Origin of the sequence: Paenacidovorax caeni, from assembly GCF_001298675.1 — a bacterium.
In the GTDB taxonomy this organism is placed as follows: Bacteria; Pseudomonadota; Gammaproteobacteria; order Burkholderiales; family Burkholderiaceae_C; genus Paenacidovorax; species Paenacidovorax caeni.
Map to the genome: position 1 here is coordinate 57,539 of NZ_CYIG01000005.1, position 55,125 is coordinate 112,663.

The following is a 55,125-nucleotide window of genomic DNA, read 5'->3' on the forward strand; positions in this document are numbered from 1 at the left end:
AGCGCAATGATGTAAGGCGGGTCGCTGGCGTCGGGCACCAGGGCCTTCTGCAGCACGTCCTTGGCTTTGAGCTGGGTGTCGGGCGTGTCGAAGCGTGCGCGCACCGAGTTGCCGTCGAAGCTCACGCTGTCGGGCGTCACGCCCGCCGCCTTGAGCGCCTCTTCCACGCGGGCCTGGACGGCGGTATCGACCTTGATGGTGGCCTTGGCCGACGAGACCTGCACGGCAGGTGCCTCGCCGAAGAAATTGGGCAGGGTGTACAGCGCACCCACCAGCAGCGCGATGACCAGGATCGCGTACTTCCAGACCGGATAACGGTTCATGATGGCGCTCTTAGCTCACTGGAAACAGTGTGGTGGAGGCAGCCGCCTGCGCGCCCTGCCCCCGGGTCAACAAAACGGCGATTACTTGATCGTGCCCTTGGGCAGCACCTGCGCCACGGCGCTGCGCTGGATCTGCACTTCCACGCCCTGGGCGATCTGGATGTACAGCACACCCTCGGACAGGCGCGTCACCGTGCCCAGGATGCCACCGGCCGTAGCCACTTCGTCGCCCTTGGAGAGGGCATCGATCATGGCGCGGTGTTCCTTCTGGCGCTTCATCTGCGGACGGATCATGACGAAGTACAGCACCACGAACATCAGCACCAGTGGCAGCATGCCCGTGAGCTGGGACATCATGTCGCCGCCACCGGCAGCGGCTGCGGGCGCGGTCTGTGCAAAGGCAGAAGAAATAAACACGGGGATAACTCCACAACGGATGTGTAAGACAAAAAGGGCTTGCCCCAGACCAAGGGCGGGGCAGGGTAACAGAGCATTGTATGCGGCACCAGTTCCCCGGCCCCTGCGCTCCGGGGTAACTCCGGGGGGATTTATTTTTAAGCAAAAAGAGCTTCCAGCGCATGACAGGCAAGCGCTGGAAGCTCTTTTTTTAATAGCAATCGGTCAGGCCGAGGCGCGGCTGTCCTGGCGCCATTGCTGCATCAGGCGCTCCCACTGCGCGCGCGCGGCCTTCAGGTGGCGCTCCTTCACGTGGCCAAAACCGCGGATGTCTTCGGGAATGCGGGCGATCTGCACTGCCAGCGCCAGATTGCTGGCGTTCAGACCCGCCAGCAGCTCTTCGATGCAGGCGCGGTACTCGGTGATCAGCGCACGCTCGGTGCGTCGCTCCTCGGTCTTGCCGAAAATGTCCAGCGCGCCGCCACGCAGGCCCTTCAGGCGTGCGAGCCAGGTGAAGGTCGTGCGCATCCACGGGCCGTAGGGCTTCTTGACCAGTTCGCCCTTGTCGTTGCGCTGGGCGGTCAGGGGTGGGGCCATGTGGTGCACCACGCGGTAGTCGCCCTCGAACATGTCGGCCAGCTTTTGCGTGAAGGCCGGGTCGGTGTGCAGGCGGGCCACCTCGTACTCGTCCTTGTAGGCCATGAGCTTGAACAGGTAGCGCGCCACGGCCTCGCTCAGGCGCGTGCCACTGCCCAGGCGGGCTTCAGCGGCCTGCACCTGGTCGACGAAGGCCTTGTACTGCGCGGCGTAGGCACTGTCCTGGTAGCCCGTGAGAAACTCCACGCGCTTGGCGACCAGCTCGGCCAGCGCGGGCTTCTTGACGAACTGGATGACCTGCGCGGCCTGGAACAGCGCCTGCACGGCCGCCAGGTCGTGCGCGCAGCGGCGGCCCCATTCAAACGCGGCCTTGTTGTTTTCCACCTGCACGCCGTTGAGTTCCATGGCGCGCATCAGCGAAGCCAGGGTCAGCGGCACGCGGCCCTTTTGCCACGCGTAGCCCAGCAGCAGCGGGTTGGTGTAGATGCTGTCGCCCAGCAGTTGCGTGGCCACCTGTTCGGCGTCAAAACTGCCCACGCTGCCATCGCCCAGCGCGCTGGTGATGGCCGTGTCGCAATGCGCGTCGGGGAACTGCCAGTTGGGGTTGTTCACGAACGACGCGGTGGGCGTGCGGTGCGTGTTCAGCGCCACAAAGGTGCGGCCCGGTTGCAGCACGGCCAGCGTGGCCTTGTTGGCGGCCACGATGGCGTCGCAGCCAATCACCAGGTCGGCCTTGGCGGTATCGACCTTGGTGGTGTAGATGGCATCGGGCCGGTTGGCAATCTGGATGTGGCTCCAGGTGGCTCCGCCCTTCTGGGCCAGGCCTGCGGCGTCTTGCGTGATGACGCCCTTGCCTTCCAGGTGGGCGGCCATGCCCAGCAGCGAGCCAATGGTGATAACCCCCGTGCCGCCCACGCCCGCCACCACGATGCCCCAGGCCACATCAGCCACGGGCAGCACGGGTTCGGGGATGTTGGGCAGGGCCGAGAGGTCGCCCTTCTTGTCTTTCTTGGGCTTCTTGAGCTGGCCGCCTTCCACCGTGACGAAGCTGGGGCAGAAGCCCTTCACGCACGAGTAGTCCTTGTTGCAGGTGCTCTGGTTGATGCGGCGCTTGCGGCCAAATTCGGTCTCCACCGGCTCCACCGACAGGCAGTTGGACTGCACCGAGCAGTCGCCGCAGCCCTCGCACACCAGCTCGTTGATGACCACGGTCTTGTCGGGCGTGGCAAGCTTGCCGCGCTTGCGGCGGCGGCGCTTTTCGGTGGCGCAGGTCTGGTCGTAGATGATGGCGGTGCAGCCCTTGACCTCGCGGAACTCGCGCTGGATGCGGTCCAGCTCGTCGCGGTGGTGCACCGTGACGCCCTGGGCCAAGGCCACGCCGTCGTACTTCTGCGGCTCGTCCGTCACGATGACCAGCCGGGCCACGCCCTCGGCCTTCAGGCTGTTCATGATCTGCAGCACCGAGTGGCCCTCGGGCCGTTCGCCCACGGTCTGCCCGCCGGTCATGGCCACGGCGTCGTTGTAGAGCACCTTGTAGGTGATGTTCACGCCCGCCGCGATGCTCTGGCGGATGGCCAGCAGCCCGCTGTGGAAGTACGTGCCGTCGCCCAGGTTGGAGAAGATGTGCTCTTCGGTGGTAAAGGGCTGCTGGCCCACCCAGGTCACGCCCTCGCCACCCATCTGCGTGAAGGTGCTGGTGCGGCGGTCGGGCATCCAGTTGACCATGTAGTGGCAGCCGATGCCGGCCACGGCACGCGAGCCTTCGGGCACGCGGGTGCTGGTGTTGTGCGGGCAGCCGCTGCAGAACCAGGGCGTGCGGTCGCCGGAAGGGTCCACCTGGGTCTCGGCCAGCGCGCGTTCACGCGCTTCGATGATGGCCAGGCGGGCGTCCATGCGCTGCACTACGTGCTCGGGCACGCCCAGCTTCTTCAGGCGCTTGGCAATGGCCTTGGCAATGATGGCGGGCGTCAGGTCGGCCTTGGGGCGCAGCAACCAGTTCTGGCTGGGGTTGGGCATGCTCCACTCGCCACCCGAGTTGTCGCCCGGCACTTCGTCGAACTTGCCCAGCACGTTGGGGCGCACATCGGCGCGCCAGTTGTACAGCTCTTCCTTGAGCTGGTATTCGATGACCTGGCGCTTTTCCTCCACCACCAGAATCTCTTGCAGGCCCTCGGCAAAGTCGCGGGTGATGGTGGCTTCAAGCGGCCACACCACGTTGACCTTGTGCACGCGAATGCCCAGGCTGCGGCAGGTGTCGTCATCAAGCCCCAGGTCCACCAGGGCCTGGCGCATGTCGTTGTAGGCCTTGCCGCTGGCAATGATGCCGAAGCGGTCTTGTTTGCCTTCGATGACGTTGTAGTTGAGCTTGTTGGCGCGGATGTACGCCAGGGCGGCATACCACTTGTAGTCCATCAGGCGCGCTTCCTGCTCCAGCGGCGCGTCGGGCCAGCGGATGTGCAGGCCGCCGGGCGGCATGGCGAAGTCCTCGGGCAGGACGATCTTCACGCGGTCCGGGTCCACGCTGATGCTGCTGGACGACTCCACCACTTCCTGGATGGTCTTCATGCCCGACCACACACCCGAGAAGCGGCTCATGGCAAAGGCGTGCAGGCCCATGTCCAGAATGTCCTGCACGCTGCTGGGGAAGAACACTGGCGTGCCGCAGGCCTTGAAAATGTGGTCGCTCTGGTGCGCGGCCGTGCTGCTCTTGCTGATGTGGTCGTCGCCCGCAATGGCGATCACGCCGCCGTGCTTTGACGTACCCGCCATGTTGGCGTGCTTGAACACGTCCGCGCAGCGGTCCACGCCCGGGCCCTTGCCGTACCAGATGCCGAACACGCCGTCGTATTTTTTCTTCTCGGGGTACAGGTCGAGCTGCTGCGTGCCCCACACGGCGGTGGCGCCCAGCTCCTCGTTCACGCCGGGCTGGAAGACGACGTGGTTCTCGGCCAGGTGCGTCTTGGCCGCCCACAGCGCCTGGTCGTAGGTGCCCAGCGGGCTGCCGCGGTAGCCGCTGATGAAGCCGGCCGTGTTCAGGCCCGCGGCCGCATCGCGCTGGCGCTGCAGCATGGGCAGGCGCACCAGGGCCTGCACGCCGCTCATGAAGGCACGGCCTTCGGCCAGGGTGTATTTGTCCTCCAGGGTGACAGTCTCTAGGGCTTTGCGGATCGATTCGGGCAAGGGGGCGTTCATGGCTGTCTCCGTGGGGGATGGCGACCCTGCCACCGCCTTGTGGGCAGCAGCGGGCGTTGCAATAGATGGTCTGCGAGCAGTTTAGGCAGGCGTGCCAGATATGTGCTTTCGTTTTTATGCCGTGTTTACCCTTGATTTAGAAAGCATCTTTCTTAGAATTAAAGAAAAATGAACAAATTAGACAAATACGACCTCGCCATCTTGCAAGAATTGCAGGCCGACGCCCGTCTGACGAATGCCGAGCTGGCCCAGCGCGTGGGCCTGTCGGCCGCGCCATGCTGGCGCCGGGTGCGCGCGCTGGAAGAGGCCGGCTTCATCAAGGGCTACCGCGCCGAAATCGACCGCCACAAGATCGGCCTGGGCGTACTGGCCTTTGTGCGGCTGGACGCCGACCGCAGCACCGGCAACCTCACCCGCGCCATGGAGGAAGCCATCCGCCAGATCCCCGAAGTGGTGGCCTGCCACTACATCAGCGGCACGGGCACCTTCGAGCTGCAGGTCGTGGCGCGCGATCTGGACAGCTTTTCGCAGTTTGCGCGCGATGTGCTGCTGAACCTGCCCAACGTGAAAGACATGCACACCAGCTTCTCGCTGGGCGAGGTCAAGGCCGGCGGCGCGTTGCCGCTCAAGCACCTGGTGTCGAATGCTTCCTGAATGCTATTAATTCAGTAGCTGCTAGCGCTTTCTGTATAAGCGCTAGAGGCCTATTTCATTCAAATTCCGTGGTGCTGGCAAAGCTGCGCCGCAGGATCCCCAGCAGCATGGCGCGCAGCAGCGCTGGCAGGTCGGCATCGGCGGCGGACGCTTGCAGGGCCGCAGCCAGACCGCTCTCGTGCGCGGCCACCGTGCCAGTGACCTCTGCCTGCCAGCGCTGGGCCAGCCCGGCCGTTTCATGCGCGGGCACGCGGGCCTGGTGGGCGATGGCAAGGTAGTGCGCGCAAGCCGCTTCGGCCGCGTGGCGCAGCAGCGCCTGCCGCCCCTCGCCCTTGTTCTGGAACGCGCGCACGGCCCATGCCGTGGTGCCGCCCAGCAGCGCACCCAGGGCGGTGCCCGCCCCCAGCGTCAGGCCGCCCGTGCCCAGGTCGATCAGCGCGCCGGCCTTGGCCCCTGCCGCCGCACCGGCCGCAGCGCCCGCCGAAGTGCCCAGGGCCAGGGCCGTGCCGTCGGCGCGGCGCGGGGCGGGCAGCGGCGCGTGCGCGGCGCTTGGCGCTTGCGCCGGCAGGCCATGCAGGGTGCGCAGCGCCGCGTCGAGCGCCTGCACCTGCTGCGCATACGGGGCCGCCGCGTCGCCGGGGGGCAGGCTGGCGCAGGCGCGCAGGTGCCGCGCGAGGGCTTGCACGGACTGGTCGAAGCGCTGCGCATTGCGCTCCACCCAGGCCGCGCGCAGGCGGGCCAGGGCGGGGCGCTGCGCCGGCAGAGCTGCCCCCAGGGGGGCAAACAGGGCGGGCTCCAGCAGCCAGCTGGCGCCAAAGTCCTCCCAACGCAGCGCACGCCGGGGTGCAGCCTGCCATGCGGGCGGGGCGGCGTCGTCGCACCAGGCCAGCACCGCGTCCACCGGCTCGTCGGCGCTGGCGAAGCGCAAGCGGTCGCCGTGTGCGCTTTGCACGTCTTGCAGAACCTGCGCCTGCGGGCCGAGCAGGCCGACCGCCAGATCCCCAGGCAGGCTGGCGCGCAGGGCGTCGAAGGTCGGGCTCTCCAGGTCGATGTGTGCCTGCCACCGGGCTGCACGCCAGTGCGCCCAGGCCGCCAGGGCCAGGCGCGGCAGCACCACGGCGAGCAGCAGCAGGCCCACGTACATCCACACCCAGCGGCCGCCCGCCGAGCCTTCGCCCGCGAAATTCTGCGCGGCCGCGATCTCCGGCAGCGTGAACGGCGCCAGGCCGAACAGTGCGGTAAGCGGCCAGAACAGCACGGCGACGATGGCGTGCACCTGCGTGGCGTCGAGAAACGTGCTTTCCCACCCGAACTGGTAGCGCACCACCAGCCCGCGCAGCAGCAGCGACAGCGCGATGCCCGCGCCCCAGGCGGCCGCGCACAGGTGCAGCACGCAGGCGGCACGCTGCTGCAGCGCGCCGGCCATGTGGGCGAGCCAGCGGGCGTGGAAGTCTGCCGCGATGCGCCCTGCCAGGCCGCGTGCGCCGCCGCGCCGGCCCAGGTGGCGCAGCCCTTGCAGCCACGCACTGGGCCGGGACGGACGCCATGCCTGCCACGCGATCAGCAGGTACACCGCCAGGTTCCAGGCCAGCACGAGGAGCAGCGGCGGCGAGAGCAGGTCCACCCGGTGGGCGTTGGCGATGCGGTCGATGGCCAGCCCCAGCAGCAGTGCCGCCAGCGGCAGGCCGCGCGCCAGCCAGCGCCAGCGTGCGCCGGGCTGGCGCAGCGCGGCCACGGCGGCATCGCGGGTGCTGGCGTGGTCGGCGATGGCGGCGGCGCGCTGCAGCACCACGTCGCCCACGCCCACGCGCTGCACGCCGCGCGCACGGGCAGCAGCCACGGCGCTGCGTGTGGCCTCCTCCAGTGCGGGCGGGCTGACCAGGGTGTGCCCGCTGTCCGCGTGCTCGATGGCCTGGGCCAGCAGCACGGTGCGCAGCTGGGGCGCGGTGACGCGCATCGATGCTCCTGATTCAGTAGCTGCTAGCGCTTTCTGCATAAGCGCTGGGGGCACTTTTCTTCATTATTTTGGCCACAGCGCCCACAGGCGCAGCCCCTGTTTCAGCCGCCCGGCCACGTCGCCCGCCTCGGGGCCCCAGCCAGTGAAAAAGTCCGCCCGCACCGCGCCCACGATGGCGCTACCCGTGTCCTGCGCCATCACCAGGCGCGCCAGCTGCACCTGGGGGCCGCTGGAGGCCAGCCACACCGGGGTGCCGTAGGGAATGCTCTGCCGGTCCACGGCGATGGAGCGCCCGGGGGTCAGCGCCACGCCCTGCGCTCCCTTGGGGCCGAAGGCGGCGTCCAGGCCGTCAAGCGGCTCCTCGCGGAAGAACACGTAGCGCGGGTTGCTCCACAGCAGCTCGTTCACGCGCTGCGGGTTGGCGGCGATCCAGGCCTTGATGCCGGGCCAGGTGGCATCGCGCGTGGCGCCCTGGTCCAGCAGCCAGCGGCCCACGCTTTGGTAGGGGTGGTCGTTGGTGCCGGCAAAAGCCAGGCGCACCAGGCGCTGGCTGCCGTCGGGCTCGGTCACGCGCAGCCGCCCCGAGCCCTGGATGTGCAGCACCAGCGCGTCCACCGGGTCGCGCAGCCAGGCAATGGCGCGCCCGGCGAGCGCGGCCTGGGCCTCGGGCAGGGTCTCGATCTGCTGGCGCGTGTACCAGGGCTTGCGCTCGAAGCTGGCCGGCAGCCGGTACAGCGGCACGTTGAAGCCGTTGCCGGGCAGGCGCGCGGCGTCCATCAGCGGCTCGTAGTAGCCGGTGAGCAGCCCGTCGGCGCGGCCGTCGAAGGCCTCGATGCGGTAGGGCTGCAGCCGCGCCACCATCCAGGCGCGCTGCTCCTCGGCGCTGGCAATGGACAGGCGCCGCACTTCGGCGCACAGCGGTGCGAACGCGGGCGCGGGGCGCTCGCAGCCCTTGATCCAGGCATTCCAGGCCTCATGCAGCGCGTCGCTGTCGAACCCAGGCAGTTCCGACCAGTGCACCGGCACCCAGCGGCTCTTGCCCTGGGCCAGCGGCGGCGGCAGCGGTCCGGTGTCGCCGGGCACGGGCGCCGTGGGCGCGGGTGTGCCTGCCGAGGGGCGCTGGGGTGCGGGCGGCGGCGGGGTGGAGCAGGCGGCCAGCATTCCTACAATCAGCGTCGTCAGAACAACGCGCAGGGGTCGGGAAATCATGGGCTGGATTGTGCTTGAAGCCTTGCTGGCGTTGGCGCTGCTGCTGGGCATCGTGTGGTGGACCATGTTTGCGGGGCGCCGCCGGGGCGAGCCGCCGCGCACGCCGGAAGACGGTTCGGACGCGCCGTGACGCGGGGGCCACGTCCCTGGGCCCTGGCAAAAAATGCGCGGCCTGCATGCAGAGTACACGGGTGCTGCCGATAATGGGATCGTCCTTATCACTTCTGCAAAGGAAGCCTCATGCGTACTTCTCATCGTTCTCTTCTGGGGGTTGCCGCTGCCGTCGTGCTGCTCAGCGGCTGTGCCAACATGTCTGATACCCAGCGCCGCACGGCCACTGGCGCGGGCGTGGGTGCCGTGGCGGGCGCCGTGGTGGGTGCGGCTACCGGGGGTAGCGTGGGTACGGGCGCGGTCATCGGCGCGGGTGTGGGTGCCCTGGGCACCTATATCTGGTCGCAGCACATGGAGCAGCAGCGGCGCGACATGGAGCAGGCCACCCGGGGCACCGGCGTGGGCGTGGTGCAGACGGCGGACAACCAGCTCAAGCTCGATATTCCGAGCGACATCTCGTTCGACACCGGCCGCTCCGACATCAAGGCCAACTTTGCCCCCATCCTTGAGCGCTTCGCCGAGGGCCTGCGCAACAACCCCAACGCCGAGGTGCGCATCGTCGGCCACACCGACAGCACGGGCAGCGACGCCATTAACAACCCGCTGTCGCTGGCTCGCGCCGAGAGCGCGCGCAACTTCCTCACCATGCGCGGTGTGAGCGGCGCGCGCATCCAGGTTGAAGGCCGCGGATCGCACCAGCCGGTGGCGAGCAACGACACCCTGGACGGCCGCGCGCGCAACCGCCGCGTCGAGATCTACGTGGGCGAGCGTCCGCGCGGCTGATCGCCGCCCTCCTGGTGCAGGACGTTGGCCAGCTCCACGGCCGACTTGACCTGCATCTTGTCGAAAACGCGTGCACGGTGCACCTCCACCGTGCGCACGCTGATGCCCAGTTGGTCGGCGATGAGTTTGTTCGGCAACCCCTGCGCCACCAGCTGCATCACGTCGCGCTCGCGCTCGGTCAGCTCGGTCAGGCGCGCGGCGAGCGCGGCCTGCGCGCGCTGGGCTGCCAGTTGGGTGCCAGAGGCCTGCAGGGCCTGTTCGACGCGGTCCACCAAGGCGTTGTCGGAAAACGGTTTTTCGTAAAAATCAAAGGCGCCGCGCTGCACCGCTTCCACCGCCGTGCGCACGTCGGCATGGCCGGTGAGGAAGATGACCGGCAGCGTGGCCAGCAAGCCTTGGGCCCGCAGCTGCTCAAACAGCGCCAGGCCGCTCAGGGTGCCCATGCGGATGTCCAGCAGCAGGCAAGCGCTGTGGCGCAGCGGTGCGCGGGCCTGCAGCGCCGCCGCGAAGGCTTCGGCGCTGTCGAAAGACTCGCTGTGCAGGCGGCGCGAGCGCAGCAGCCACGCCAGTGCCTCGCGGACGGCGGCGTCATCGTCGACGATGAAAACGCATGCAGTGTTCAGGGGCTCCATGGCGGGCTCATTCGGGTGGGTTGGGGGATTGCCCGGCGGGCAGCGTGAAGAGAAAGACCATGCCGCGCGGCACATTCGCCGCGAACCGTATCACGCCGCCATGCTGCTCAACCACGGTGCGGCACAGGTTCAGGCCCAGGCCGGTGCCTTGCGCACGCGTGGTGAAGAACGGCGTGAAGAGCTCCCCCGCTACCTCGGGGGCGATGCCCTTGCCGCAGTCAACGACCACGAACTCCAGCCACGCGCCCTGCGCACCGGGCAGCGCGGCGCGCACCTGCAGCTCCAGCACCCGCGTGTCGGGCGGCGTGTCTTCCATGGCCTGGATGGCGTTGCGCGCGAGGTTGAGCAGCACCTGCTCGACCATGGTGCGGTCGCACAGCACCGGAGGCAGCCCCGGCGCCACGCTGCTGACCAGGCGCACGCCGTTGGCGCGCGCCTGCAGGTGGATCAGTGGCAGCACGGCGCCCAGCAGGGCCTCGGCGGGTACGGGTTCGCGTGCCTGGCCGCGGCGGCGCACCAGGCTGTGCACGCCTTGCACCACGCGGCCCGCGCGCGCAGCCTGGTCGGCAATGTGCTGCACGGCACTGCGCAGGTCTTGCAGCAGGGTGTGCCGTGCGTCGGCATCGCTGGCATCGTCATGGGCCAGCAGATTGAGGGCGCCGGTGGCGTAGCTGGATATCGCGGCCAGGGGCTGATTGATTTCATGGCTCAGGAGCGAGGCCATCTCTCCCACCGTGGCGAGGTGGGCCGTTGCCTCCAGCCGTTCCTGCGCGGCGCGCGACTGCGCCTCGACGCGTCGTTGCGCACTCACGTCCAGCACCGCGCTCATCCAGCCCTGGTGCCGGCCTTGCGCATCAAGCAGCGGGGTTTCGAAAATGAGCACATCCAGGCGCGTGCCGTCCTTGCGCAGGTACTGCGCCTCCAGGCCCTCGTGCGCCGTTTGCGGCGAGCGCCTGTGTAGGCTCTGCTGGTACATCGCGGCCAGCTCGGGGGGCCAGTAAGGCGCAGGCATGTCGCGCCCCAGCAGTTCTTCGGCAGAAAAGCCGACCATGGCGCAAAAGGCCTGGTTCACGTAGGTCACCCGGCCACGCAGATCGCGTGCGCGCAGGCCCGCGACCAGCGAGTCCTCCATGGCCTGGCGAAACGCCAGCGCTTCGCCCAGCTCGCGTTCCGCATCCAGGCGCCGCCGGTTGTCACGCACCAGCATGGCCACCACACCAGCCAGGGCCAGGGCCATGGCGGCTACCAGGGCCGTGACCAGGGAGGGAAACAGGTGGGGTTCGCTATGCCAGCCGTCGAGGCGCAGCACCAGTGCGGTGCCGTTGAGGTTCAACAGTTGCTGCGTGGTGAACAGGCGTGGGCCGCGCTGCGTTGCGCCGATCAGCGCCAGGCGGGTGCCATCGGGGTCGGTGAAGGAAACCTCCTGGTTGCCTGCGAGGTTGTGGCTGGTGGTGGTCGAGAGGAGGTCCTGCAGGGCGTAGGTGGCGACGATGAAGCCCTCCATGTGGCCGTTTGCCGCCAGGGGCAGGCACAGCTCCAGCAGCTCTGCGCCCAGGCCGTCGCTGTAGGGCTGGAAATAGCTGCCAGCGTACGCTGGCGCGGTCAGGCGGCGGGCGTTGGCGCAGGCCATGGCGGCGCTGCCGTGCGGGTCAGCGCGGATGGCCGCGTTCCAGTCGATGGGGTGGTAGGGCGACTGGGCCTGCGCCGTTATGTGCAGATCCGCATCGCGCCACTCGATACGCACCAGCGCGCGCTGGGCTTGCAGCAGCGCGCTGGCTTGCTCCTGCCATGCGGCGTTTGGTGTCGCGCCGGAGCCGAGTACCGCCAGGCTTTGCTGGTCGCGCGCCAGGGCGAAGCGGATGTCTGTAATGGCCGTGGCGGCATCTCTTCCCAGGCGTTCCTGGATTTGCCCGGCCTCGTGGCGCCCGGCCAGCCATACCAGCGTGGCCAGCATGCAGGCCAGCAACACCACCAGTGCGGCCCAGAGCGACCAGCGGTGCCACGACGGCAGGGCTGTGCGCCGCGCGTTCACAGGATGCGGTGTTCTCGCGCGGGCAGCTGCTCGCGCCAGGCCTGCATGCGTGGACGCTCCAGCGTGCCCAGTACGACGCCCGAGCCCTGCGCTTGCTGTGCCTGCACCTGGCCCCAGGGGTCGATGCACATGCTATGGCCCCAGGTGCGGCGGCCATTCTCATGCTGGCCGCCTTGCGCCGGGGCGAGCACGTATGCGAGGTTTTCGATGGCGCGCGCGCGCAGCAGCAGCTCCCAATGCGCCTGCCCCGTGGTGTAGGTGAAGGCACTGGGCACGAGCAGCAGATCGGCCCCGGCCTGTGACAGCGCGCGGTACAGCTCGGGAAAGCGCAGGTCGTAGCACACGGAAAGGCCTACGCGCCAGAGGCTGCCGTCGCGTGCGCCGATGTCCAGCGTCACGGGCTGGCGCCCCGCAGCGACGACGCGTGCCTCTTCGTAGCGTTCGCGTCCGTTGTCGAACTGGAACAGGTGGATCTTGTCGTAGCGCGCCACCCGCTCGCCCGTGGGGGCGAACGCCAGGCTGCTGTTGGTGACCCGTGTGCCGTCGCCGGTGCGCAGCGGCAGCGTGCCGCCCACGATCCACAGCCCCAGGGTGCGCGCTGCATCGGCCAGGAAGTCCTGTACCGGGCCGTTGCCTGGCGCTTCGGCGTGGGCCAGCTTGTCCTGGTCGCGGTGGCCCATGGCGGCAAAGTACTCGGGCAGCACCGCCAGCTCTGCGCCGCGATCGCAGGCCTGCGATAGCAGGCTGCGCGCCTGCGCCAGGTTGGCCTCAAGGCTGGCCCCGGAGACCATTTGCACTGCGGCGACTTTCATTCGTTCTCTCCTTTACCAGTGCTGCTTGGCGCATCCTTGCGCCGCTGCAGGCGCACCACACGCGGGTCATCCCAATGGCCTTCGATGCGAAATTCTTGTGTGGCGGCAGAAATCAGGGGGCCACGCAGGAACACCTGCGCCAGGAAGCTGCCCAGGCCGATCACCGGATTGATGGCCGTAGCCACGAGCGACGCCGTCATGGCGTTGACCTCGGGTACCACGACGACATGCAGACTCTGCGTCTCGTGCTGGATGTCGGCCTGGCCCTCCATGAGGACGGCGGCGTTCACGCCCTTCATTTGCAGATTGTTGGTGAAGGCGACGCCGCGCTCAACGCGCACGTCGCCACGCACGAAGTCGAAAGAGAAACCCTCGCTGAACACATCGCGGAAGTCCAGCGTGAGGCGCCGAGGCAGCGACTGCAGGCTGAGCACGCCCAGCAGTTTGGCCAGGCCTGGGTCGGCCTTGAGAAACTGGCCGCTTTCCATGTCGATATGCAGCTGCCCGGTCATGGAGTGGTAGTCTGGATTGAGGGGTGATCCGAGCCAGGCCACCTGTCCCTCCAGCCGGCCTTTGCCCTTGCGCACCACGCCTGGCATGCCCAGGCGTCCCAGCAGTTCGCCCGCGTCGTTGATGTCCAGGCGCATGTTCATCACCGTGCGGCGCTCCGGGGCGTGGCGCGCACCCTCGCCCGTCAGCAGCGCCCAGTTGCCGCTGCCGGTGAATTGGGCCTCGGGCGTGCGCAGGTTGAACTTGGCCAGGCGCCATTCGCGCGGCGCGTGGTCGCCGCCGCCGCGGTTCTGCGCCTCAATCTCCAGCTGGCCCAGGTGCCGCCCGCCGAGCTCGAAGTCCTGAACCACGATGTCCAGTGCCGGCAGCGTGCGGGGTTGCTCGTCAAGCAGCTTATCCACGGCCGTGGCGGAGCTCTGTGGCAGCGCCAGACGCGTCAGGCGTGCATGGAGTCGGCCCGCCGGGTCGCGCACCGAGCCCGGGTGGTATTGCACGTGGCCAGAGAGCTCGCGCGCGTCCAGGCTGGCCTGCCAGGAGCCACCGCTCTGCGTTGCGCCCACAACCAGGTTGTGCAGTGTGCGTCCGTCGAGGGTTACCTGGTCGGCGCGCAGGGCCAGGCGGGTTGGCAGGTACTCCTGCATGGCGTGTCTTGGCGTGTCCTGCGTGCTGCCCGCCAGCGCCTCGGCCAGCTTTTCCCAGGCGTCTACGTCGATGTGATCCAGCCTGGCGTTGGCTGCTACCCCGGCATCCGGCAGGTCCGGCGCTTCGCCCGCGCCCACGCTGATGCTGCCGCGCAGTACCTGCGGCTGTGCGCCGCCCAGGTCGCGCAGGTACTGTGCTTTGCCCAAGGCGCCCAGATCCAGCGTCAACAGATCCTGCACTGGCGCCTTGCTGCCAGGCGCTGCGGCTTCGCGCGTGAGTTGCTTGTCGAAGCGCAGGGGCTGGGTGGCATCGGCCTTTTTGTTCAATGGCGCGGGCAGTTCCAGCGCCATGCCTTGCAGGGCTGTCGTGACCTGCAACTCGGGTACGCCGCGGCGCACTGTCAGGGCGAACTGGTAGGGCGTGCTGCCACTGGCGTGCTGCGCCAAGCGCGCCAGCAGGCCCAGTTCGTGCGCCTGGCGCAGCCCTTCCGCAGTGGCAAGGCCCTGGGCCCGCACCTGCACCGGGGCGTCGGTGCCGCGCATGCCCCCTTCCAGGCGCACCTCGCCGCCCAGCGCCTGCGCGCGCACCCCGGCGAGGGTGAAGCCGGTGTCGCTGAACTGCACGGCACCACGCACGCGCGACAGCACCGGTGCGTCGGGCGTGATCTGCACCTCGTTGCTGCCCGAGAAGGCCACGCTGCCCTGCACGCGTGACGCATGGATTTGGCTGACCGGAAGTGCCAGCTTCAACTGCAGCTCGGCCTGGCCACTGCCCTTGGCGTGGTCGAGGGCATGGGTGGCCAGAGCGGCGATGGGGGAGTGCGCCACCACGGACAGCATGTCCGCCAGCGGACCGCGCCCCTGCGCCTGTACGGCGACCTCGGTATGCATCAGATTAGGAATCTGCGCCTCGATCTGTCCCATGCGCAGTTGCGGCGTGCCTTTGAAACTGGCGCTGGCCTTGCGCACCGCCATGCTGTAACGATCAAACACCAGCTCCCCCGAGAGCTGCGTCAATGCGGGCCAGGGCAATTCCCCCGCCCCCTGCAGGCGCGGTGGCACGTAGGCGTAGGTGGCGTTTTGGATCTTCGCTGCGATGTGGAACTCCCCCTGCTCCGGCCGTTCGAAAGGCAGGTCGTGCAAGTCGCCGCGCACCTTGAAGCGCACCTGGTTTGACGTGCCCGCCTGCACCGCGTCGCGTACGTAGTGGCGCACCTCGGCATCGATGGACAGGGGCAGGTAGCGGTGCACGCGCGTGCCGTCGGCGCGCTGCAGCTGGCCTTGCAGGTCCAGGATTCCGGGAAAGCGCGATTTGCCAGGCGAGCGGGCCGGGTCGCTGGTGCGCCAGCTGAGCTGGGCCTGGCCTTGTGCGTCGGCATTCGCGAAACGAATGTCGGAGGCCTGCAGCGCGATGTGTTCGCCCTGGAGGCTCCAGCGCAGCGTGGCGGACAGGCGCTGCAGCGGCACCACCGCTTCCTCGAAGACGCCAGGCAGCGCCAATGCCCCCTGAGCGATAGCTAATTGCGCCTTGCCGCCGCCCTGGTTCAGATCGAAGCTTACGCTGGCACCGCGCAGGCCGAAGTCCTGCGGCTGATAGCCTGGGGGCGCATCGGTTGGCGGTGCGGCCAGGGCCAGGTCCGTGGCGCGCCCTTTGATCTGGTACTGCTGCAGGTGGGCCCATGGCCCCCGCCATCGCGCGTCAATGTCTTGCACCAGCCCCTGCGGGGCATAGCGGCGCAGCGCGCCGTGGGCCACATCGCCCAGGGGCAATGCGCTGGCAATCTGGGCCAGTGCGGCCAGGTCGAGTCGGTCGGCACGTAGCTCGCCCTGCGCTGCGTGGCTGCCGTCCGCTTGCGTTTGGCGCAGCGTCAGGTTGCCCCCGGGCCAAACCAGACCGTCCTCGGTGCTGAACTGCAGGGATTGCGTGGCCAGCTCAAACCCTTCGTCCCAATGGCTGGCGCTGATGCGCCCAGCGATGCCACGCAAGGCCAGGGGCGCCAGTTGTGCGCCCAGAGTGGCGTGCACGTCTGCCAGTCGCATGTCCACGCTGCCTCCGGTGGCCTGGCCGCGTTGCACGTCGATCCAGGCCCGCACCGCGCCGTGGCCGCGCGCCAGCGTGATGTCCCCCAGGTCGGCATGCTGGCGCAGCTGCGCTACGTCCACGCGTGGAAACATGGCGTACAACTGGCCGCTCCAGCGTTCCCAGGCGCCCGCATGGACGGACAGCAAGGGCTCGCGCAACTGCCCCATCAGGGTGAAGCGCTCGCCCCAGTCTGGCGGCGGCGTCGCGTCGAGGCGCAAGCTGTGGCGCCAGCCGCGGTTACGCAACACGATGTCTACCGCGTCCAAGGCCAGCGGCGGTGCTGGATGCAGGGCGTCGCTCCAGTGCACCGTGCCGCCGCGCACCACCACTTCGCCCTGGGAGAAGAGCCAGTCGGCGGCACCACCATCGCTGGCGCCCCCTGGGGTGAACGGCAGGCCGGCAATGAACAGCTTCCCGTCAGCCGCACGCCGGATATCGAGTGCGGGCCGCTCGATATACAGCTGCTCAAACCCCATACGCAGCAGTGAGCGCGGCGACAGCGCCACCACCACGCGCGGCAACTGCAGCGCGGTGCGCCCATCGGCGTCGAGCAGTGCCACGTCTTCCAGTTCGAACGAGGGCACCAGCACTTCGGTGCGTGCGTGCAAGGCGCCAATGCGCACGGGTACCCCCAAGGCGCGCGCGGCGTAGGCTTCGAGCTGCGGGCGGAATTCGTCCACACGCGGCACAATCAGGCCGTGCAGCAACCCCCACGCCAAGGCCAGCAAAAGCCACAGGGCCAGCAACAAGCCCAGGGACCAGCGCGCGAAGCCGGCGACCCATCGCAGCAAACGGGGTGGGTGGGTGATCGGTTCGGTCATGGCGCGCGGGAATGTGGCGGGAATTATCACCCGCGGCCCCGTGCCGTTTTCGTGCGTTCCCCCTTGTTGACAGGTCGTTTCCTTTCGTTGCCCCGCCTTTAAAGAACGCATGCAGTCCGCAGATCTTTCTTCCTCCACCGCGCCGGCCCCCGCGCCCGCTCAGGCCGCGTACTCCCGCTTCTTCCAGCGCCTCCACCGACGCTACGCCGAAGAGCTTGCGCTGCTGCCACCCGGGCCGCCGACGCGCGCGTCCATGGAAGCGGCGCTGGCGGTGCTCATGGCACGCGGCCCGGGCGGGGCGGCGGGCCTGGGTGTGGCGCTGCGTATCCTGCGCCAGATCGTGATGGAGCGCCTGATCGTGCTTGACTGCGACGGCCAGGCGCCGCTGGAGCAGATCACCGGCGCCGTGACCGCGCTGGCCGAGCTGGCGTTGGACCGCGCCTGCCAGCAGGTGCGCGCCGATCTGGACGAGCGCCATGGCGCGCCGCAGGGGCCGGGCGGGCGCAGTGTGCCGCTGTGGATTGTGGGCATGGGCAAGCTGGGCGCGCGTGAACTCAACGTGTCGAGCGACATTGATCTCATCTACGTCTACGAGCACGATGGCGAGACCGCTGGCCAGCCCGACGGGCGCGGCAAGCTCTCGCACCACGAATACTTCGCCCGGGCGGTGAAGGCCATCTATGGCCTGATCGGCGACACGACGGAGCATGGCTTCGTCTTCCGCGTCGATCTGGCACTGCGCCCGCACGGCAACTCGGGCCCCCCGGCCGTCTCGCTGCAGGCGTTGGAGGAGTACCTGCAGGTGCAGGGCCGCGAGTGGGAGCGTTTCGCCTGGCTCAAGAGCCGCGTGGTGGCGCCCCTGGAGAGCGTGAAGGGCCCCGAGGTGCTGGGATTGCGCGCTGCCGTGCTGCCCTTCGTTTTCCGCCGCTACCTCGACTACAGCGTGTTCGACGCGCTGCGCGGGCTGCACCGGCAGATCCGTGGCCACGCCATGCAGCGCAGCGCCGGCCGGCCTGAGCGTGCCAACGACGTCAAGCTGTCGCGTGGCGGCATCCGTGAGATCGAGTTCACCGTGCAGCTGTTGCAGGTGGTGCGCGGCGGCCAGTTCCCCGAGCTGCGCTGTCGTCCCACGCTGGAGGCCCTGCAGCGCCTGGCGCGTGCCGGCCTGATGCCGCAGGAGACGGCGGCGCAGTTGGCTGCGGCCTATGTTTTCCTGCGCCGGGTCGAGCACCGTATTCAGTACCTTGACGACCAGCAGACCCATGTGCTGCCCACGCGCGACGACGACCTGGGATGGATTGCCCAGACCCTGGGCATGGACACCTGCGCCTTCCTGCACCAGCTTGATGCGCACCGCGAGTTCGTGGCCCAGGAGTTCGACACCCTGCTGGGGGGCGCCGGCAAGAAGCAGTGCAATGGGGGCGGCTGCGGCGGGCCGCGGGCGCAAGGCGACGCCGCGCCCGAGCTCGACAGCCTGCTAGAGCAGCTCTCGGGCAATTTCCAGGAGCGTGTGGCCCAGTGGCGCACGCACCCGCGCGTGCTGGCGCTGCGCGACGAAGCGCGCGCGCGCCTGCTGCGCCTGGTGCAGCGCACCGCCCAGTGGTTGCGTGAGGGCAGCGTGAGCGAACAGGCCGCCGTGCGCCTGGTGGACTGGCTGGAGCCGCTGTTGCGCCGCGAGAGCTACCTGGCCCTGCTGCTGGAGCGCCCCTTTGTGCACGAGCGCCTGCTGCACCTGCTGGGCGCAGCGCGCTGGCCCGCACGCTACCTGCTGCAGCATCCGGGCGTGATTGATGAGCTGGCGGGCGAGGCCTTGCTGGCCGAGCGCTTCGTGGCCCCGGATTTCGAGCATGAGCTGGAGCTGCGCCGCACCGCGCTGCGCTCCACAGGCGAGGACGACGACGAGAACCTGCTCGACCTGCTGCGCCGCGCCCACCATGCCGAGGTCTTCCGCACCCTGGCGCGTGACGTGGAGGGCCGTATGAGCGTGGAACAGGTGGCTGACGACCTGTCGCTGCTGGCCGACAGCGTGCTGCGTGTCACCGCCAAGTGGTGCTGGGAGCGCCTGAAGACGCGCCACCGCGAGGTGCCGCAGTTCGCCATCATTGGCTACGGCAAGCTCGGCGGCAAGGAGCTGGGCTACGGCAGCGACCTGGACATCGTGTTTGTGTTCGACGACGACGACGAGCGCGCCCCCGAAATCTATTCCGCCTACGTGCGCAAGCTCATCAACTGGCTCACGGTGAAAACCGGCGAGGGTGACCTGTTCGAGATCGACACCGCGCTGCGCCCCAACGGCAACTCCGGCCTGCTGGTGACCAGCTTCACCGCCTATGCCGACTACCAGCAGCAGCGCGGCAGCAACACCGCCTGGACCTGGGAGCACCAGGCCATGACGCGCGCACGCTTCGTGCTTGGTAGCGAGGACCTGCGCGCGCGCTTCGACGCCGTGCGCGAGGCCGTCATCACCGCGCCACGCGATGCTGCGCTGCTGCGTGCCGAGATCACCGCCATGCGCGAGCGCGTGCGCGCCGCCCATCCGGTGCGCGGCGAGGGCTTCGACGTGAAGCACAGCCCCGGCGGCATGGTGGACGCGGAATTCGCCGTGCAGTACCTGGTGCTGTCGCAGTCTGGCGTGCACCCCGAACTCATTGGCAACGTGGGCAACATCGCACTGCTGCAGCGTGCTGAGGCCGGCGGCCTGCTGCCTGTGGGCGTGGGCCGTGCAGCGGCCGACGCCTACCGCGAGCTGCGCCGCGTGCAGCACCGCGCGCGGCTCAACGAGGACACCGCCCCGACCCCGCTCGACCAGGTGCGCACCCAGCGCGATGCCGTGCTGGCGCTGTGGGCGGCCGTTTTCGGCTGAGCGTGCTTTGGAGCCTTTTCGGGCTCCAGCCCAATAGGGGCGCGCGCGAGCAGCTATCAAGACAGTAGCTACCAAGGGCTTCCGGGGTTTAAACAAACGTTTGATTTATTGTGGTGTAATGCGGCGCTATGACTCGCGTGCGCCACCCATCCACCGACACCGTTCCCCCCGTGCCCACGGCCTCCGAGGGCGAGGCGCCGGCGCGCACGCGCCTGCTGCTGGCCGCGCTCCGGCTCTTTTCCGAACAGGGCTACGCCAAGACCTCCATCCGCGCCATCGCCGCCGCCGCCCAGGCCAACGTGGCGGCGGTGAGCTACTACTTCGGCGACAAGGCCGCGCTCTACGCCGCCGTCTTCTCCGAGCCGCTGGGCGACATGCACTCGCTTATCCCCGATTTCACCGACCCTGACATGCCGTTGCGCGAGGCGCTGCAGTGCTACTTCCGCGGGGCGCTGGCACCATTGCAGCAGGGCGAGCTGATGCGCCAGTGCGTGCGCCTGCATATCCGCGAGATACTGGAGCCCACTGGGCAACGCGATCGCCACATGGACAAGAACGCACGCCAGCCCCATCAGGCGTTCGTCGGCCTGCTGTGCCGCCATATGGGCGTGACCCAGGCGGACGACGGCATGCACCGCCTGGCGTTCATCCTTGCGGGGCTGGCCTTCCAGCTATGGAGCCACCGCGAGGTGGTGGATGCCATGCGCCCTCAACTGCTGGCCACGCCCGAGGCGGTCGATGCCTGGATTGACCGCATGACCGCCTACGCCCTGGCCATCGTGGCCGCCGAGCAGGCGCTGCGCGGCGCCGAGCCGCCTGCCCCCGCCTCCGCTTCCGCCGCGCGCGCGCCGCGCAGAAAGAAGACCGCACCATGACCCTCTCCATACTCGGCCGCCTGGCGCTGGCGGCCGCTCCCCTGGCGCTGGCGGCCTGCGCGGTCGGCGCGCCGCCGCCCAGCGTGCCGGCCGCGGTGCCCGCGGGGTGGCAGGCACCGCTGCCCCATGGCGCCAGCGTGGCCGACCTGGCGCACTGGTGGCAGCGCATGGACGATCCGCTGCTGGTGGAACTGATCGCCGCGGCGCAGGAGGTCAGCCCGTCCATGGCCCAGGCCCGTTCGCGCCTGGCGCAGGCGCGCGCCAGCCAGGTGGCGGCCCGCGCGGCCCTGTGGCCGGCGCTGGACGCCCAGGCCACCGCCCGCAGGGGGCTGGACACGCAGCAAGGCGGGCTCAACACCGTGGCCCAGGGCACGCTGCAGGCGAGCTGGGAAGTCGATCTTTTCGGCGGCAACGCGGCCCAGGGCGAGGCCGCCGCGCAGCGCCTGGCCGGGGCGCGGGCGCAATGGCACGAGGCGCGCGTCTCGGTCGCCGCCGAGGTGGCGCTGGCCACCAGCGAATGGCGCCAGTGCAGGCAGTTGCAGGCGGTGGCGCAGGCCGATGCGCAGTCGCGCGGCGAGACCGCGCGGCTGGCGCGCCTGTCCGAGCAGGCCGGCTTCACCGCCCCCGCCACGGCGGCGCTGGCCCAGGCCAGCCAGGCCGAGGGCCAGGCGCGCGCGGTGCAGCAGCGTCTGCAGTGCGAGGTGGCCCTGAAGGGGCTGGTGGCGCTCACCGGCTGGGACGAGCCGGTGCTGCGCGAGCGCCTGTCCGCCCAGCCAGCGCAGGAAGCACCCGATGCGCTGTTCGCGGTCGGCGCGCTGCCGGCCCAGGTACTGGCGCAGCGGCCCGACCTCTACAGCGCCGAGCGCGAAGTGGCCGCCGCCAGTGCCGAGGTGGGCAGCGCCCGGGCCCAGCGCTATCCGCGCCTGGTGCTCAGCGGCACGGTGGGCGCGGGCTGGCTGAGCATGGGCGGGCAGCAGCAGGGGGCCAACGCCTGGGCGCTGGGCCCCGCCACGCTGAGCCTGCCGCTGTTCGACGGCGGCCGCCGGGCCGCTCAGGTGGACGCGGCGCAGGCGCGCTACGACGAAGCCGTGGCGCTGTACCGGGCCCGCGTGCGCCAGGCCGTGAGCGAGGTCGAGCAGGCCCTGGTGCGCCTGCAGGGCGCGGCCGAGCGCAGCGCCGACGCCGCGCGCGCCGCCCAGGGCTACCACACCGCCTACCTCGCGGCCGAGGCGCGCTGGCGCGGCGGGCTGGCGAGCCTGATGGAACTCGAAGAGGTGCGCCGCAGCGCGCTGGCCGCGCAAACCGCCGTGGTGAACCTGCGCCAGGAGCGCATGGCCGCCTGGGTGGCCCTGTACCGCGCCGCGGGCGGCGGCTGGGACGCGGATGCGCCCGGGCCCGACGCGGCCCCGCTCCCCGTGGCCGCGCGGGCCACGCCCTGACCACGCCTTGATTGACAGCGGTTTTTCCGCACCCGAACCCATGAATGGACCTTCCATGCAGCGACTGTCTCCTTCTTCCCTGGCCTGGGCCCTGGCGGCGGCGGGCGTGCTCGCCCTGGGCGCCTGGCTGCTGCCCGCCGGCGCGTCGCGCGCCGCCGACGAGGCGCAGGCCGGCCAGCCCCGGCCCGCGCTGGCCGTGAACACCGTGGCGCCCGAGCGCGCCCCCCTGGCGCTGCAGCTCGCGGCCAACGGCAGCGTGGCCGCGTGGCAGGAGGCCAGCATCGGCGCCGAAAGCAACGGCCTGCGCCTGACCGATGTGCGCGTGAACGTGGGCGACGTGGTGCGCAAGGGCCAGCTGCTCGCCACCTTCGCCGACGACACCGTGCAGGCCGACGTGGCCCAGGCCCGCGCCAGCCTCATGGAAGCGCGCAGCAGCGCCGCCGAGGCCGCCGCCAACGACGAGCGCGCACGCACGCTGCAGGCCACGGGCGCCCTGAGCGCGCAGCAGATCCAGCAGTACGCCACGGCGGGCCAGACGGCGCAGGCGCGCGTCGAGGCGGCGCAGGCGCAGCTGCGCGTGCAGCAACTGCGCCTGGCGCACACGCGCGTGCTGGCGCCCGACGACGGCGTGATCTCGGCGCGCACGGCCACCGTGGGCGCCGTGCTGGGGGCGGGCACGGAGCTGTTCCGCATGGTGCGCAAGGGGCGCCTGGAGTGGCGCGCCGAAGTCACGTCGAGCGAGCTGCCGCGCATCCGCGCCGGGGCCAGGGCGCGCGTCACCGCCGCCAGCGGGGCCGAGGTGGAAGGCCGGGTGCGCATGGTGGCGCCCACGGTGGACCCGGCCACGCGCAACGCGCTGGTGTACGTGGATTTGCCCGCGCATGCCGACATCCGCGCGGGCATGTTCGCGCGCGGCGAATTCCTGCTGGGCGAGCGCAGCGCGCTCACCGTGCCGCAGTCGGCCCTGGTGGTTCGCGACGGCTTCAGCCACGTGTTCGAGGTGGTCGAGGGCAGCCGCGTGGCCATGCGTCGCGTGCAGACCGGCGAGCGTGCGGGCGCGCGCGTCGAGGTGCTGTCGGGCCTGGCCGAGGGCGCCGCCGTGGTGGCGCGCGGCGGCGCCTTCCTGAACGATGGCGACCTGGTGCGCGTGGAACCCGATTCCAAGCAAAAACAGGCTCCAGCGCCTGCTGGTCAAGCGCCAGCAGCTAGCAAATAAGGAGCGGATGCGATGAATCTGTCCGCTTGGTCGATCCGCAACCCGGTGCCGGCCGCCATGCTGTTCGTGCTGCTCACGTTCGCCGGGCTGCTGTCGTTCCGTGCCATGAAGGTGCAGAACTTTCCCGACATGGACCTGCCGGTGGTCATGGTGACGGCGGTGCTGCCCGGCGCCGCGCCGGGGCAGCTCGAAAGCGACGTGGTGCGCAAGATCGAGAACGCCATCGCCACCACGCAGGGGCTCAAGCACATCACCTCCACGCTGGTCGATGGCTCGGCCACCATCGCCGCCGAGTACCGGCTGGAAAAGCCGGTGCAGGAGGCGGTGGACGACGTGCGCTCCGCCGTCTCGCGCGTGCGCGCCGACCTGCCGGCCGACCTGCGCGACCCCATCGTCGCCAAGCTGGAGCTGTCGGCGCAGCCGGTGCAGGCGTATGCCATCGCCTCGGACCGCTGGGACGACGAAGCGCTGTCCTGGTTCGTCGATGACACGCTCACGCGCCGCCTGCTGGCCGTGCCGGGCGTGGGCGGCGTGGCGCGCGTGGGCGGCGTCACGCGCCAGGTGCAGGTGGCGCTGGACCCGCTGCGCCTGCAGGCGCTGAACGCGACGGCGGCGGATGTCTCGCGCCAGCTGCGCCAGGTGCAACTGGAGAGCGCGGGCGGCCGCGCCGACCTGGGCGGCGCCGAGCAGCCGGTACGCACCATCGCCACGGTGCAGACGGCGCAGGAACTCGCGGCCATGGACATTGCCCTGCCCGATGGCCGCCGCGTGCGGCTCGACCAGGTGGCGACCGTGACCGACACCATCGCCGAGCCGCGCTCGGCGGCGCTGCTCGATGGCCGCAGCGTGATCGGCTTCGAGGTCTCGCGCAGCCGCGGCGCCAGCGAGGTCGAGGTGGGCGCGGGCGTGCAGCGCGCGCTCGACCAGCTGCAGGCCGACTTTCCGCACCTCCAGCTCACGCGCACGGTGGACTTCGTGGACATCGCGCAGGATGAGTACGACAGCTCCATGAAGCTGCTGTACGAGGGCGGTTTCCTCGCCGTGGTGGTGGTGTGGCTGTTCCTGCGCGACTGGCGGGCAACAATAGTTTCCGCCGTGGCGTTGCCGCTGTCGGTCATTCCGGCCTTCATCGGCATGCACTGGCTGGGCTTTTCCATCAACATCATCACGCTGCTGGCGCTGTCGCTGGTGGTGGGCATTCTGGTGGACGACGCCATCGTCGAGGTGGAAAACATCGTGCGCCACCTGCGCATGGGCAAGACGCCGTACCAGGCGGCCATGGAGGCGGCGGACGAGATCGGCCTGGCCGTCATCGCCACCACCTTCACGCTGATTGCGGTGTTCCTGCCCACGGCCTTCATGGCGGGCATTCCGGGGCGCTTCTTCAAGCAGTTCGGCTGGACGGCGGCGCTGGCGGTGTTCGCCTCGCTGGTGGTGGCGCGCCTGCTCACGCCCATGATGGCGGCCTACATCATGAAGCCCCTGGTGGCGGTGGAAAAGGAGCCGCGCTGGCTGGCGCTGTACATGCGCGCCTCGGCCTGGTGCCTGCGCCACCGGCTGCGCACGCTGCTCGGCGCCCTGCTGTTCTTCGCCGGCTCGCTGGCGCTGATTCCGCTGCTGCCCTCGGGCTTCATCCCGGCGGACGACAACCAGCAGACCCAGGTCACGCTGGAGCTGCCGCCCGGCAGCCTGCTGGCCGACACGCGCGCCGCCGTGGCCCAGGCCAGCGAGCGCGTGGCGCGCGTGGGCTATGTGCAGAGCATCTACACGGCCATTGGCGGCGGCTCGGCGGGCGCCGACCCGTTCGCGGGCAGCGGCGCGGCCGACCCGCGCAAGGCCACGCTCACGCTGCGCATGGCGCCGCGCGGCCAGCGCCCGCTGAAGCAGGAGATCGAGCGGCGCCTGCGCGCCGAACTCGCCGACCTGCCGGGCGTGCGCGTGAAGATCGGCCTGGGCGGATCGAACGACAAGTACGTGCTCGCCCTGGCGAGCGAGGACCCGCAGGCCCTGGCCGACGCCGCGCGCGCCGTGGAGCGCGACCTGCGCACCATCCCCGGCATCGGCAACGTCGGCTCCAGCGCCAGCCTGGTGCGGCCCGAGATCGCCGTGCGCCCCGACTTCGCGCGCGCCGCCGACCTGGGCGTGACCACCAGCGCCATCGCCGAGACGCTGCGCGTGGCCACCGTGGGCGACTACGAGCAGTACCTGCCCAAGCTGAACCTGGCGCAGCGCCAGGTGCCCATCGTCGTGCGCCTGCCCGACGCCGCGCGCGAGGACCTGTCGGTGCTGGCGCGCCTGGCGGTGCCGGGCAGCAAGGGCCCGGTGCGCCTGGGCGAGGTCGCCTCGCTGGAGCTGGCGGGCGGGCCGGCCGTGATTGGCCGCTACGACCGCGCGCGCAACGTCAACTTCGAGATCGAGCTGGGCGAGCGCGGCCTGGGCGAAGTCACCGAGGCCGTGCGCCAGCTGCCCGCCATGGCCGGCCTGCCGCACAGCGTGCGCCCGATCGACGTGGGCGACGCCGAGATGATGGGCGAGCTGTTCGCCAGCTTCGGCCTGGCGATGCTCACCGGCGTGCTGTGCATCTACCTGGTGCTGGTGCTGCTGTTCAAGGACTTCCTGCAGCCCGTGACCATCCTGGCGGCGCTGCCGCTGTCGCTGGGCGGCGCCTTCGTGGGGCTGCTGCTGGCGGGCAAGAGCTTCTCCATGCCCTCGCTCATCGGGCTCATCATGCTCATGGGCATCGCCACCAAGAACTCCATCCTGCTGGTGGAATACGCCATCGTGGCGCGGCGCGACCATGGCCTGGGCCGCCTGGACGCGCTGCTCGACGCCTGCCACAAGCGCGCGCGGCCCATCATCATGACCACGCTGGCCATGGGCGCGGGCATGCTGCCCATCGCGCTGGCCTGGGGCGGGGCGGACATGAGCTTCCGCTCGCCCATGGCGGTGGCGGTGATCGGCGGGCTCATCACCTCCACGGTGCTGAGCCTGCTCGTGGTGCCGGCGGTGTTCACCTACATCGACGACCTGGCGCAGTGGTTCCACCGCAAGGTGCTGCGCCGCGGCCCCCAGGGCCCCCGTGTGGGGGAAACCGCAGGGTGAGCCAGGGGGCCGGAGGGCCCTGGCCCTCTGGCGGGGCGGGATAATGGCGCGCAACCATGAACCTCGTCGCGCTGAACATCGACACCATTCCCCTGGGCCAGCCGCTGCCCTTCGCCCTGCGCGGCGCGCAGGGCGTGCTGCTGGCGCACAAAGGCTATGTCATCCGCAACCGCGCGGAGCTGGAGGTGCTGCTGGCGCGCGGCGTCAGCCTGTGCGTGGACACCGACGAGTCGGGCGACAGCCACCGCAGCTACCTGGCGCAACTGCACCAGATGCTGCAGTCCGACACCCAGCTCGGGCAGATTGCTGTGATGAAGATCAGTGCCAGCCCGGGTGCGGCGCCGCCGCGTGAACGCGAGCGCGAGACCGTAGGCCCGCCCGCCTGGCTGGAACTGCAGGTGCGCGCCACACAGCTCCTGCGCACGCCGCAGGGGCAGGAGTTTGGCCCACGCTTTCATGCCCTCCACGAAGAACTGGCGCGCCACTGCGCCCAGGCGCCTGACGCCGCGCTGCTGGCGCTGGTGCTGCTGTCGGCGCAGGAAACGCAGATGTACAGCGCCACCCACGCCATGCTGGTGTCGGTGGCGTGCATGGTCACCGCGCGCGAGACGCTGCGCTGGCCGGAGGCACGTGTGCTTCAGGTTGGCCGGGCCGCGCTTTCCATGAACATTTCCATGACGGCGCTGCAGGACCACCTGGCACAGCAGACCGATCCCCTGTCGTGGCCGCAAATCATGGCCATCGAGAACCACGCCATGCAGTCCGAAGCGCTGCTGCGCCAGCTGGGCGTGGCCGACCCGGTCTGGCTCGAAGCCGTGCGGCGCCACCACGAGCGCACACCCGGTCCGCTGGCACAAAAGAGCGAAGCCGAGCAACTGGCGCGGCTGATTCAGCGTGCCGATGTGTTTGGCGCACGCATCGCACCGCGCGCATCGCGCCAGCCCCTGCCGGTTACAGCGGCCATGCAGGGCAGCTACTACGACGAGACGCGCCAGGTCGATGAGGCCGGCGCCGCGCTCGTCAAGACGCTGGGCATCTACCCGCCCGGCGCCCTGGTGCGCCTGGCCAGCCAGGAGGTCGCTGTGGTGCTGCGCCGCGGTGCGACGGCCACGACGCCCCGCGTGGCCGTGGTGATTTCGCGCACGGGCATGCCCACGGGCGAAATGATTCCGCGCGACACCACCTTGCCTAACTGGAAAATCACGGGCCCCGTTGCCTACAAAGACGTGCGCGTGACCTGGCCGTTGGAGCGCATTCTGGCGTTGGTGTAGCCCCGGGGGCTGCAAGGCCTTGCCGGTCGAGTTACATTTGCTTGCAAACGGGGTCTGGAACTTTGGTTCGCCAGCCCCACTCTACAGAGCATGTGATCGCTAAGGACTCACTGCCCATTTTGATGTTGCGAAGCCTTTCGGTACTTTTCGACTGCAACCCTGGAACGCTTCTCCTCCCTCCCTCTCTTTCTTCGTTTCGGGACGCTTCGCAACTTTTTTTACACCCACAAAAAAGCCACCTTGCGGTGGCTTTTTTGTTGTCCCAGTAGCAAACCGACAACACGTTTTCAGGCCACAGGCCGGGTGTCGGCGAAGCTTGGGCGCTGCTGCAGCTTGTCCAGCAGCCGGCCCAGGTTGGGATGTTCAGAGCGCCAGTCGAGCTGCGGAAAGCGGAACTCCAGCCAGCCCAGCGCGCAGCCCACGGCGATGTCGGCCAGGCTCAGGTGGATGCCGCCGCAGCAAAAGGGTTTGTCACCCAGGCCTTGCGACATGGACTGCAGGCCTGCGTGCACCTTGCCCATCTGCCGGTCGATCCAGGCAGGGCTGCGCTGGCTTTCCAGGCGGCCCTCGAAAGTGTTCTCCAGGCGCACCAGGATGGCGGCGTCCAGCACGCCGTCGGCCAGGGCTTCCCAGGTCTTGACCTCGGCGCGCTCACGCCCCGGCGCGGGCAGCAGCCGGCCGACGGGGGAGAGCGTGTCCAGGTAGTCGACGATGACGCGCGAGTCGTACAGCGTGCCGCCGCCCTCCATGACCAGGCAGGGCACCTTGCCCAAGGGGTTGGTACGAGCGATCTGTGTGTCGGCGGCCCAGACGTTGTCGAGGACGAACTGGTAGTCGAGCTTCTTCTCTGCCATCACCACGCGCACTTTGCGCACGTAGGGGCTGGTGGTCGATCCGATCAGTTTCATGGTGCTGGCTCTGGCGCTGCGGGGCTGCCGATTCTATCGGGGGCCTGCTCTCCATGGCAGGGGCCACCTACAATGCAAGGCTATGTCCACCATCACCGCCCTGTCCCCGCTGGACGGCCGCTACGCCGCCAAACTCTCCACCCTGCGCCCCATCATGAGCGAGCACGGCTACATGCAGCGCCGTGTGCAGGTGGAGGTGGCCTGGTTCATTGCGCTGTCGGATGCGGGCTTTCCCGAGTTCAAGCCGCTGAGCGTTGGCGCACGCGCCTACCTGCTGGGCCTGGTGAAGAACTTCTCCGAGGCCGACTCGGCCGCCATCAAGGAAATCGAGAAGACCACCAACCACGACGTGAAGGCCGTGGAGTACTGGATCAAGAGCAAGTTTGAGGCACGGCCCGAGCTGGAGCGTGCCGCCGAGTTCGTGCACTTCGCTTGCACCAGCGAAGACATCAACAACACCAGCCACGCGCTGCAGCTGCGTGCCGGGCGTGACCAGGTGGTGCTGCCCAGCCTGGACCGCATCGTGCTCAAGCTGCGCGAGATGGCCAGCCTGTACGCCGACGTGCCCATGCTCAGCCGCACCCATGGCCAGACGGCCAGCCCCACCACCGTGGGCAAGGAGCTGGCCAACGTGGTGGTGCGCCTGCAGGGCGCGGTTGAGCGTATCTCGGCCGTGAAGATCATGGGCAAGATGAACGGTGCCGTGGGCAACTACAACGCCCACCTGGCGGCCTGGCCGGACTTTGACTGGGAGGCGTTCTCGCGCCGCGTGGTCGAGAAGCACGAGCCCGAGGGCCTGGGCCTGACCTTCCAGCCCTACTCGATCCAGATCGAGCCGCACGACTACATGGCCGAGCTGTTCGACGCCGTGGCGCGCGCCAACACCATCTTGGTGGACCTCTCGCGCGACATCTGGGGCTACGTCAGCCTGGGCTACTTCAAGCAAAAGTTGAAGGACGGCGAAATTGGCTCGTCCACCATGCCGCACAAGGTCAATCCCATCGACTTCGAAAACGCCGAGGGCAACCTGGGCCTGGCTAACGCGCTGCTGCGCCACCTGTCGGAGAAGCTGCCCATCAGCCGCTGGCAGCGCGACCTGACCGACTCCACCGTACTGCGCAACATCGGCGTGGCGCTGGGCTACGCCACTCTGGCCTACAGCTCGCTGCTCACCGGGCTGAACAAGCTGGAACTGAACGAAGAGGCGCTGCAGGCCGACCTCGATGCCTCGTGGGAAGTGCTGGCCGAACCCATCCAGACGGTGATGCGCCGCTTTGGCGTGCCGGGTGCTTACGAAAAGCTCAAGGAAGTCACGCGCGGCAAGACCGTGACGGCCGAGGCGCTGCATGGCCTGATCCAGTCGCTGGAGATTCCGCAGGCCGAAAAAGACCGCCTGCTGGCCATGACCCCCGGCTCCTACACCGGCAAGGCCGCCGAGCTGGCCCGCCGCGTGTAAGCGCACGGCAGGCGCACAGGCACGGTGCCTGCTGCGGCTGCTGCTTCTAAAACCATAGCTGCTGGCGCTTACTGCATAAGCGTTTGCGGCTCCTGGAGCTGCCAAAGCAAGCACTGGCTTGCGCTGGCAGCTCTTGTTTTTGATAGACCATGGCCCTCAAATCCACCATCTTCAAGGCGAACGTCGCCATTGCCGACATCGACCACGGCTACTACGCCGACCACGCGCTGACCCTGGCGCGCCACCCGAGCGAGACTGATGAGCGCATGATGGTGCGCCTCGTGGCCCTGGCGCTCAATGCCCACCAGCTCAACGACATGTGCAACGGCGATGGCACGCTGGCCTTTGGCGCGGGCCTGTCGGACCCCGATGACCCCGACGTCTCGCTGACCGACTTCACAGGGCAAAAACGCCTGTGGATCGAAGTCGGCCAGCCCGAGGAGAAACCCATCGCCAAGGCCTGCGGCAAAGCCGACGCCGTGGTGCTCTACCCCTTTCACCACGCCGCCGAGGTCTGGTGGAAAGGCATGGAGGGCAAGCTCGCGCGCCAGGACAAGCTGCAGGTGTGGCGCCTGCCGTCTGACACCGCCCAGGCGCTGGCCGCGCTGGCGGAACGCAGCATGCAGTTGCAGGCCACCATCCAGGAAGGCGCGCTGACGCTCAGCAGCAACCTGGGCACGGTGTTCGTGGAGCCACTGCGCTGGAAGTGAGCGCAACCTAACCGGCCGTGAGCCGTGAGCCGTGAGCAGGCTCAGGCAGTGCGCTCCATTGCGCGCTCGGCATAGCGCGTGAAACGCCAGGAGTCGCCCTCCGCCGTGATGCGGCGCCAGACGGCGCGCTTTTGCACCGGCGTCATGGCGGTCCACAGCTGCACCTCCTCGAAGCTGCGCCCGCAGCCTTTGCAGGTAGCGTCGCCTTGGCTGGTGGAGCAGATGGCGATGCATGGCGTGTCGGGCGTGGTGGCGTACCAGTCGAGCCAGGCGGCCAGCGCCGCAGGCGGCAGGCGCGTCTCGTCCACGTTCGACTGGCGGTGGAACACCATCAGCGCGTACGTCTCGGCCAGCGCGCGCCAAACGGGCGCGACGCTCACGCCGTCGGGCGGTGGCGCCTTGGCCCGCCAGTGGTTGATGGCGGCTTCAATGTCGGTGATGTGGATTCCAGCCATGGGGTGCAGCGATGGGGCGTGGATCATAGCCCCGAACCGCATGCCCCCGTGGCGGTGGCGTCAATGCCCCACGTGCTCCTTGCCGGGGGAGGTGCGCAGGCTCAGCCACATGGTCACGGCCAGGATGGCGATGACCACGCCCAGCGAGACGCTGACCGGAATCTTGAAAACGTCGATCAGGCACATCTTGGTACCGATGAACACCAGGATCAGGGCCAGGCCGTAGTTCAGCAGGTGGAACTTGTTGGCCACGGCGGCCAGCAGGAAGTACATGGCGCGCAGGCCCAGAATGGCGAAGACATTGCTGGTCAGCACGATGAACGGGTCGCTGGTCACGGCGAAGATCGCCGGGATGGAGTCCACCGCGAAAATCACGTCCGTCAGCGCGACCAGGCAGATCACCATGAGCAAGGGGGTGGCGATGCGCGTGCCGTTCTCCACGGTCCAGAATTTTTCGCCGTCGTAGTTGTGGCTCACGTGCATGACGCGGCGCAGCAGGCGCAGCGCGGGGTTGCCGTCCAGGCTCGGCTCCTCGCCGGCAGCCCACCACATCTTCACGCCGGTCAGGATCAGGAAGGCTCCGAACAGGTACAGGATCCAGTGGAACTGCTGGAGCAGCCAGCCGCCCACCAGAATCATGATGGTGCGCAGCACGATGGCGCCGATGATGCCGATCATGAGCACACGCTTCTGGTACGCCGCCGGTACGGCGAAGTAGCTGAAGATCAGCAGAAAGACAAAAATGTTGTCCACTGCCAGCGATTTCTCGATCAGGTAGCCGGTCAGAAACTCCAGGGCGCGCGTGTTGGCGGTTTCAACAGAGCCCGTGGCGTCGCGCACGGCCCACCACAACAGGCCATTGAAGGCGAAGCTCAGGGCGATCCAGACCAGGGACCAGTGCAGGGCTTCCTTGACGCCAATCTCATGCGCGCCCTGCTTGCGCAGGACGACGAAATCGACAAAGAGGGAAACGAGGACGACGGCGACGAATGCCGCCCACAGCCACAGGGGCGCAACGGTTTGCATGACAAAGACCTTTCGGAAGTGAAGCTACTTGCCGTCTGAAAGGTCTTGCGGGAGGGTGTAGGGTTTTTTGTCTCTGCGGGTTCCGGTGGCGCAAGGCCACGTGCTGACGAAACATCCGCACCGGCCGCCATGCTGCGCACCGGTTCGCTACTCCCCTTTCAGAAGAGTGCGGATTATGCGAATTTGCACAAATCCCATGCGTGGCGTGGGGTTGTTTCTGCGCCATTTGGATGTTCCAATCAGAGCCTCGAAGGGGAGTAGCTCCCATGGCCCGTGCCTCGGTCTCGTCCGGTGCGCGGGCTTGTCGGTTCTGTCGTCAGTACGAAGCGCATGCTTCCGGCAGCCCGGATCCGCCGCGTGGCACGCACGCCCGGATTGAGCAAGACCTTTGATGGCTCTTGGAGCGCATGGTTGGCCTGGGCGGTGACGCCGGGCGGGGCTGTGCCCTTGCCAGGGGCTGATCAAGGATGGCCTCCTCTCGACATACCGCGCACGCGGTAGGAGCGAATCCCTGACAGTCCCTGGTAGCCCGTTGGTGCGGGTGGTGTGGTGCCTTGTGGCGCGCGCCGTCCTTCGGTTACTGGTGATTGGGAAGCTATGGACTTTTTGACTTCGCCCGCGTTCTGGTTCGCGCTCGGGCAGATCATTCTCATCGACATTCTGCTGGGCGGCGACAACGCGGTGGTCATTGCACTGGCCTGCCGCAAGCTGCCGCCACAGCTGCGCACCAAAGGCATCCTCTGGGGCACGGCGGGGGCGATCCTGCTGCGTGTGGTGCTGATCGCCTTCGCCATGACGCTGCTGACGCTGTCGTTCATCAAGGTGCTGGGGGCCTTGCTGCTGCTGTGGATCGGCGTGAAGCTGATCGCGCCTGACGACGACGACCATGGCAACGTGCAAAGCAGCGACAAGCTGCTGGCGGCGATCCAGACCATCATCGTGGCCGACTTGGTCATGAGCGTGGACAACGTCATTGCCATTGCCGGCGCGGCCCATTCGGCGCCGGGCGAGCACCACCTGCTGCTCGTTGTGCTGGGCCTGATGATCTCCATTCCGATCATCGTTTGGGGCAGCCAAATCGTCATCAAGCTCATGGAACGCTTCCCGGTCGTCATCGTGTTTGGCGGCATGCTGCTGGGCTGGATCGCCGGCAGCATGGCCGTAACCGACCCCGTGTTCGTCAGCCCCGAGCAGTGGCAATGGGTGCCCAAGCTGACACCGTCCGATGCCGTCAAGCACGGCGCCAGCGTGGCGGGTGCGCTGCTGGTTCTGCTCATTGGCAAGTGGCTGCAGGCGCGCCGCAAGGCGGCCCTGCCCGACGCCGGACTCCACTGACCTCCCTTTCTTCGACAAAGGACAAGCCCCATGCAATCCGTGATCGTGTACATCGACGATGCCGACCATGCCCGTGCCGTGCTCGCACCCCTGGTGGCGCGTGCGGGTGCCGCGCCGTGCCGCTGGATCGTCGTGGCCTGCGCGCCGCGCATGACCCACCGCATCAGCAAGTGGGTCAGCCACAGTGCGCGCGAGAACTGGCGCGCCAAGTGGGCCGACAAGCTGTTCGCCCAGGTACTGCCCTGGCTGGGCCGCGGCAGCACCGATGTGACCACCGTGCTGGCCAAGGGACCGTTGCCCGAGTTGGCGGAGCAGCTGCAGGCCACGCATGGCATGGCCCAGGTGGTGGATGCACGCCGCCCCAAGGCTGCACCAGCGCCCCGTGGGGGGCACAACCCATCGTCGCTGCTGGCCGGGCTGAGCGCCTTGTTCGTGCTGGCCCTGGCCGACTGAGCAGCCGTTGCCCGATTGAACCAGGCGGCAGGCCGGTGCTATGCTGGCCCGCATGAAACTGCTGCTCAAATGGCTGCTCAGCGCCGCCGCCCTGCTCCTCGTGGCCTACCTCTACAGCGGTGTAGAGGTGCGCAGCTTTGGCGCTGCGCTGGTGGCTGCGTTCGTCATTGGCCTGTTCAACGTGGTCCTGCGCCCCGTGCTGGTGGTACTGACGTTGCCGGTGACGGTGGTCACCGTGGGGCTGTTCCTGTTCGTCATCAACGCGCTCATGTTCTGGGCCGCCGCGGGCGTGCTGGAGGGCTTTCACGTGCGCGGTTTTGGTGCCGCGCTGCTGGGCTCGCTGATGTACTCCGCGCTCGGCCTGCTGATCGAGTCAGCGCTCGGCGGCCTGTTCCCGAAGGCGTGAGGCCACGGTGCGCAGCCGGGTGTCAATGATCGACGCCTCGATGTAGTCGTTCGGCCCGTTGCGCTTGCGTGCCAACTCTTGTCCCGCCTTGAAACGGTCTACCGCCGCCGCGTAGTCGTAATGCGCCGCACGCGCCTCGGCCTCGGCGCGCAGGGCGCGTAGCGGCTGTCCCTGCTGCTGCCAGGCACTGGCCAGCAGCTGCCACAGCGTGGCGTCTTGCGGGTGCGTTGCCAGCCAGGTTTCCAAGGCGCTGGTGGCATCGCTGCCGCGGCCCAGGCGCACCAGCGTCTGGCTGCGCAGGGCCAACTCGGGCCGCGTGCCGCCCGCAGCGGGCAGGAGCTGCAAGGCGGCCTCGGGCTGGCCCGCCTGTAGTTCAACTTCGGCGGCCAGCAGCCGCGCCTGGCGCAGCGCACTGGCGTCGCCTTGCACCGCCTGGCGCAGAGGCTCCAGCATGCGCCGCGCGCCCGCCCAATCGCGCAGTTGCGCCTGGCTCAGCGCGGCGGCGTACCAGGCCGCCACGCGCTTGGGCAGGGGCTGGGCGGCAAAGCCCGTGCTGGCCGGCTCGGCGGCCCACTGGCGCAGCAGATCAATCCCGGGGCGCGACAGCACGCGTGCCCGCGCCGCCAGCATGGCGTGCTCCAGCGTGGCCACGGGCAACGACAGGCTGGCCTGCCCTGAGGGCAGGCGCGCGTGCATGTCCGCCATGCGTTCCGTGGTCAGCGGGTGGCTGCGCAGATAGGGCCAGCTGCCGTTGTCATTCAGGCGGTTGGCCTGCTGCAGCTTGTCGAACATGCTGACGAAGCCCTCGGGCGCGAAGCCCGCCGGGGCCATCAGGCCGTAGCCCATGCGGTCGGCTTCGCGCTCCATGTCGCGCGAGAAGTTGAGCTGGTTCTGCACCGCCAGCGCCTGCCCGCCCACCATCAGGGCTTGCCCGGCGTTCGGACTTTTGCTCGCCGCCAGGGCGCCCAACACCATGGCGCCGATCATCAGCGGCGTGGTGCGCTGCTGCTGCGCCATCAGGCGCGCGATGTGGCGCTGGGTGACGTGGCTGAGCTCATGCGCCATGACCGAGGCCAGCTCGTCGCGGCTGGCCACCACGCCGATCAGGCCCAGGTGCACGCCCATGTAGCCGCCGGGCAGGGCGAAGGCGTTCACCGTGCGGTCGCGGCCCAGCAAAATCTCCCAGGCAAAGCGCTCCTCCAGCTCGGGTGAGAGCTCGCCGCGCGCACGCGCGGCCACCACCAGGGACTGGAAAATGCCCTGCACGTACTCCTGCAGCACGGGGTCATCCACGTAGTCCGGGTCGCGATACAGCTCGCGGATGATGCTGTCGCCAATGCGCCGCTCGGCACTGGTCGTCAGCTCCAGCCCGTCGCCCAGCGTGGGCAGCGCTGGCTGTGCGTGGATACCAGGTGCCTGGAGTACACCGAATGCTATTAAAAGAGAAGCTGCTAGCGCTTTACCAGTATGCCTTGAAGGCCATTTTGGCTTGAAGTCTGTCACGACGATCCCTTGCTCCGCTGGCGGGGCGGACTACCAGCGGCAGCCCGGGTACATGGCCGTATGATGCCTTGCCGCGCCCCGTGTTCCGCAGACCTTCGTAACCCGCCATGTCCAGCACTTCCCCCCTCACCCATTTCGACGCCCAGGGCCAGGCCCACATGGTGGACGTGGGCGCCAAGCCTGCCACCCACCGCACGGCCATTGCCACTGGGCGCATCACCATGCAGCCTGCTACGTTGGCGCTGATTGAAAGCGGCAGCGCCAAAAAGGGCGACGTACTGGGCGCGGCCCGCATTGCCGGCATCATGGCCGCGAAGAAAACCAGCGACCTGATCCCCCTGTGCCACCCCCTGGCACTGACGCGGGTGGCGGTGGACTTCGTGCTGCACCCCGACGACAGCGCCGTGCAGTGCTCCGCCACGGTGGAAACCGTGGGCCCCACAGGGGTGGAGATGGAGGCTTTGACGGCGGTGCAGGTAGCGCTGCTGACGGTTTACGACATGTGCAAGGCGGCGGATAAGCGCATGGTGATCACCGGCGTGCAGGTACTGGAAAAGCACGGGGGAAAGTCTGGGAGCTTCGTCCATACCCCTGGAGGTGCGGGGTGATTTTGGGTGTAAAGCCAATCACAGCAAGCGCTGACAGCTATGTTTTTGGAAGCGCCGAGGCTGGCCTGCCCGGAGGGACTCGAACCCCCGACCTATTGCTTAGAAGGCAATTGCTCTATCCAGTTGAGCTACGGGCAGAAGAATAGTGCACACAAGAAGGTGCGCATCATACTGCTTGCCTGTATCCGTGAAATTCTTTGAGTGCTCCTATGTCGGGGCGTGTTGGGGGCATGGCTGGGCATTTTGGCGGTGTGAAAAATCACCAGCCGAAGCCGCAGCCCATCTATCAATACAGCGATTGGCCTTACTTGAACTCGGTCACCATGTTGTAGTCAGTGCAAGCGTTTGAATACACCCTCCCCGACAAACCCACCAGCCGCCTGCAGCGCTACCGGCTCACCCCCGCAGGAAAAAAACGGCTCATGCAGCCCCCCACCGCATGAGCACGCTTGGCCTGTGCCGCCCGCCGCCCGCCGCCCGGCACGCGGGCACTGCTGGCCTGCTTGTTGGCCCTGGCCCTGCTGCTGGCGGGCTGCGCGCACAGCCCATCGGCCACACCCAACCCGCCGGGGGCGCTGGCCTACTACTGGAGCAGCCTGCGCGGGCACTGGGCGCTGTTGCAGGCCGCGCGCCCAGTCTCTGACTGGCTGGCCGATCCGGCCACGCCCGCAGCGCTGCGCACCCGCCTGGCGCTGGCACAGCATATGCGCGACTTCGCCAGCGCCCGGCTGCACCTGCCCGACAACGCCAGCTACCGCAGCTATGCCGAACTGCCGCGCCGCGCTGCCGTGTGGAACGTGGTGGCGGCGCCGCCCCACGCCCTCACGCTGCACCAGTGGTGCTTCCCCATCACCGGCTGCATTGGCTACCGGGGCTATTTCAACGAGGCCGATGCACAGGCCGAGGCTGCCCACCTCGCCGCCCAAGGCCTGGAGGTGGCGGTGTACGGCGTGCCCGCCTATTCCACCCTGGGCTACCTGAACTGGCTGGGGGGTGACCCGCTGCTGTCCACCTTCGTCCACGGCAGCGAGGGCGACCTGGTGCGCCTGCTGCTGCACGAACTGGCCCACCAGGTGCTGTATGCCCAGGGGGATACCGCCTTCAATGAATCCTTCGCCACCACCGTCGAACGCCTGGGCACCGCGCTGTGGTTGCAAGAACACGCCAGCGCCGCCACCCACGCGCAAGACCAGCTGCAGCAAACGCAGCGCCAGCAGTGGCGCGCCCTGACCCAGGGCACACGCGCGCGGCTGGCAGAAATTTATGCACAAAAAACGGCTGCAACGCCCAACCAGCAAGCGCAAGCAGCTATGAAAAAAGAAGCGATGGAGGACTTTCGCCGCGCTTACGCCGTGTTGCGTGCGCAGTGGCAGGCGGCCCACCCCAGCCAAGACCTGCGCGGCTACGACCAGTGGGTGGCCCAGGCCAACAACGCCCGCTTTGCCACCCAAGCGGCCTACGACACCTGGGTACCCGCGCTAGAGGCCCTGTTCCAGCAACACGGCGGCGACTGGCGCCAGTTCTACGCCGCCGCACGCCAGCTGGCGGCCCTGCCCGCAAAGCAACGGAGGCAAGCGCTGTGTACGCTGCACCCCCAGCCGGGGGTGGAGTTGGGGTGTGGGGCTGTGCAGGGCTAGAGGCCGATTGGAGCCACAAAGCAAAACCGCTTCAATGCAAAGCTGCCAGCGCCGCTTCGGGCGCTTTGTCTAGCACCTTGAGCAACGCCTTGGCTGCGCCCGTTGGGCTGCGCTTGCCCTGTTCCCAATTGCGGATGGTGTCGAGCGAGACCTGAATGCGCGATGCCAACTCAGCCTGGCTCAAGCCCAGGCGCCTGCGCACCCGCCGGGCGAACTGGGCCGCATCCTGCATGGCCTCGGCCTCGTCGGCGGCTTGCTGCGTGGCAATGTCTGCCTCGGTGGTGGCATCTAGCTGCGCTGCATTCAGGCGACCTTGGGCCAGCGATGCTGGCACGCGGGGGTCAAGGGTGGTGCGTACTGTCTTGGTGGCCATAGTGGTTGATCTCTCGTTGGTTGGCTTTGCGCGCAGAGATGATGCGCATGGCATCCTGGCGGGGCGTATAGACCACGGCAAAAAGACGTGGCCCTATCTTGCCCAGCAACTGGTAACGGTCTTCGCCATAAAGGCGCCGGGTATCGGAGCGCACCAGGCGATCGGGATCAAAAAAAGCTTGCGCCGCATAAGCAAAATCAAAGCCCCGCGCAAGAAAACACGCTTCGCTTTTGGCTTCATCCCACTCGAATTGCATGGGTCAAGTGTAGTTCAATGGGCCACTTTTGACGCGGGGTTGATGCACAGGCCGGGCAGATAGCGCGCCACACCTCCACCCTGCAACGGCCAGAGTCACAGCTAGAGTCGCGGCTAGAGTCGCGGCTAGAGTCAAAACTGGCGGCCCTGCCCACAAAGCAACGGCGGCAAGCGCTGTGCGCCCTGCACCCCCAGCCTGGGGTGGAGTTGGGGTGTGGGGCTGTGCAGTGATGCTTACACATCATGATGTTTTAGAATCAAAACACTATCTGATTGCCACAAGAGAGAGCTGCCATGCGCACCACCATTGACTTGGAATACGACACCTTGATCGCAGCCAAAGAAATCGCCCGCGCTGAAAACACCAGCCTGGGCAAAGTCATCTCGCGTCTGGTGCGCCAGGCCCTGACAGGCACTACGGGCACTACGGGCACTACGGGCACTACGGGCACCACAAGCGCGCCCGCCACCCACGCGCTCCCCGCCACAGCCACAGCCACAGGCTTTGTGCCCTTCGAGGCGCGCGGCGTGGTGGTCAGCAACGATTTGATCAACCGCTTGCGCGATGCCGAAGGCGTGTAGGCCATGCGTGCCCTGCTCGATGTGAACGTCTTGATCGCTCTGCTGGATGCGGCGCACATGCACCACGCCCGCGCCACCCAGTGGCTGCAACAAGAGATTGCCCACGGCTGGGCCTCTTGCCCACTGACGCAAAACGGCTGTTTGCGCATCATGGCCCAACCGGCCTACCCCCAGGCCCTGCCGCTGGCTGCAGTTGCCAGCCGCCTAGCCCAAGCCACCGCGCACCCCGCCCACACCTTTGTGCCCGATGACTACAGCCTGCTCGATGCCAAACAACTGCACTGGCAGCACCTGCTGGGTCATCGGCAAATCACCGACAGCTATCTGCTGGGCCTGGCCGTGCGCCACCAATGCCGCTTTGTCAGCTTTGATGCGCGGCTGAACCTGCAAGCCGTGCCCGGCGCCAGGGCCGAGCATCTGGTGACCCTGTAGCCGCTTCATATTTCATAGCTGCTTGCGCTTGCCACATAAGGGCTAGAGGCTTATTTGACCCATACAACGAATCCAGCACCACACAGCCTACAGGCCGGGCAGACAGCACACCGCCGCTTTGATTTTCCACACAAAACGTAGCCAATAGGCTACTATTTGCAAATGTACAGCGTCCTTGAAACCGAGTCCTTTGCGCAATGGGTGGACAGTCTGCGTGACATGCCCACACGCATCCGGCTGCGCCGCCGCGTGAATAAAGCCAAGCTTGGCAACCTAGGAGATGTCAAGCCCGTGGGCGATGGCGTCTGGGAAATGCGCGAGTTTTTTGGCCCCGGTTGGCGCATGTACTACGTCCAGCGCGGCAACGTGCTGATTGTGATGCTGGGCGGCGGCGACAAAACAAGCCAGGCAAGCGACATTGCCGCCGCTAAGCACATGGCCAAGGAGCTTGACCTATGACGACCCTCAAAACCCAGCCATTTGATATGGCCAACCACCTGCGCAATGAAGAAGAAATTGCCGAATATTTGCGCCAGGTGCTGCAAGACAACGACCCCGCGGAGCTGGCAGGCGCACTGGGCGACATTGCCCGCGCCCGTGGCATGACCCAACTGGCGCGCGATACGGGCCTGTCGCGTGAAAGTTTGTACAAAAGCCTCTCGGGCGAGCGCGCACCCAGCTCGGACACACTCTTCAAAGTCATTCACGCCATGGGGTTCAAACTCAGCCTGCAGCCTTTGACGCGGACTTGAAGCACAGGCCGGGCAGATAGCGCGCCGCTTCGTGGACGCAAAACGTTGTCACTTTTGATGGGGAAGCACATCGTGCGCGCTGCACCCCTAGCCGGAGATGGAATTGGGGTGTGGGGCGGACTGAGCGCCGCCAAGAACGACTGCTCTCCACCCACAAATTTGTGCGCGACTTAATGCTGGGCTTGCCCATAACCACAACAACACGGCGCGAAGCAAGAAAACGCAGCTACTGGCACCACCAACAGAACGCCATCAAAACCCATCGACTGGGGCGTAACCGACGATATTAAGCTGTGTATCTAACAACACAATCCACTCCGTTGTTTTACTGCTAGTCAGTGGTAAATAACGTAGCTGGGCTATATCGAAGCCTGTCTTTTTAATCGCGGTTTTCAGCACGTCTGCATCTTGTGGACGACGTTGCAATAGATCAGCGACTGGTTTTGCTCGTTCGCTCATTGCAGACTTGGCGCTATCCCAAGGCAGCCACCAACCGGGTCGACCTCCGGGAGAAATACCTGCGGCCTCCATATCAATACTCTCAAACATTTCATCGCTATTTTTTGCTCTGCGCGTATTGACTTTTATAACCCCATGCCACGGAATGGATTGGATTCCGATGCCTGATTCGTGCAATTTGTCTTTTTCTATTTCATTTGCCGTAATCACAGCTATTCGATCAATCTCAAATGCCAGCACAACTGGCCTACCCAACCATATGAAATGCAACCCATAAATTAGTGCAGCAATTTGCAAAATCCCAACCAATGAAAAATCAAGAATCGTTTCTTTTTTTGATTTTTTTGGATTAGAAATCAAAAGCGTCATCAGCGGCCCACACACCACATCAACAGCAAGAAGCACAAAAAAAATAGAGCTTATGGAGAGGACGTATTGATAGGGGGTAGGATAAAGAAAAAAATAAACAAATGCTGCAATAATTACAGCGATGACCACTGATGCCAACAAATGGAAAAAGCATCGACGAATTGCAAAGTGGAATCTACTTTCCATTGCCATTGAATATTTTTTAATCACTTACAGGCTGCAGGCAGGTATCTATTGTCGATGGTAGTACCAGCACCTGTAAACCCAGCCACAGTCGTATTGCCACACACCCATGTAACACCACCATTGCCAGTACTAAATGTCAATATTTGACCGGTTGCCTTGCCTGCCGTCATGGTTGCACTAATAACCCCTGCAGGAAAAGTCCCAGAAATACTACTGGAAACACTACTGTATTTGCCAACAATTGTGGCGTTCATTTGCCCTGCAGTTGGATTTTGATTGGAACCCACCAAGGTTGGCCATGTATTTTTATCAGAAGCCCACTCTGAAAGTGGCGTCTTCAAACCTCCCGCAAGGCTCACGGCCTCACTGACCTGGCCACGGGTGATGTAGTCTTGGTATGCAGGGAGTGCGACAGCCGCCAAAATTCCGATGATGGCCACGACAATCATCAACTCAATCAAGGTAAACCCTTGCTGCTTGATTTTTGCGAACATACATCCTCCTGGCGATAACATTTGAAGAAAAAAAAGGAGGCTTGCGCCTCCTTTTTTAGGCCTTACACATTAGGGCTTGCAAGCATTGGGCAAGTAGCGAGCATCAATGGTCGTACCAGCACCAGTCACACCATCAACGGTGGTGTTGCCACAGGCCCAAGCAGAACCACCATTACCAGTGGTATAGGTCAAAACACCACCACTTGCCTTACCCGTGTTCATGGTGACGGTGATAGTACCGGCAGGGTAAGTACCAGCAACAGTATTAGTGACAGTGCTGTACTTGCCAACCAGGGTTGCATTCAATTGACCTGCAGTAGGCGTAACCGTAGGTGCTACAAGAGCCGTAGGCCACGCATTCTTGTCAGCGCCATATTCAGCCAAAGGGCTCTTCAAGCCACCACCCAAAGCCACGGCCTCGCTAACTTGGCCACGGGTAATGTAGTCTTGGTAAGCAGGCAGCGCCACAGCAGCCAAGATACCGATGATCGCCACAACGATCATCAATTCAATCAGGGTGAAACCCTTTTGCACGGAACGGATAGTACGGTTCATAACACTTCTCCTCAAAACGATTGCAACGAAAGCCCGAGAGGAATTTCTCCTGGCTTCGGTAGGGGAATTAGCAGGTTCCATGCCAACCTATTTCTGCAAAGACTTGTTGCATCTTCGTGTGATTTCTCACACCCTAGCCGTGCAGAACGGCTTTTAGGGAGCATGGGGTGACGATTTTGTCCCTGTGCCTTGCATTGTCGAGGGTGAAGGGTTGGGGATGCGAGCAGAACTGTCGCACTGTCATCAAATTGCAAACTCTTGCCCTGCTTGTAGCCAGCGAATGTCATGGTGAACCGTGAGCGCAGCACGGTCGGCGCCCAAGCCATAGATTTCATCCATGATGCGATCAGTTTCCAGAGGTTTGGCATGCGTGATGTACACCGGACAGGGGCGCCGCGGTTTCCATTGCGCCAGTTCTTCCATCAACGTGGATGGCGCCAAGTGCTGGCTGCGCTGGGCGAGTTCTTGTTCTTGGCCACTGAAGGCGGTTTCGATGACCAGCATGGCAATATCCATGTGGTTCAGGCGTTGCCACAGAGCTGGGTTGGGGCCGGTATCGCCGCTGAAGGCCCACCATCCTTCACTGCCGCGCAGCGCGTAGCCGACGGCGGGCACTGTGTGCACGGCAGGCAGTACTTCCACGGCGATGCCAGCGGCTTCAAGTTGCTGGCCGGTGTTTATTGGCGCATAGCGAAAGAAGGGGGCATGGCTGCTGGGCAGTTGGCTGAAGTCTGGCCAAATGACGCCGTTGAAGATGTGCTGCTGCAGGGCCGAGATGGTTTCAGGTAGGGCGTGCAGGGTTAAAGGTTTGCTGCGGCGCGTGCCCACGGCGTCCAGCATCAGCGGCAGGGCCGCAATGTGATCCAGATGGCTGTGGGTCAGCAGCACGTGGTCGATAGCCAGCATTTCATCGACCGTGAGGTCACCGACTCCCGTCCCGGCATCGACGAGAATGTGCTCGTCCACCAAGAAGGCCGTGGTTCGGCAGTCGCGGGCGATGGCGCCAGAGCAGCCGAGCACGCGGACTTTCATGGCGTGTCTGTGCGCGTAGCGTCAGCGTTGCATGAACTGCATTTGCGTACCGGCCAGATCCAGTACGTCACCGCTGTGCAGTGGAATCGGATCGGTGCCGATGGGTTGCCCATTGAGGGTCGGGGGCTGTTCTCCGTCAACGTGGGTCAGCACGTAGCCATGGGGCCGTTTGGTGATCGAGGCAACAGCAACGCCAGGTTTGCCAATAGTGGTGACAATTTTGACAAGATCAACTTCGCGCCCTGATGCCGCACCAGACAGTACCTTGATATAGGCACTCATCGCGGGGGCGGAAGCCGCTGCTGGCCGAGGAACCGGGGCGGGGGGGAGTTGGCCCGGCTTGAAGATCATGGTCTTTTCGAAGTCCGGGTGTTGGGCTTCGTTCAGGAAGCGGATCTTGTACTTCCCAATGTCAATGATGTCGCCTGTGTGCAATGTGTGGTGCTTAACGGCTTGGCCATTGATGTAGGTGCCGTTGGTGCTTCCCAGATCCTCGATTTCGACATGGTCGCCGCGAAGGTGGACGACGGCGTGCTCGCCGCTGACGGCAAGGTTGTCGATGACGATATCGTTGTAAGGGCGCCGCCCCAGGGAGGTACGCTCCTTGGTCAGCGGGACTTCCTTGATGACAACCCCGTCGATCGAGACGATCAATTTGGGCATGGTCAACTCCTGGCTTTTATTTGTAGTGGGAGAAAAAATCAGACACGTGGGCTGCTCTTGTGCAATAAGCGGGAAATGAATCCCCGTTTGCGATTTTCTGCTTGCGCTTGTACCAGTACGACACTGATATTGTCGCGACCGCCAAATGTGTTGGCGGTATCAATGAGCAGGTTGGCTTTTTCTTCGAGGGAAACAGGGGTGTTGGCAAGCATGAGCAGTTCGTGGTCATCCATCATGTCGGTAAGACCATCAGAACAAAGCAAGAATAAGTCCTGCGGCAGCACCTGGAACTCATTGATCTCCATGGGTGTGCTTTCCTCAACCCCCAGTGCGCGGGTGACAAGGTTGCCGTTGCCGGATTGCGCCGCCTCCTCGGGGGTCATCAGCCCGGCATCCATCTGCTCTTGCAGCCAGGAATGATCCCGGGTGATCTGCTGCAGCTGGCCGTCGCGCAGCCGATAGCAACGTGAATCACCCATGTGACCCAGCACGAGCCGGTCTTGCACAAACACGGCTGCCACCAGCGTTGTACCCATACCCGCACACTGAGGTTGTTGCAGGGCGGTATTCAACACGGCCAAGTTGGCTTCCTGAACGCTTTCTTGTAGGGCCTTGCGCACATCGCTGGTGGTGGGGGTGGTGCCAGCGTGGGCGAACCAGCGCGCCATCGCGTGTTCCGTGATGGAGATGGCCATATTGCTAGCCACCTCGCCTGCGTTGTAGCCCCCCATGCCGTCGGCCAGCAATGCCAAGCCAATCTCGGGCGCCGTGGCAACGGCGTCCTCATTGTTCTTGCGCACGCGGCCGCAATCGGTCCGGGCAAAAAAGAGATATTCCATGCGGGAATGGGGTGTCATGCGGCCATCGTCCCACTGCCTTGGCACGCTGCATTCTGGAGGGTGTGCGCCTGTTGGGTTACCACTTGATGAAAATCCGCCATGTCATGCCCTGTTGCGTTGCGTCATGCATCATAGACGAGGGTATTTTTTGTAGAACGGATTTTTGTTGACGCAGGTTACGTGGTCCTTCCAAAAGGCAGGGAGCATGATTGTAACCAGAAGTGTGTCTCAGTTACGTTTTGCGTTGAGGCGTTGGCTGTCGGTGCGCCAGAGCTTGTGATGGATCAAAAAGAAACGCCCGCAACTTGTTCGGTTGCGGGCGCGGTGCGCGGAGGAAAGCGCGCGCTTATTTCAGCTGGGCCTTGAGCAGCTTGCCCAGTTCAGAGGGGTTGCGTGTGACCACGAAACCGCACTCTTCCATGATGGCCAGCTTGGCATCGGCCGTGTCGGCGCCGCCGGAGATCAGCGCGCCAGCGTGGCCCATGCGCTTGCCGGGAGGGGCTGTCACGCCAGCGATGAAGCCCACCACAGGCTTCTTCATGTTGGCCTTGCACCATTGAGCGGCTTCGGCTTCGTCGGGGCCGCCGATTTCGCCGATCATGATCACGGCGTCGGTGTCCGGATCGTCGTTGAACGCCTTCATCACGTCGATGTGCTTCAGGCCGTTGATCGGGTCACCACCGATACCGACGGCGCTGGACTGGCCCAGACCCACTTCGGTCAGCATGGCCACGGCTTCGTAGGTCAGCGTGCCGGAGCGGCTCACCACACCAATGCGGCCCTTGCGGTGGATGTGACCGGGCATGATGCCGATCTTGATTTCGTCGGGCGTGATCAGGCCAGGGCAGTTGGGGCCCAGCAGCAAGGTCTTCTTGCCGCCAGCAGCTTCCTTGGCCTTCATCTTGTTGCGCACTTCCAGCATGTCGCGCACTGGAATGCCTTCGGTGATGCAAATCGCCAGGTCCAGATCGGCTTCCACGGCTTCCCAGATGGCGGCAGCGGCGCCTGCGGGTGGCACGTAGATCACCGACACGGTAGCGCCGGTTTGCTGGGCGGCTTCCTTGACGGTGGAGTAGATTGGGATGTTGAAAATCGACTCACCGGCCTTCTTGGGGTTCACGCCGGCGACAAAGCAGTTCTTGCCGTTGGCGTATTCCTGGCACTTCTCGGTGTGGAACTGGCCAGTCTTGCCCGTGATGCCCTGGGTGATGACCTTGGTGTCTTTGTTGATGTAGATCGACATGTGTGTTCTCCGGGCTTCTTACTTGACTTCGGCCACGATCTTGGTGGCGGCTTCGGCCATGGTGTCGGCGGCGATGATGGGGAGACCGGATTCGGCCAGCATCTTCTTGCCCAGTTCTTCGTTGGTGCCCTTCATGCGCACGACCAGCGGCACGTTCAGGTTCACGGCCTTGCAGGCCGTGATCACGCCGGTGGCGATGGTGTCGCACTTCATGATGCCGCCGAAGATGTTGACCAGAATGCCCTTGACCTTGGGGTTCTTGAGCATGATCTTGAAGGCTTCGGTGACCTTCTCGGGGGTAGCGCCACCGCCCACGTCCAGGAAGTTGGCAGGCTCGCCGCCGAACAGCTTGATGGTGTCCATGGTGGCCATGGCCAGGCCAGCGCCGTTCACCAGGCAGCCGATGTTGCCGTCCAGGCTGATGTAAGCCAGGTCGAACTTGGAGGCCTCGACTTCCGCCGGATCTTCTTCGTCCAGGTCGCGCAGGGCCACGATCTCGGGGTGGCGGAACAGGGCGTTGGAGTCGAAGTTGAACTTGGCATCCAGGGCGATGATGTTGCCCTTGCTGTCGCAGTTCAGCGGGTTGATTTCCACCAGCGATGCGTCGGTGTCCATGTAGCACTTGTAGAGCTTCTGGAACACGTCGGCCGCCTGGTCAGCGGCGCCGCCGGTCAGGCCCACAGCCTGGGCGATCTTCAGGGCTTGTTCCTTGCCCAGACCAGCCAGCGGATCGACCAGTTCAGTGACGATCTTCTCGGGCGTGCTGTGCGCCACTTCTTCAATGTCCATGCCGCCTTCGCTGGACGCGATCACGGCCACCTTCTGGCTGGCGCGGTCGGTCACGAGGGACACGTAGTATTCCTTCTGGATGTCGGCGCCATCTTCGATGTAGAGGCGGCGAACCTTCTGGCCTTCGGGGCCGGTTTGGTGCGTGACCAGCTGCATGCCCAGGATTTGCTCGGCCAGCTTCTTGACGTCGTCAATGCTCTTGGCCACCTTCACGCCGCCGCCCTTGCCGCGGCCACCTGCATGGATCTGCGCTTTCACGACCCAGACCGGGCCGCCGAGTTTCTGGGCCGCTTCCACAGCCTCTTGCACCGTGAATGCAGGAATGCCGCGCGGAACGGGCACACCAAAATTGCGCAAGATTTCCTTGCCTTGGTATTCGTGAATCTTCATGAGGGTCTCTCTCAGGGAAGGGTGGTACTAACCCGTTTGCCATGATTGGTATGTCTGGCCGCGGGCTCGGGACATGGCAATCAACGAATGTATCATGTTGCGACGCACCATACCTGTTGCGGAACTTACAGACCCCGGCGCAATCGAGGGTCTCTTATTTCTTGGACCAGGAGCCCCCCATGTTCAAAGTTTTCATCGACGGCGAAGCCGGAACCACGGGCCTGCAAATCCGTGAACGCCTGAAGGACATGGCGCAGGTGGAGCTGGTCAGTATCGACCCAGCGCTGCGCAAAGACGCGCAGGCCAAGCAGGCGTTGATGGGCACGGTGGATGTGGTGATTCTGTGCCTGCACGACGACGCAGCGCGCGAGTCCGTCGCGTTGATCGACGGCCTGCCGGGCCGCAAGCCCCGCATCATCGATGCCTCGACGGCGCACCGCACAGCGCCCGGTTGGGTGTATGGCTTTCCGGAGTTGCAGGTGGGCCAGGCGCAGGCCGTGGCGGCGGCAGCGCGTGTGGCCAACCCGGGCTGCTACGCCACGGGTGCTATTGCCTTGGTGCGCCCGCTGATCGATGCCGGTTTGCTGGCGGCCGATACGCCCCTGTCGCTGCCTTCGGTCAGCGGCTATTCCGGCGGCGGACGCCCCATGATCGAGGCCTACGAGGCCGGCCGGGCACCCTTGTTTGAAACCTACGCCCTGGGCCTGCAGCACAAACACATTCCGGAAATCATGCACTGCACGGGGCTGACGGCGCGTCCGCTGTTCATCCCCTCGGTGGGTAACTTCCGCCAGGGCATGTTGGTGAACCTGCCCTTGCACCTTGACCAGTTGCCCGGCCGCCCGCAGGCCGCCGATCTGCACGCCGCCTATGTGGCGCACTACGCCAAGAGCAATACGCCGGCCCAGTTCGTCAAGGTGTTGCCGCCGACCGAAGACGGCAAGCTCGATGCCACGGCACTGGAGAACACCAACCTGCTGGAGATTCGCGTTTTCGCCAGCGACGCGCATCGCCAGGCCGTGGCCATTGCGCGGCTGGACAACCTGGGCAAGGGTGCCAGCGGCGCTGCCGTGCAGAACCTGCAGTTGATGCTGGGCTTGTAAGCAGGCCCGAGCCCCGCCTCCAGGGCTGCCCGGAGTTGACGTCGGTTATTTGCCCACTGTCATAGTATGGTCAAATTGTCCCAAGTCAGATCGACTGGGATCTGTTCGTCATTACAGGTGTATTCATGTTTCTTGACAGTGTTCTGAAGAATTTTTTTGGCATTGGCGCTGCGCCCAAAAAAGAGCTGGCCGACGAAGTGGTGCGTGCGGCGGTGAACGTGGACTTTGAAATGGCCATCGCCGCCCATGAAAACTGGAAGCTACGGCTCCAGGCTTTCCTTGAAGGTCGCTCCACCGAGCACTTCGTGGCCGAGGAAATCTGTTTCGACGACCGCTGCGACCTCGGCAAGTGGATACACACGGCAGGGCGGGCCAAGCTCGGCGCCTTCCCCGGCTTCACTGCCTTGCAGGGGCACCACAAGATGTTTCACTACGCCGCATCGAACGTGGTGGCGCTGGCCCAGGCGGGCAAGACCGACGAGGCCCGCAAGATGCTGGACGTGCAGTTCGCCCAGCATTCGAACGAGGTCATGCGCGACCTGAAAATGCTGAACGTGCTGGCGAGCGAAGGCAAACTCGATACACGTCACTGACCATCGCCGTCCGGCGCGCCGCGCAGCACGCGGCGCACGGTGTCGCCGCTGAAGCCCCGCGCGGCCAGAAAGCGCATCTGCCGCGCACGCTCCTGCGGCGTCGCCGCAGGCGTGCCAAAGCGCTGGCGCCACACGGCGCGCGCGCGTTCCTCTTCCGTTTCGCGCAGTTGCGCGGCCTGGGCGCGCACCAGGTCTTCGCTCAGCCCCTTGCCGCGCAGTTCCTGCACCAGGCGCTGGGTGCCAAGCCGGGCCGCGCGCCGGTGCACGAGCGACTCGGCCACGCGCGCTTCGTCGATGAAGCCCTTGGCCTGCAGGTCGTGCAGCACCGCTTCAAGGTCGTCGTCTTCCTCCACGTGGCGCGCGAGCTTGCTGGCCAGTTCGGCACGCGAATGCTCGCGCTGCGCCAGCAGGCGCAGCGCACGGCCCTTGAGGGAGAGCTTCTGGAATGCCATGCTATTGCTTTACTAGCTGCTGGCGCTTGATGGGAGCGCCTTGCGGGCACTTTTCCTTGAAGCTCCCGCCCCGGCTCAGGCGCCTTCCACCTCGGCTGCCGCCGCAGCAGCGGGCGGCAGTTGGGCAATGCCCAGTTGCTCGCGCACGCGGTTTTCGATTTCCCGCGCCAGGTCGGGGTTCTCGCGCAGGAATTCGCGCGCGTTGTCGCGGCCCTGGCCGATCTTTTCGCCGTTGTAGGCGTACCAGGCGCCGCTTTTTTCGATGATGCGCGCGTTCACACCCATGTCGATGATCTCGCCTTCGCGCGAGATGCCCTCGCCGAACAGGATGTCGAACTCGGCCGTCTTGAACGGAGGGCTCACCTTGTTCTTCACCACCTTCACCTTGGTCTCGTTGCCGATGGCGTCCTCGCCCTTCTTGATGGTGCCGGTGCGGCGGATGTCCAGGCGCACCGAGGCGTAGAACTTCAGCGCGTTGCCGCCCGTGGTGGTCTCGGGGCTGCCGAACATCACGCCGATCTTCATGCGGATCTGGTTGATGAAAATGACCGTGCAGTTGGTCTTCTTGATGGTGGCGGTGAGCTTGCGCAGCGCCTGGCTCATCAGGCGGGCCTGCAGGCCTGGCAGCTGGTCGCCCATGTCGCCTTCGATTTCAGCCTTGGGGGTCAGCGCGGCCACCGAGTCCACCACGATCAGGTCCACTGCGCCCGAGCGCACCAGGCTGTCCACGATTTCCAGGGCTTGCTCGCCGGTGTCGGGCTGGCTGATGAGCAGGTCAGGTAGGTTAACGCCGAGCTTGCTGGCGTACTGCACGTCCAGGGCGTGCTCGGCATCGACGAAGGCGCACTGGCCGCCGAGCTTTTGCATCTCGGCGATGACTTGCAGCGTCAGCGTGGTCTTGCCCGAGCTTTCTGGGCCGTAAATCTCGATCACCCGGCCACGCGGCAGGCCGCCCACGCCCAGTGCGATGTCCAGGCCCAGCGAGCCGGTGGAGACGACCTGGATGTCCTCGATCGCCTCGCCTTCGCCCAGCCGCATGATGGTGCCCTTGCCGAACTGCTTCTCGATCTGGGCCAGTGCGGCCTGCAGGGCTTTGGCTTTCTCGCTCTGGTCGGCGGCAGTGGCGGCGGTCTTGACGGGTGCGTCCATGGTATTGCTCCTCTTGGTGGCCATTAGTGCTTTCAGTAAGGGACTGTTTCGAAAAACAGTCTGTATGCTTGAACAGTAGTTTAGGAGCTTCTTATCTTATCGCAAATAGTTTTTTGGTCAGTTTGCCTGACAATGTGCGGGCACGATGAATCCTCCCATGGACACGACGAATCTCTCCCCCGATTGGCGCCAGGCGCACCTGGGGCGCCTGCTTGGCCATGCCATGCGCCGCTTCGACGCGCGCGTGCTCGAACTCATGGCGGCTGATACACAGGTGCCGCTGGCCTTGTCGAACCTGGCCGCGCGCGACCAGGTGGGTGCCGCGCATGTGCACATCACGCGCCACCTGTCGCTGCGCGGCGACCGGCTGACCGACCTGGCGCAGCGCGCGGGCATGGCCAAGCAGTCCATGGCGGCGCTGGTGGACCAGTGCGCAGCCTGGGGGCTGGTGGCACGCGAGAGCGACCCGCGCGATGCACGGGCGCGCATCGTGCGCTTCACGCCGCTGGGGCTCGATTGGCTGCAGGCCTTTCGCCGCGCCGTGGCGCAGGCCGAGGCCGAGTTCCGCGCCGAGGTCGGGCCCGAGGTTGCCACCGTGGTGGCGCTGGGGCTGGAGGCTTATGCCGGCGGCTATGCCTAGGAACAGGCGCTAAGCTTGACCAGCGCCGTGCCATAGGCGCGGCCCTCTAGAATCTTCACGGCGGGGGCGCGCAACGTTTCGTTGCCTTTTCACGCCCGCCTACCAGGAGATATACCCCATGCGCATTCTCATTGCCGAAGACGACCAGGTGCTCGCCGACGGCCTGCTGCGCACGCTGCGCGCCTCGGGCGCCGTGGTGGACCACGTGGCCAGCGGCACCGAAGCCGACACGGCCCTGATGACGACCAACGAGTTCGACCTGCTGATCCTCGACCTGGGCCTGCCCAAAATGCACGGACTGGAAGTGCTGAAAAAACTGCGCAGCCGGGGCTCGGCCCTGCCCGTGCTCATCCTCACCGCGGCCGACAGCGTGGAGGAGCGCGTCAAGGGCCTGGACTTCGGCGCTGACGACTACATGGCCAAGCCGTTCAGCCTGCAGGAGCTGGAGGCGCGCGTGCGCGCCCTCACGCGCCGCGGCATGGGGGCCACCAGCGCCACCATCAAGCACGGCCCGCTGGTGTACGACCAGGCCGGGCGCGTGGCCACCATTGACGGCAAGATGGTCGAGCTCTCGGCGCGGGAGCTGGGTTTGCTCGAAGTGCTGCTACAGCGCGCCGGCCGCCTGGTGAGCAAGGACCAGCTCGTCGAGCGTCTGTGCGAGTGGGGCGAAGAGGTGAGCAACAACGCCATCGAGGTCTACATCCACCGCCTGCGCAAGAAGATCGAGCGCGGGCCCATCCGCATCGCCACGGTGCGCGGGCTGGGCTACTGCCTGGAAAAGATCCCGCACTGACCGCGCGCATTGCTGCTATTGAATGAATAGCTGTCAGCGCTTTCCACATAAGCGCTAGAGGCCAAAAACCTTGAAAATCTTCCAGCGCGAGCAGCGCTCCCTGTTTGGCGAAATCCTCGACTGGATGCTCACGCCGCTGCTGCTGCTGTGGCCGGTGAGCCTGGCGCTCACCTGGCTGGTGGCGCAGGGCCTGGCCAACAAGCCGTTCGACCGTGCGCTGGAGTACAACGCGCACGCGCTGGCCCAGCTCGTCACGGTGCAGCGCGGGCGGGTGTTGTTCAATTTGCCGCAGTCGGCCAGCGAAATCCTGCGTGCCGACGAGTCCGACACCGTGTACTACCAGGTGCTGGCCCCGGCGGGGCGCTTTCTCTCGGGCGAGCGCGACCTGCCCCAGCCGCCTGAGGACGAGGTGCCGCAGACCGGCGAGGTGCGCTTGCGCGATGCCGAGCTGCGCGGCGTAGACCTGCGCGTGGCCTACATCTGGGTGCGCCTGCCCCTGCCGGGCGAGCCGCTGGCGCTGGTGCAGGTGGCCGAAACGCGCGAAAAGCGCAGCATGCTGGCCACCGAGATCATCAAGGGCGTAATGCTGCCGCAGTTCGTCATCCTGCCGCTGGCGGTGCTGCTGGTGTGGCTGGCGCTGGCGCGCGGCATCCAGCCGTTGAACCAGTTGGAGGAACGCATCCGTGCGCGCAACCCCGACGACCTTTCGCCGCTCGACCACAAGGCCGTGCCCTTGGAGGTGGCGCCGCTGGTGGATTCGGTGAACGACCTGCTGCGCCGCCTGGGCGACTCCATGGCCACGCAAAAGCGCTTCCTGGCCGATGCCGCACACCAGCTCAAGACCCCGCTGGCCGGCCTGCGCATGCAGGCCGACCTGGCGCAGCGCGAAGGCACCAGCACCGCGGAGCTGAAGCAGTCACTGCAGCAGATCGGCCGCGCCAGCATGCGCGCCACGCACACCGTGAACCAGCTGCTGGCGCTGGCGCGCGCCGAGGGCGGCGCCATGGTGCTGGCGCACCAGCCGTGCGACCTGGCGCGCCTGGTGATCGAGGTGGTGCGGGACTCGGTGCCGCGCGCGCTCGACAAGCGCATTGACCTGGGCTACGACGGCGTCGAGCCCGGCGCCGAAGGCGTGTGGGTGGACGGCAACCCCACGTTGCTCAAGGAACTGGCGCGCAACCTGCTGGACAACGCCATCAACTACACCCCGTCGAGCGACGCGCGCCCCGGCGTCATCACCGCGCGGGTGCTGGCGGATCGCTTCAGCCACGTGGTGCTGCTGCAGGTCGAGGACTCGGGCCCCGGCGTACCCGAAAGCGAGCGCGAGCTGGTTTTTCAGCCCTTTTACCGCGCCCTCGGTACGGATGCTGATGGCTCCGGGCTGGGCCTGCCCATCGTGCAGGAGATCGCGCGCCAGCACGGGGCCGAGGTGCTGATCGAGGACGTGCACCCGGGCCACAACCCGCCGGGCGCGCGCTTCACGGTGCGCTTCCCCGAGCGACGCGCGGCCGCTGAGTAATGCGTTTGCGTGGCCACCGGGAGTACAGGGCTGGCGCCAGGGTCTGAGCCCAATCCGGGTTTAACGTAATCCAGAGAAGCGCAAGTCGCTATCAAAAAAAGAGCAATTGTGCGGGACTAATCAATTGCAGGCGGCCAGCGGCTTGCCCGCCAGTGCACCCTGCAGCGCATCGAGCTGCGTGCGCAGCTGCGCGTCCACGGCGGGCAGGCGCAGGGTGTAGGCCTTGGCCTCGGCGCGCTCCACTACCACGCGCGCGGTGCGCACGCCCTGGCGTGCCAAGTCCCGCAGGGCCACCTGCGCCCGCTCCTCGCTGGAAAAGCGGCCCAGCGACAGCCCCGGCTCCAGCGCCGCGCCGGGCCGGTCGTAGGCAATGCCCAGGGCGCGCAGTTCGGTGCGTTTCTTGTCCACGGCTTCTGCATCGGCGAAACGGCCCATGTAGACCATCCAGCGCCCGGGCACCACCACGGCGTCCAGCGTCCAGCTTCCCGATGGCAGGGTAGCGGCAGCTTGGCGCAGCGCGGCGGCCTGGCGTTCGTCGAAGCTGCCGGCCTGCAGGCATTGCGTGGACGAGGGAGTGGGCGGTGTGGCGGGGGCCGACGCAGCCGCCTCGGCAGGCTCCGGTTCGTCCGCTTCGGCGGGCTGCGGGCTCTGGGCAGACAGCAGCTTCAGCGCGTCGGGGTTCAATTGCCGCTCCAGGCGCTCGGGCTCGGACTGCGTGGCGGGCGCCAGGCCCCAGGTGCGCAGCAGGCCCTGGCTCCAGGCGTAATAGCCCGCATTGGCCAGCAGCAGGATCAGCACGGCAAGACGCAGCATGGGGCTCTTTCAGCAGGCAGTGGGGATGGGGCGTACGCTCACTTCGGCGCTGGTGATGGCTTCCCGCCCCGCCGCTGTGTGCACGATGAGTGCGCCGTCTGCCGCCACGCCCTCGCACAGGCCATGGCGGCCGTCGCTCAGCGTCACTTCGCGCCCGCGCAGCAGGTCGCGCGCGGCGTAGCGCGGCTGCAGCGGCGCAAAGCCCGTGTGCGCGAAGTCGAGCACGGTCTGCACCAATGGCACGGCGATGCGCGCCAGCGCGGCCGGGGCGTCCAGCGCCGGGTCCAGCTCCTGCAGCCAGGCGGGTGGCGTGGCCAGCCCGTCGTTGGCGCGCGGGCGGATGTTCATCCCCGCACCAATGACGCAGTAGCGCTGGCCCGCCGCGCCGCCCGTGCCCACGCTGCTTGCCGTCTCGATCAGGATGCCGCAGAGCTTGCGCGTGCCGTCCAGCCACAGGTCGTTGGGCCACTTGATGGCCACGCGCGGGTGCAGGCTTTCGGCCAGCGACAAGCCCACGGCCAGCGACAGGCCGGACCAGTCGCGCGGCGCCAGGGGCAGGCCGAGCGAGAAGGTCAGCGCGTCGCCCGTGCCGCTGTGCCAGGGCTTGCCCAGGCGGCCGCGCCCGGCGTTCTGG

Annotated in this window: 52 protein-coding genes and 1 tRNA gene (2 of these 53 only partly in view); 25 read left to right on the forward strand and 28 right to left on the reverse strand. The window is 66.5% G+C overall.

The features are described from left to right. From secD to BN2503_RS02910, 3 genes are all read right to left on the reverse strand, one after another. Positions 1-323: the 5' end (the start) of a protein translocase subunit SecD gene (gene secD / locus BN2503_RS02900; protein ID WP_054255144.1), read on the reverse strand. Its footprint begins 1,579 nt before the window's first position; the window shows 323 of its 1,902 coding nt (coding positions 1-323); it begins with the start codon at positions 321-323; its stop codon lies off the left edge, out of view. 81 nt (positions 324-404) lie between these two features. After that, positions 405-740, reverse strand: a complete 336-nt coding sequence (gene yajC / locus BN2503_RS02905) for a preprotein translocase subunit YajC (RefSeq protein ID WP_054255145.1) — start codon at positions 738-740, stop codon at positions 405-407. 204 nt (positions 741-944) lie between these two features. Further along, on the reverse strand, positions 945-4,508 hold the full coding sequence (locus BN2503_RS02910; RefSeq protein WP_054255146.1) for an indolepyruvate ferredoxin oxidoreductase family protein: 3,564 nt from the start codon (positions 4,506-4,508) through the stop codon (positions 945-947). A 168-nt stretch (positions 4,509-4,676) separates the two neighbouring features. Between BN2503_RS02910 and BN2503_RS02915 the strand changes: the two genes are divergently transcribed. After that, positions 4,677-5,162 (forward strand): Lrp/AsnC family transcriptional regulator, encoded by a 486-nt coding sequence (locus BN2503_RS02915; protein WP_054255147.1) that lies wholly within the window; start codon positions 4,677-4,679, stop codon positions 5,160-5,162. Between the two features lie 55 nt (positions 5,163-5,217). Here BN2503_RS02915 and BN2503_RS02920 read toward each other — a convergent pair whose 3' ends face one another. Next, positions 5,218-7,119 (reverse strand): DUF2868 domain-containing protein, encoded by a 1,902-nt coding sequence (locus BN2503_RS02920; protein ID WP_054255148.1) that lies wholly within the window; start codon positions 7,117-7,119, stop codon positions 5,218-5,220. 63 nt (positions 7,120-7,182) lie between these two features. Then, on the reverse strand, positions 7,183-8,394 hold the full coding sequence (gene mltA / locus BN2503_RS02925) for a murein transglycosylase A (protein ID WP_082366486.1): 1,212 nt from the start codon (positions 8,392-8,394) through the stop codon (positions 7,183-7,185). Between the two features lie 174 nt (positions 8,395-8,568). Here mltA and BN2503_RS02930 point away from each other — a divergent pair, with 174 nt between their 5' ends. Continuing rightward, complete coding sequence (locus tag BN2503_RS02930) at positions 8,569-9,222, forward strand: YiaD family glycine zipper/OmpA-like lipoprotein (protein ID WP_054255149.1); 654 nt, start codon at positions 8,569-8,571, stop codon at positions 9,220-9,222. Here BN2503_RS02930 and BN2503_RS02935 read toward each other — a convergent pair. Genes BN2503_RS02935 through BN2503_RS02950 form a run of 4 tightly spaced genes read right to left on the reverse strand, consistent with a single transcriptional unit; the run spans position 9,195 to position 16,753 of the window. Beyond that, positions 9,195-9,854: a response regulator transcription factor gene (locus BN2503_RS02935; RefSeq protein ID WP_054255150.1), complete on the reverse strand. Its 660-nt coding sequence runs from the start codon at positions 9,852-9,854 to the stop codon at positions 9,195-9,197. The two genes, BN2503_RS02930 and BN2503_RS02935, sit on opposite strands and share 28 nt — an antisense overlap. A gap of 7 nt (positions 9,855-9,861) precedes the next feature. Further along, entirely contained in the window at positions 9,862-11,886 is a 2,025-nt protein-coding gene (locus BN2503_RS02940; RefSeq protein WP_054255151.1) for an ATP-binding protein, read from the reverse strand. Beyond that, entirely contained in the window at positions 11,883-12,698 is an 816-nt protein-coding gene (locus tag BN2503_RS02945; protein WP_054255152.1) for a carbon-nitrogen hydrolase family protein, read from the reverse strand. The genes BN2503_RS02940 and BN2503_RS02945 overlap by 4 nt, the downstream gene beginning before the upstream one ends. After that, complete coding sequence (locus BN2503_RS02950) at positions 12,695-16,753, reverse strand: YhdP family protein (protein WP_054255153.1); 4,059 nt, start codon at positions 16,751-16,753, stop codon at positions 12,695-12,697. Before BN2503_RS02950 ends, BN2503_RS02945 begins: the two co-directional genes overlap by 4 nt. Before the next feature lie 109 nt (positions 16,754-16,862). On the opposite strand from BN2503_RS02950, the gene glnE reads away from it, so the two are divergent. From glnE to BN2503_RS02980, 6 genes are all read left to right on the forward strand, one after another. Further along, positions 16,863-19,616, forward strand: a complete 2,754-nt coding sequence (gene glnE, locus BN2503_RS02955) for a bifunctional [glutamate--ammonia ligase]-adenylyl-L-tyrosine phosphorylase/[glutamate--ammonia-ligase] adenylyltransferase (RefSeq protein ID WP_054255154.1) — start codon at positions 16,863-16,865, stop codon at positions 19,614-19,616. Positions 19,617-19,786: 170 nt separating this feature from the next. Next, entirely contained in the window at positions 19,787-20,491 is a 705-nt protein-coding gene (locus tag BN2503_RS02960) for a CerR family C-terminal domain-containing protein (RefSeq protein ID WP_233494992.1), read from the forward strand. Further along, positions 20,488-21,930, forward strand: a complete 1,443-nt coding sequence (locus tag BN2503_RS02965) for an efflux transporter outer membrane subunit (RefSeq protein WP_054255156.1) — start codon at positions 20,488-20,490, stop codon at positions 21,928-21,930. Before BN2503_RS02960 ends, BN2503_RS02965 begins: the two co-directional genes overlap by 4 nt. 55 nt (positions 21,931-21,985) lie before the next feature. Continuing rightward, complete coding sequence (locus tag BN2503_RS02970) at positions 21,986-23,146, forward strand: efflux RND transporter periplasmic adaptor subunit (RefSeq protein WP_054255157.1); 1,161 nt, start codon at positions 21,986-21,988, stop codon at positions 23,144-23,146. A 12-nt stretch (positions 23,147-23,158) separates the two neighbouring features. Further along, positions 23,159-26,248 (forward strand): efflux RND transporter permease subunit, encoded by a 3,090-nt coding sequence (locus BN2503_RS02975; RefSeq protein ID WP_054255158.1) that lies wholly within the window; start codon positions 23,159-23,161, stop codon positions 26,246-26,248. Positions 26,249-26,304: 56 nt separating this feature from the next. Continuing rightward, positions 26,305-27,519 (forward strand): HD-GYP domain-containing protein, encoded by a 1,215-nt coding sequence (locus tag BN2503_RS02980; RefSeq protein ID WP_054255159.1) that lies wholly within the window; start codon positions 26,305-26,307, stop codon positions 27,517-27,519. A 287-nt stretch (positions 27,520-27,806) separates the two neighbouring features. Here the strand turns inward: BN2503_RS02980 and BN2503_RS02985 are convergent, their stop codons facing one another. Continuing rightward, positions 27,807-28,427 carry a glutathione S-transferase C-terminal domain-containing protein gene (locus tag BN2503_RS02985; RefSeq protein ID WP_054255160.1) on the reverse strand — a complete coding sequence of 207 codons (621 nt, stop codon included), beginning with the start codon at positions 28,425-28,427 and terminating at the stop codon, positions 27,807-27,809. Positions 28,428-28,509: 82 nt separating this feature from the next. Between BN2503_RS02985 and purB the strand changes: the two genes are divergently transcribed. Together purB and BN2503_RS02995 are read left to right on the forward strand one after the other, a co-directional pair. Further along, positions 28,510-29,883: an adenylosuccinate lyase gene (purB, locus tag BN2503_RS02990; RefSeq protein ID WP_054255161.1), complete on the forward strand. Its 1,374-nt coding sequence runs from the start codon at positions 28,510-28,512 to the stop codon at positions 29,881-29,883. A 149-nt stretch (positions 29,884-30,032) separates the two neighbouring features. After that, complete coding sequence (locus tag BN2503_RS02995) at positions 30,033-30,593, forward strand: YaeQ family protein (protein WP_054255162.1); 561 nt, start codon at positions 30,033-30,035, stop codon at positions 30,591-30,593. A 41-nt stretch (positions 30,594-30,634) separates the two neighbouring features. Here the strand turns inward: BN2503_RS02995 and BN2503_RS03000 are convergent, their stop codons facing one another. Together BN2503_RS03000 and BN2503_RS03005 are read right to left on the reverse strand one after the other, a co-directional pair. Then, positions 30,635-31,048: a DUF3717 domain-containing protein gene (locus BN2503_RS03000; RefSeq protein ID WP_054255272.1), complete on the reverse strand. Its 414-nt coding sequence runs from the start codon at positions 31,046-31,048 to the stop codon at positions 30,635-30,637. Positions 31,049-31,108: 60 nt separating this feature from the next. Beyond that, positions 31,109-32,074: a TerC family protein gene (locus BN2503_RS03005; RefSeq protein ID WP_054255163.1), complete on the reverse strand. Its 966-nt coding sequence runs from the start codon at positions 32,072-32,074 to the stop codon at positions 31,109-31,111. A 597-nt stretch (positions 32,075-32,671) separates the two neighbouring features. On the opposite strand from BN2503_RS03005, the gene BN2503_RS03010 reads away from it, so the two are divergent. Genes BN2503_RS03010 through BN2503_RS03020 form a run of 3 tightly spaced genes read left to right on the forward strand, consistent with a single transcriptional unit; the run spans position 32,672 to position 34,268 of the window. Beyond that, the gene (locus tag BN2503_RS03010) at positions 32,672-33,409 is read left to right on the forward strand and encodes a TerC family protein (RefSeq protein WP_054255164.1); all 738 of its coding nucleotides are present in this window, start codon (positions 32,672-32,674) and stop codon (positions 33,407-33,409) included. A gap of 30 nt (positions 33,410-33,439) precedes the next feature. After that, the gene (locus tag BN2503_RS03015; protein ID WP_054255165.1) at positions 33,440-33,862 is read left to right on the forward strand and encodes a hypothetical protein; all 423 of its coding nucleotides are present in this window, start codon (positions 33,440-33,442) and stop codon (positions 33,860-33,862) included. A gap of 52 nt (positions 33,863-33,914) precedes the next feature. Further along, on the forward strand, positions 33,915-34,268 hold the full coding sequence (locus BN2503_RS03020; protein ID WP_054255273.1) for a phage holin family protein: 354 nt from the start codon (positions 33,915-33,917) through the stop codon (positions 34,266-34,268). On the opposite strand, the gene BN2503_RS03025 is transcribed toward BN2503_RS03020, so the two are convergent. Then, on the reverse strand, positions 34,236-35,771 hold the full coding sequence (locus tag BN2503_RS03025) for a M48 family metalloprotease (RefSeq protein ID WP_054255166.1): 1,536 nt from the start codon (positions 35,769-35,771) through the stop codon (positions 34,236-34,238). The two genes, BN2503_RS03020 and BN2503_RS03025, sit on opposite strands and share 33 nt — an antisense overlap. Positions 35,772-35,878: 107 nt before the next feature. Here BN2503_RS03025 and moaC point away from each other — a divergent pair, with 107 nt between their 5' ends. Continuing rightward, on the forward strand, positions 35,879-36,379 hold the full coding sequence (moaC, locus tag BN2503_RS03030) for a cyclic pyranopterin monophosphate synthase MoaC (protein WP_054255167.1): 501 nt from the start codon (positions 35,879-35,881) through the stop codon (positions 36,377-36,379). 61 nt (positions 36,380-36,440) lie between these two features. Here the strand turns inward: moaC and BN2503_RS03035 are convergent. Continuing rightward, positions 36,441-36,517 (reverse strand) — tRNA-Arg (locus tag BN2503_RS03035). A 197-nt stretch (positions 36,518-36,714) separates the two neighbouring features. Here BN2503_RS03035 and BN2503_RS21320 point away from each other — a divergent pair. Beyond that, a complete protein-coding gene (locus BN2503_RS21320; RefSeq protein ID WP_353611891.1) occupies positions 36,715-36,822 on the forward strand; it encodes a Fic family protein in 108 nt (35 codons plus the stop codon). A 6-nt stretch (positions 36,823-36,828) separates the two neighbouring features. Continuing rightward, on the forward strand, positions 36,829-38,016 hold the full coding sequence (locus BN2503_RS03040; RefSeq protein ID WP_411914283.1) for an aminopeptidase: 1,188 nt from the start codon (positions 36,829-36,831) through the stop codon (positions 38,014-38,016). Between the two features lie 31 nt (positions 38,017-38,047). Here BN2503_RS03040 and BN2503_RS03045 read toward each other — a convergent pair whose 3' ends face one another. Continuing rightward, positions 38,048-38,389, reverse strand: coding sequence for a helix-turn-helix domain-containing protein (locus BN2503_RS03045; RefSeq protein ID WP_054255168.1), 342 nt, complete (start codon positions 38,387-38,389; stop codon positions 38,048-38,050). Next, positions 38,358-38,645, reverse strand: a complete 288-nt coding sequence (locus BN2503_RS03050) for a BrnT family toxin (protein ID WP_054255169.1) — start codon at positions 38,643-38,645, stop codon at positions 38,358-38,360. Before BN2503_RS03050 ends, BN2503_RS03045 begins: the two co-directional genes overlap by 32 nt. A gap of 293 nt (positions 38,646-38,938) precedes the next feature. On the opposite strand from BN2503_RS03050, the gene BN2503_RS03055 reads away from it, so the two are divergent. The 4 genes from BN2503_RS03055 (at position 38,939) to BN2503_RS03070 (ending at position 40,410) form a co-directional block, all read left to right on the forward strand. Then, the gene (locus BN2503_RS03055; RefSeq protein ID WP_054255170.1) at positions 38,939-39,226 is read left to right on the forward strand and encodes a hypothetical protein; all 288 of its coding nucleotides are present in this window, start codon (positions 38,939-38,941) and stop codon (positions 39,224-39,226) included. 3 nt (positions 39,227-39,229) lie between these two features. Continuing rightward, positions 39,230-39,658: a TA system VapC family ribonuclease toxin gene (locus BN2503_RS03060; protein WP_054255171.1), complete on the forward strand. Its 429-nt coding sequence runs from the start codon at positions 39,230-39,232 to the stop codon at positions 39,656-39,658. A 162-nt stretch (positions 39,659-39,820) separates the two neighbouring features. Further along, positions 39,821-40,117 carry a type II toxin-antitoxin system RelE/ParE family toxin gene (locus BN2503_RS03065; protein WP_054255172.1) on the forward strand — a complete coding sequence of 99 codons (297 nt, stop codon included), beginning with the start codon at positions 39,821-39,823 and terminating at the stop codon, positions 40,115-40,117. Further along, the gene (locus BN2503_RS03070; protein ID WP_054255173.1) at positions 40,114-40,410 is read left to right on the forward strand and encodes an addiction module antidote protein; all 297 of its coding nucleotides are present in this window, start codon (positions 40,114-40,116) and stop codon (positions 40,408-40,410) included. The genes BN2503_RS03065 and BN2503_RS03070 overlap by 4 nt, the downstream gene beginning before the upstream one ends. A 252-nt stretch (positions 40,411-40,662) precedes the next feature. Here BN2503_RS03070 and BN2503_RS19910 read toward each other — a convergent pair whose 3' ends face one another. The 8 genes from BN2503_RS19910 to sucC form a co-directional block, all read right to left on the reverse strand. Further along, positions 40,663-41,448: a fimb protein gene (locus BN2503_RS19910; protein WP_139235312.1), complete on the reverse strand. Its 786-nt coding sequence runs from the start codon at positions 41,446-41,448 to the stop codon at positions 40,663-40,665. Continuing rightward, on the reverse strand, positions 41,445-41,918 hold the full coding sequence (locus BN2503_RS19235) for a pilin (protein ID WP_074930043.1): 474 nt from the start codon (positions 41,916-41,918) through the stop codon (positions 41,445-41,447). The genes BN2503_RS19910 and BN2503_RS19235 overlap by 4 nt, the downstream gene beginning before the upstream one ends. Positions 41,919-41,987: 69 nt before the next feature. Further along, positions 41,988-42,473 carry a pilin gene (locus BN2503_RS19240; protein ID WP_175537903.1) on the reverse strand — a complete coding sequence of 162 codons (486 nt, stop codon included), beginning with the start codon at positions 42,471-42,473 and terminating at the stop codon, positions 41,988-41,990. A 243-nt stretch (positions 42,474-42,716) separates the two neighbouring features. Further along, on the reverse strand, positions 42,717-43,505 hold the full coding sequence (locus BN2503_RS03075) for a 3',5'-cyclic-nucleotide phosphodiesterase (RefSeq protein ID WP_054255174.1): 789 nt from the start codon (positions 43,503-43,505) through the stop codon (positions 42,717-42,719). Positions 43,506-43,526: 21 nt separating this feature from the next. Continuing rightward, complete coding sequence (locus BN2503_RS03080) at positions 43,527-44,168, reverse strand: FHA domain-containing protein (RefSeq protein WP_054255175.1); 642 nt, start codon at positions 44,166-44,168, stop codon at positions 43,527-43,529. A 38-nt stretch (positions 44,169-44,206) separates the two neighbouring features. Further along, positions 44,207-45,025 carry a Stp1/IreP family PP2C-type Ser/Thr phosphatase gene (locus BN2503_RS03085; RefSeq protein ID WP_054255176.1) on the reverse strand — a complete coding sequence of 273 codons (819 nt, stop codon included), beginning with the start codon at positions 45,023-45,025 and terminating at the stop codon, positions 44,207-44,209. 328 nt (positions 45,026-45,353) lie between these two features. Beyond that, positions 45,354-46,250 carry a succinate--CoA ligase subunit alpha gene (sucD, locus tag BN2503_RS03090; protein ID WP_054255177.1) on the reverse strand — a complete coding sequence of 299 codons (897 nt, stop codon included), beginning with the start codon at positions 46,248-46,250 and terminating at the stop codon, positions 45,354-45,356. An 18-nt stretch (positions 46,251-46,268) separates the two neighbouring features. Next, positions 46,269-47,429, reverse strand: a complete 1,161-nt coding sequence (gene sucC / locus BN2503_RS03095; RefSeq protein ID WP_054255178.1) for an ADP-forming succinate--CoA ligase subunit beta — start codon at positions 47,427-47,429, stop codon at positions 46,269-46,271. A 179-nt stretch (positions 47,430-47,608) separates the two neighbouring features. Between sucC and argC the strand changes: the two genes are divergently transcribed. Beyond that, positions 47,609-48,532, forward strand: a complete 924-nt coding sequence (gene argC / locus BN2503_RS03100; RefSeq protein WP_054255179.1) for an N-acetyl-gamma-glutamyl-phosphate reductase — start codon at positions 47,609-47,611, stop codon at positions 48,530-48,532. A gap of 125 nt (positions 48,533-48,657) precedes the next feature. Continuing rightward, positions 48,658-49,125 (forward strand): CZB domain-containing protein, encoded by a 468-nt coding sequence (locus BN2503_RS03105; protein ID WP_054255180.1) that lies wholly within the window; start codon positions 48,658-48,660, stop codon positions 49,123-49,125. Here BN2503_RS03105 and recX read toward each other — a convergent pair. Together recX and recA are read right to left on the reverse strand one after the other, a co-directional pair. Next, a complete protein-coding gene (recX, locus tag BN2503_RS03110) occupies positions 49,119-49,577 on the reverse strand; it encodes a recombination regulator RecX (RefSeq protein ID WP_054255181.1) in 459 nt (152 codons plus the stop codon). The two genes, BN2503_RS03105 and recX, sit on opposite strands and share 7 nt — an antisense overlap. Positions 49,578-49,652: 75 nt before the next feature. Beyond that, entirely contained in the window at positions 49,653-50,726 is a 1,074-nt protein-coding gene (gene recA / locus BN2503_RS03115) for a recombinase RecA (protein ID WP_054255275.1), read from the reverse strand. 157 nt (positions 50,727-50,883) lie between these two features. Between recA and BN2503_RS03120 the strand changes: the two genes are divergently transcribed. From BN2503_RS03120 to BN2503_RS03130, 3 genes are all read left to right on the forward strand, one after another. Next, on the forward strand, positions 50,884-51,366 hold the full coding sequence (locus BN2503_RS03120) for a MarR family winged helix-turn-helix transcriptional regulator (protein WP_139235311.1): 483 nt from the start codon (positions 50,884-50,886) through the stop codon (positions 51,364-51,366). Between the two features lie 118 nt (positions 51,367-51,484). Continuing rightward, positions 51,485-52,159 (forward strand): response regulator, encoded by a 675-nt coding sequence (locus tag BN2503_RS03125; protein WP_054255183.1) that lies wholly within the window; start codon positions 51,485-51,487, stop codon positions 52,157-52,159. 70 nt (positions 52,160-52,229) lie between these two features. Further along, positions 52,230-53,678, forward strand: coding sequence for a sensor histidine kinase (locus BN2503_RS03130; RefSeq protein ID WP_054255184.1), 1,449 nt, complete (start codon positions 52,230-52,232; stop codon positions 53,676-53,678). Between the two features lie 120 nt (positions 53,679-53,798). On the opposite strand, the gene BN2503_RS03135 is transcribed toward BN2503_RS03130, so the two are convergent. Both BN2503_RS03135 and BN2503_RS03140 read right to left on the reverse strand, forming a co-directional pair. Further along, positions 53,799-54,491 carry an SPOR domain-containing protein gene (locus tag BN2503_RS03135; protein WP_054255185.1) on the reverse strand — a complete coding sequence of 231 codons (693 nt, stop codon included), beginning with the start codon at positions 54,489-54,491 and terminating at the stop codon, positions 53,799-53,801. Between the two features lie 9 nt (positions 54,492-54,500). Next, positions 54,501-55,125, reverse strand: the 3' portion of a protein-coding gene (locus BN2503_RS03140) for a biotin--[acetyl-CoA-carboxylase] ligase (protein ID WP_054255186.1). The gene runs 170 nt beyond the window's last position; 625 of the gene's 795 nt are visible here — the last part of the coding sequence; its start codon lies off the right edge, out of view; it ends in the stop codon at positions 54,501-54,503.

What these genes read in the sequence shown, in the direction of transcription:
- BN2503_RS02910 (WP_054255146.1), bottom strand. Translation starts at nt 4,508, where the DNA reads ATGAACGCCCCCTTGCCCGAATCGATCCGCAAAGCCCTAGAGACTGTC.
- BN2503_RS02915 (WP_054255147.1), top strand. Translation starts at nt 4,677, where the DNA reads ATGAACAAATTAGACAAATACGACCTCGCCATCTTGCAAGAATTGCAG.
- BN2503_RS02920 (WP_054255148.1), bottom strand. Translation starts at nt 7,119, where the DNA reads ATGCGCGTCACCGCGCCCCAGCTGCGCACCGTGCTGCTGGCCCAGGCC.
- mltA (WP_082366486.1), bottom strand. Translation starts at nt 8,394, where the DNA reads ATGGTCCACCACACGATGCCCAGCAGCAGCGCCAACGCCAGCAAGGCT.
- BN2503_RS02930 (WP_054255149.1), top strand. Translation starts at nt 8,569, where the DNA reads ATGCGTACTTCTCATCGTTCTCTTCTGGGGGTTGCCGCTGCCGTCGTG.
- BN2503_RS02935 (WP_054255150.1), bottom strand. Translation starts at nt 9,854, where the DNA reads ATGGAGCCCCTGAACACTGCATGCGTTTTCATCGTCGACGATGACGCC.
- BN2503_RS02945 (WP_054255152.1), bottom strand. Translation starts at nt 12,698, where the DNA reads ATGAAAGTCGCCGCAGTGCAAATGGTCTCCGGGGCCAGCCTTGAGGCC.
- BN2503_RS02950 (WP_054255153.1), bottom strand. Translation starts at nt 16,753, where the DNA reads ATGACCGAACCGATCACCCACCCACCCCGTTTGCTGCGATGGGTCGCC.
- glnE (WP_054255154.1), top strand. Translation starts at nt 16,863, where the DNA reads ATGCAGTCCGCAGATCTTTCTTCCTCCACCGCGCCGGCCCCCGCGCCC.
- BN2503_RS02965 (WP_054255156.1), top strand. Translation starts at nt 20,488, where the DNA reads ATGACCCTCTCCATACTCGGCCGCCTGGCGCTGGCGGCCGCTCCCCTG.
- BN2503_RS02970 (WP_054255157.1), top strand. Translation starts at nt 21,986, where the DNA reads ATGCAGCGACTGTCTCCTTCTTCCCTGGCCTGGGCCCTGGCGGCGGCG.
- BN2503_RS02975 (WP_054255158.1), top strand. Translation starts at nt 23,159, where the DNA reads ATGAATCTGTCCGCTTGGTCGATCCGCAACCCGGTGCCGGCCGCCATG.
- BN2503_RS02980 (WP_054255159.1), top strand. Translation starts at nt 26,305, where the DNA reads ATGAACCTCGTCGCGCTGAACATCGACACCATTCCCCTGGGCCAGCCG.
- BN2503_RS02985 (WP_054255160.1), bottom strand. Translation starts at nt 28,427, where the DNA reads ATGAAACTGATCGGATCGACCACCAGCCCCTACGTGCGCAAAGTGCGC.
- purB (WP_054255161.1), top strand. Translation starts at nt 28,510, where the DNA reads ATGTCCACCATCACCGCCCTGTCCCCGCTGGACGGCCGCTACGCCGCC.
- BN2503_RS02995 (WP_054255162.1), top strand. Translation starts at nt 30,033, where the DNA reads ATGGCCCTCAAATCCACCATCTTCAAGGCGAACGTCGCCATTGCCGAC.
- BN2503_RS03000 (WP_054255272.1), bottom strand. Translation starts at nt 31,048, where the DNA reads ATGGCTGGAATCCACATCACCGACATTGAAGCCGCCATCAACCACTGG.
- BN2503_RS03005 (WP_054255163.1), bottom strand. Translation starts at nt 32,074, where the DNA reads ATGCAAACCGTTGCGCCCCTGTGGCTGTGGGCGGCATTCGTCGCCGTC.
- BN2503_RS03010 (WP_054255164.1), top strand. Translation starts at nt 32,672, where the DNA reads ATGGACTTTTTGACTTCGCCCGCGTTCTGGTTCGCGCTCGGGCAGATC.
- BN2503_RS03015 (WP_054255165.1), top strand. Translation starts at nt 33,440, where the DNA reads ATGCAATCCGTGATCGTGTACATCGACGATGCCGACCATGCCCGTGCC.
- BN2503_RS03020 (WP_054255273.1), top strand. Translation starts at nt 33,915, where the DNA reads ATGAAACTGCTGCTCAAATGGCTGCTCAGCGCCGCCGCCCTGCTCCTC.
- moaC (WP_054255167.1), top strand. Translation starts at nt 35,879, where the DNA reads ATGTCCAGCACTTCCCCCCTCACCCATTTCGACGCCCAGGGCCAGGCC.
- BN2503_RS03045 (WP_054255168.1), bottom strand. Translation starts at nt 38,389, where the DNA reads ATGGCCACCAAGACAGTACGCACCACCCTTGACCCCCGCGTGCCAGCA.
- BN2503_RS03050 (WP_054255169.1), bottom strand. Translation starts at nt 38,645, where the DNA reads ATGCAATTCGAGTGGGATGAAGCCAAAAGCGAAGCGTGTTTTCTTGCG.
- BN2503_RS03055 (WP_054255170.1), top strand. Translation starts at nt 38,939, where the DNA reads ATGCGCACCACCATTGACTTGGAATACGACACCTTGATCGCAGCCAAA.
- BN2503_RS03060 (WP_054255171.1), top strand. Translation starts at nt 39,230, where the DNA reads ATGCGTGCCCTGCTCGATGTGAACGTCTTGATCGCTCTGCTGGATGCG.
- BN2503_RS03065 (WP_054255172.1), top strand. Translation starts at nt 39,821, where the DNA reads ATGTACAGCGTCCTTGAAACCGAGTCCTTTGCGCAATGGGTGGACAGT.
- BN2503_RS03070 (WP_054255173.1), top strand. Translation starts at nt 40,114, where the DNA reads ATGACGACCCTCAAAACCCAGCCATTTGATATGGCCAACCACCTGCGC.
- BN2503_RS19235 (WP_074930043.1), bottom strand. Translation starts at nt 41,918, where the DNA reads ATGTTCGCAAAAATCAAGCAGCAAGGGTTTACCTTGATTGAGTTGATG.
- BN2503_RS19240 (WP_175537903.1), bottom strand. Translation starts at nt 42,473, where the DNA reads ATGAACCGTACTATCCGTTCCGTGCAAAAGGGTTTCACCCTGATTGAA.
- BN2503_RS03075 (WP_054255174.1), bottom strand. Translation starts at nt 43,505, where the DNA reads ATGAAAGTCCGCGTGCTCGGCTGCTCTGGCGCCATCGCCCGCGACTGC.
- BN2503_RS03080 (WP_054255175.1), bottom strand. Translation starts at nt 44,168, where the DNA reads ATGCCCAAATTGATCGTCTCGATCGACGGGGTTGTCATCAAGGAAGTC.
- BN2503_RS03085 (WP_054255176.1), bottom strand. Translation starts at nt 45,025, where the DNA reads ATGACACCCCATTCCCGCATGGAATATCTCTTTTTTGCCCGGACCGAT.
- sucD (WP_054255177.1), bottom strand. Translation starts at nt 46,250, where the DNA reads ATGTCGATCTACATCAACAAAGACACCAAGGTCATCACCCAGGGCATC.
- sucC (WP_054255178.1), bottom strand. Translation starts at nt 47,429, where the DNA reads ATGAAGATTCACGAATACCAAGGCAAGGAAATCTTGCGCAATTTTGGT.
- argC (WP_054255179.1), top strand. Translation starts at nt 47,609, where the DNA reads ATGTTCAAAGTTTTCATCGACGGCGAAGCCGGAACCACGGGCCTGCAA.
- BN2503_RS03105 (WP_054255180.1), top strand. Translation starts at nt 48,658, where the DNA reads ATGTTTCTTGACAGTGTTCTGAAGAATTTTTTTGGCATTGGCGCTGCG.
- recX (WP_054255181.1), bottom strand. Translation starts at nt 49,577, where the DNA reads ATGGCATTCCAGAAGCTCTCCCTCAAGGGCCGTGCGCTGCGCCTGCTG.
- recA (WP_054255275.1), bottom strand. Translation starts at nt 50,726, where the DNA reads ATGGACGCACCCGTCAAGACCGCCGCCACTGCCGCCGACCAGAGCGAG.
- BN2503_RS03120 (WP_139235311.1), top strand. Translation starts at nt 50,884, where the DNA reads ATGGACACGACGAATCTCTCCCCCGATTGGCGCCAGGCGCACCTGGGG.
- BN2503_RS03125 (WP_054255183.1), top strand. Translation starts at nt 51,485, where the DNA reads ATGCGCATTCTCATTGCCGAAGACGACCAGGTGCTCGCCGACGGCCTG.
- BN2503_RS03135 (WP_054255185.1), bottom strand. Translation starts at nt 54,491, where the DNA reads ATGCTGCGTCTTGCCGTGCTGATCCTGCTGCTGGCCAATGCGGGCTAT.